The sequence below is a fragment of the Streptomyces sp. NPDC059743 genome (genome assembly GCF_042732975.1).
Lineage (GTDB): Bacteria > Actinomycetota > Actinomycetes > Streptomycetales > Streptomycetaceae > Streptomyces.
On the sequence record NZ_JBHWGS010000010.1, the window covers coordinates 1 to 57,671 of the forward strand.

Genomic DNA, 57,671 nt, shown 5'->3' on the forward strand with positions numbered 1-57,671 from the left:
CCGGACAGAACAATCGGAAGACAGCCCAGCAGGGCGCCAGTCAGTGCCCGAGCCACGACCACCGGAACCTGAGTATCAGCTTCGATGTCAGTGCCGCGTGTAAGGATGTTCCTTCATCTACCGCCGCTGCAGCCGGAGTGCCTTGAGGATGGCGACACCAGACACCCACGAGCGCTCCGTGATCCGCCACCGCACTGAAACCGGCCCTTCGCTGGACATCCGACTCGGCATCGCCCCCATGCTCGACGTCCCGGCCCACAAAGTCCTGCAGGAAGACCTGGAGGAGCATGCCTCTCTCTGGGAACAAGCCCTCGCGGTCGAGAGCCTCGGCAGCGCACTACCTGACGAGGCCGGGCTCTATATGTTCGTCTGGCGCCCATCGATCAGGCTCGCGATGGCTGACGACTCACGGAGCAGCTTCCACCAGGTTCTCTACATAGGCCAGGCAGGTGGATCAGGCCAACGTGGCAACACGCTCCGAAACAGGTACAAGGACTACAAGAAGCACCTTCGAGGCAACCCCGAGAACCTCTGGACCGAGGAGCCTCCAACCACCCGGGTCGGCCGACTCACGCACTACCTGGCCCTTCGCCCGCTGGAGTTCTGGTTCGCCACAGTTAAAGACCGCGCCAAGATCAAGAATTTTGAGGCCCGGCTGATCAACTTGTACAACCCACCTCTCAACAACCAAAACCGGCCGAAGCTGCGTGGCCGGCTCAGCAGCATCCCCCAACCGGCTCTGCGCGATAGCTGACTTCAGCATCCCGACATCGAGGAAGACATGGCATCCAAGACCTTCGTCCCCGCCTTCAAGGCCCAGGTGGGTAACTGGACCTACTACTCCTGTCTGATGAGCTACGCGCAGGTGGCGCGCGAGATCAACTTCGCGCATGAACTCGGGGGGAACCAGGACCTCGGCACCATGATCCAGCGAGGTGTCGGAACTCGCACAGCGCAGATCACCGACTACCTGCTCAGCAACGAGAACCGTTTTCTCGGAGCCATCATCATCGCGGTCTGGGGCGGGGATCCCAACTACCTTGAAGTATCGATGGACACGGACGATGCGAACCAGGCAGTTCTTGCCGGCCTCGACCGCAACTTCGGCGTCCTCACCTTCGATGGAACGCAACAGTTCTTCGCCCTCGATGGTCAGCACCGGCTCAAGGCGATCAAGGATGCGATCAAGCGTGACCCCGCCTTGGGCGGCGAGGACATCAACGTCATCGTCGTACCCCACTTCGACACCCCGGACGGACGTCGACGCACCAGGCGGTTGTTCACCAACATCAACCGCAACGCCAAGAGCACCAACGCGCAGGAGAACATCGCGCTCGACGAGGACGACAGCTTCGCCATTCTCACCCGCCGCCTGCTCGATGATCACCCCTTCCTGAGCCGGGACAAGGTCGTCCTCGTGTTCAGCAAGGTCGGTCAGGATGGCGAACTGGTCCTCGCCCAGCGCTCGATCACCGCGACCAGCCCAGCCTGGAGCACGATCGGTGTGCTCTATGACGTCGTCAAAGAAATCGGCTTCGACCTCCCGTGCACCGCGGAGCAGTCGACACAACGGGCCACGGACGATCTCCTCGACCAGAGCTACGACCTCCTCGCGACACGTGTCCAGGATCTCCTTGACGCCTGCGGGAACCTACGTCAGCGCTACCTCACCGCCCAGGTCCCCAAGGACGTGCGCGCGCCGAAGGGCCGCGATGGTGCAGGGCACCCGTTCATGCGGCCGGCGGTACAAGTACAGGTTGCTCGGGCCGTACGGCACATCCTGGAACAGGAAGCGCTGGAGTGGGGAGAGCTGATGAAGCGCCTCTCAGGCCTCGACTGGAAGATGTCCGCGGCACCGTTCTCCTCAATGTGGATCGAAACCCCCGAAGGCAAGCAGCAAGGCAAAATGGCCAGCGGAAAAGATTACACACAGTTGCTCTACGATCTGCTTCTCATTCATCTCGCCCCACGATCAAAAGCCCAAATCAGCAGGGCGCTCCGTTCGTATTCTGACCTCATGAAGTCCAAATATCCGATCAGTGTCGAGGAGTTCAACAGTCTCATGCCGACTGATTCAGAACCGGTTCCGAACTCAATCACCTTGTGAGCAAACTGGGAAACACCCGATAGCAAGACAACTACAAGAAGGAGCATGTAGAAGTATGACACCAAATCAAGGCGACACAGGAGTGGCAGGCACCGGATATGCAGAAGTAGCCTTCCATCCCGGTCGTGTGCTCCGAGCGATCGCGCGCATCGGGTACACGCCGGAGAGCGCCATCTGCGACATCGTCGACAACTCCGTGGCAGCTAATGCCCGGCGCATCGCCATCGAGCTCGAACGTGAACCCAACATGTCCGAAGCACGTAAGAACAGTGCAGCTCGGTACATTATCGCCGACGACGGCGACGGGATGGACAGGGACAGTCTGATCGGGGCTCTCGCTCTCGGGGCGGACGGGCAGCACACCGGCGGAAGCCTCGGAAAGTACGGACTTGGCCTTAAAAGCGCTGGCCTATCACAAGGTGACCGACTGGAGGTGATCAGCGCCCGCAAGGACGGTCCCTGGAACAAGGTAGCTCTTGATCTGCCCCATATCGAGACAGTTGGGCGACTTGAGTGCCAGACGCTGGATCTTGATGACGTCGACCGCGAGCGCATGGAGCGGCTCATCCCAGGTGCCACCCATGGCACGGTAGTCACCATTGAAAAGGTACATAAGGGTAATCACCCGAGCATTCGTAGAACTCGTGAGGCCCTTGAGCGATCCCTCGGTGTCACCTACTTCTACTTCCTCCAGCCGGACGACGGCGAGCTTCAACTTCGACTCAACAGCGAACTGGTCAAACCATTCGATCCGCTGTTCACTGGCGAAGCAGACGAGAACGGAAATCTCAACGACTCCACCTGGGACGGTCGAGATGTGCGATGGGTCGAGAAAATCCGACCTGTTCCCATCGATGTCGAAAGCGGCGTGCAGGCGCAAATTGAGATTACCCAACTAGTACACCCACCCGCCTTCGCCAATCCGGCGGAGATTCGCAAGAAGTACATGATTGCCACAGGGCATTATGGTTTCTACATCTACCGCAATAAGCGGTTGATCCGTTGGGCCGAGCGTTTCGATCTGATCCCCACCGAACAAGAACTTTTCTCATTCCGCGGGCGCATCCTCATCGATGACACGGCAGATGACGCCTTCAATGTTGACGTGAAAAAATCAGAGATACTACTGAGCGACGAAGCACATGAGGCCATCAGCGAAGCCATCTATGAGGCTCGACGTCTAAGCCAGAGCGCATGGAAGAATGCCCGTAGGCTTTTGAACGAGACGGCCAATCTGGACCCAATCAGCAAAGCTGCAGAGGCTTTGGGAGAAATCGATTTCCCGGATATTTTGCCCACTGACCCCGACGATGCACTCACAGAGACCGAGCGAATTAAGCGCGCCCAGAATGAGTCCACTCGGCATCCGCTCAAGGGCTTTGAGCGCGAGCAAGCTCGCAAGCAAGGCGCGAAGGTCACGCTAGTTGATCAGCTGGACGACAACGCCCTGTGGGAGCGCGCTCATGACGCCACGCTAGGCACTGTGGTCCGCGTCAATCAGTCCCACCGCTTCATGCGCATGTTTAGCGAGCGCTTTGGAAACGACGCAGACGTGGTTCTTCTGCTTCACGCTATCTTCCTAAGCCTCGCCTCTGCAGAAAGCGGTACCGTGCGAAACAAACAAGATCTCTCTGATGAGATCATTGAACAAGTCCTCACGAGGTACCGAAATCAAGCGTCAGCCAACATCCATAAAGCCACGACAGACGCCCTAGAGAGGCGCTTCGCATAGGCGAGCCTTCATTGCACTCGATCAATGACCAAGAAATATGGGGATCAGCAGCTGTTGGGGACCCCAGCCTGTGTCGTACCCGCGCTTACATTTACTGCGGGTACTCCAAGAAAGTGGGGGCAGCCTATATTGGAATGACTGTCGGTCGAAATGGAATATTCGGCCGTTGGGGGGATCACCTGGGGCGCGCCCTTGAGAAGTCATCGTTCCAGCGCCGCCTGCACGAGTTTGATGATTCCGCCTGGGGAAGAATGAACGACCTGGTGATTTTCTGGGCAGAAATAGGCGAGGAGGAACAGTTTCTAACTGTCGAAACCAGCCACAGAGAGGCTGTAGAATATCTCGTGCAGCGACAATTACGCATCGCCTTAGCCCAAGGAAGGCCACCACTGACAGTGATAAGCAAGGTGCGCTCAAACCGCACAGTGCAGCTACCCCTCGTACAGAAGGCTGCCGAAAGGGTGATCGGGCACTTCACGGATCATTTTGGCGACACGCACTCGTAGCGTTCATCGGCGAGCACCTCTGTCGGGGATCTTTGGATGCCGTCCGGCTGGGCTGGGCATCACTAGGTGTGCAGTTCAGGAGGTTTGGGGCAGTTACTGCCGCACTTGGCGGGTGGTGCCGACGGGCCCTGGCCCGGCCGACACCACGCGCAGGTCCAGCCCCCTACGCCGCTCCCTACAAGCGGAATTCGACGAGCGGATCAGTGGCGGCCTCGCGCCACCGATCCCGGTGGCCGCCCGCATGGAGCCGGTAGTACACCGTCTCGCGCCGCCCCGGGTCGGCCGTACCGTCGTGGTCACCGATGTTGTGGGCAAGCAGGTAGTGCACGAACAGCACGCTGCCCGCCTTGCCGACGGCCTGTGTCGGCTCGCCGAGCTCGATCTTCGGATAGGGGCCCGGATTCATCTCCTCGACCCGAGCCAGAGCTTCCGCACCGCGTTCGGCGAGGTATTGCCCGAAACGCAGATGGGTGCCCGGCCAGACCCACAGGTTGCCCCGGTGCCGCCGGTCATGGTCGGTGAGCCATACGCCGGGCCAGCAGCGAGAACGTCCCCGGACGTCCGTCCGCCTCACCCGGCGTCAGGCCGTCGACGTGCGGCCCACCCGGCCGATGCGGCCAGGGCGGGATCGTTGTGGCCACCTGCGCGAAATCGGGATCCTGCACGGCCAGATCCGCACGCAGTAGCTGGCCGGCGAGCTCCCCGATGCCCGTCTCCCGATAGAAGTCGAGCAGCGGATGGCCGGGGGAAAGGAAAGGCGGCCACAGGAAATACGGTCCAACGTGGTCATCGGCGTAGGGCTGCCGCTCCAGCATGGCAGTGACCACCCTGCGCCCTGTGGCGATCTGTTCGCCACTGAGCACGTCCGGATGGACAACCTTGAGTTGTGCGGCGGTGGGTTCCTTCGATCAGGTGTCACCCCTCTGAGGACGACGTCATCGGTTCCTTGCCGGGCGGTGCTCGGCGCTCTCATCGGCGAAGACACAGAGCTGGCTGATGTTCTCGCGATAGCTGTCTGGCGTGCCGTGGTGCTCCTTGCGGGGCGGTCCGTCGATCCACTGATGCCAGAGGCCGTCCGCGGTCAGGAATCGGGCTGCTTGGTCGGCGCCGAGCTTGGCATCGAGGTGGAGGAGCGCGCCCATGGCGGCCGACTGGTCGTAGTAGAGGTCGGGGCGTCGCAGGTAGCGATCGAGGTAGGCGGCCAGCAGGTCCGCGTCGGCGGGAGTCGCGAACGTGGCGAAGGTGACGCAGTAGGCCGAGCCTGCGAAGCAGACCTCGCTGGCAAGCAACATTTCGCCGAGGCGTTCGCGGAACTCAGTTCTGCGGGCGACGGCGATGAGCCAGGCTGCGGTTTTGCGTTCGCGCCACTCGCCTTCGAGCAGGATGGTCAGCTCGCGGGGCGTGATATCGCCGGCGGCCTCGCCGAACTCCCGTGTGAACTTGGTGCGTTCAGGCTCGGTCATGCGCATGAGAGGGCCGCCGAGTTTGAGGTAGCGCCTGTCGGGCGTGACGTAGCCGTGGACAAGAGCGAGCAGCTCGGGGTCCTCGTTGGCGTAACGCATAGCCGCATCCTTTCCTGGGCAAAGCCGTTCGACCAGTGCTTTTCTCAGTCGCACTGGTCAGTCGGCCGGCTCGTCGTGTGGTTCGCCGAGGTCGTCGAGGAGGCTGGTGATGCGGTCGGTGACGCGCTGGTGGCGATCGATCTCCCGCTCCCATCCGCGGTCCGTTGCGTCGGTGATCAGTTGCCGCTCGACGCAGAGGCGTTCACGCAGGCGTGTCGCGTACTCGGGTGTGGTGACGAACTTCGCGCAGCTGAGGTAGAGGTCGCACTCGCAAGGGCCCTCCTGGGGCAGGCGAAGGCAGCGTCCAAGCTCGAGCTCGTTCTTGTAGAAGTTGGTCTTGGGCCAGTCCAGCGCGTCCTGGTCGAGTTGCCCGGATCGCAGGGTGTCGGCAAGGGGGCCGGCGATGGTGGCGCCGGGCTGAAGCACGGCCTGGTAGTCGGCCAGGACGGTGGGGTCGGAGATGTGCGTGTAGGTCGTCGACATGCCGGGGCTCCTGTGGCCGAGGACCTTCATGATGGTCTGGACCCGGGCACCCTTCTCGGCAAGTTGGGTGCCCAGGGTGTGCCGGAACCGGTGGGGGTGGATCGCGGGTTTGCCGACGCCGTTGAGGATGGCCAGCTCTTCGCAGATCACGCGGAGCGGGTGAGCGAAGAGGTGGTCGGGGCCTGCGATCACGCCGTTGCGCAGGAAGAGGTAGCGCGTCGGGCGTCCGAGATCGGGGTAGTGGATCCCGCGGTCGGACTGGGCCTGCCGCAGTGCGGCGAGAGTACGGATGGCCTCGACGGCTTCCTCGTGGAGCGGGACGGTGCGCTCCTTGAGGGCCTTGCCCGCTGCGAGCCGAAGCCGGGGCGTGCCGTCGGGGTAGGCGTCGAGGCGGTCGAGTGGAGCTTGCGGATTTCGGTGCGGCGGGCGCCGCTCCACCGGGCGACCAGCAGCGCGCACCGCTGGAGGGGGCATTCGAGGGCCCGGACGCGGTCCATGACCGGGCCGAGCTGGTCAGCTGGGATGAACCGGGGGACGCGTTCGATGACGCGGGGCATGTCGGCGTGCGTGATCAGGGGGCGCGCGGGGACGTCGTCCCATTCGGCGACGGCGGCGTAGCGGAAGAGCACGGCGACGGTGGAGATGATGCCGGCGCGGTACGCCCGGCTCAGTGGCTGGAAGGCGCGTTCGGCCAGGAAACGCTCAAAGACGGCGTCGAGTGGGGTTTGCCGCTGAGCCGCGTGGGCGGAACCCTCTCCTCCCGGGTCGGCGGTCGGGCAGTGATGTCGGCGTGGAACAACGCGAGACCGGTGGGGTAGGCGTCGGTGCCCCACGACGCCTTCAGGGGCGCACAGCGTTCCTCTCCGACGACCTGGAGCAGGCCAACCGCGGAGTGCGACTGCACGAGCAGATCGCCCTGGCCGGAGGATCGATCGAACACGGCAAGCTGACCGTGGAGAAGAGCCCGGAGACCCTGGAACACTGGCTCACCGCCGCATCGCAGGACGTGCCGCCGCCCGAATTCCTCGACCGGCTCACCGCGCTGTGGGACGTACTGGAGACCCCACTCGGTAAGGCGCTGCAGACCGAGTCCAACAAGATCGCGCGCAAGCAGCGCAGAGTCCTGGACAAGCGCTGTGAGGATGACGTCAAGGCGATGCAGTCGGTACTGACCGAACTGGAACGCAACATCCGGGATTCCCGCGACGCCGAGGAAGGCCATCGCGTCCTCCAAGGTGCCCTCGGTGAATCCGGTGTCCTCCTCGCGCTGCTGGTGCGTTGCTCAAGGCGGTTGGGGTTCCATGGGATTTCCCAGTGCAGAACCCGGTGGCAGTGGTTCTGCAGGTTGATGCCCTCGCTCGCGAAGTCCGTGGCGAGCAGATCCGCACCGGATCGACGTCGGGGTCGTCCTGGAAGACGTTCTTGACGCGCTCGCGTTCATCGCGGTCCTGGCCGCCGTAGAGCTGGGCGATCGCCTCGTTCGGCACGCCGGCGCTGATGAGTCGTTCATGCAACCAGCGCTGGGTATCGCGGTATTCGGTGAACACGATGACCCGCTCGCCGTCCCAGCTACCGTTCAGCCCATCAGTTTCAGATGGGTGTCCACCGTATTGGCAAAGGCCTTCGGGCTGGGACAGGAATCGGCGCTTGAGTAGCGTAACGACGAAGTCCGCAGCCCGGCTCGGCGCGGTGCCCTTCAACGTCAGCTGCCCGGAGATCGTCTCGCGGCGAGACTGCGCGTACTGGTCGAGTTTCGCGTAGGCGTCGCGGGTGGCGGTGTCGTAGACGACCTCCAGGGGATGGTCGAGGTCACGTTCCGGGAAGCGCGGGCTGCCGTCCCAGTTCGGCGGCAGGTCCCGCTTCAGTCGCCGCACCATTACCTGCGCCTTGGCCTCTTCCGAGGGCTCCAGGGTGCGGGCGAAGCGGTGGCCGTCCAACAGGGCCAGGAGGGCGGTGAACGATGCCAGGTAGCCGTTGTGCGGCGTCGCCGACAGGAACAGCCTGTGCTCGGTGTGCGGGGCCAACGTCTTGATCGCGTCGGTGCGCTGTGAGTCGACCGCGTACTTCCCGGACCCCGAAGGCGCACGCGTATGCACCTCGTCGACGACGAGGAGATCGAATGCGCGTGGATACTGGGGCGTCGGCGGCAGGATCGAGCGCAACAGCGCCATGGGCCGCTCCCGCTTGAGCCAGTCAATCGAGACGATCAACCGCGGGTAGTGCGTCCACGGGTTCTCGTACAGTCCGCGAGACCTGCGAAGCTCCTTCAGGAGCTCCGCATCCACGATCTTGAAACCCAGGCCGAACTTGTCGCGCATCTCATCGCGCCACTGCAGGGTGAGCGAAGCCGGGCACACGATCAGCATCGTCCGCGCCCGGTGCCGCAACATCAGCTCCTGCATCACCAGGCCCGCCTCAATGGTCTTTCCAAGACCGACGCCGTCCGCGATCAGCAGGTTCGTCCGCGGCATCTGCAGCGCCCGCACCACCGGGTCGAGCTGATAGTCCTCCGGCTTCACTCCGGAGCGGAACGGCGCCTGCAGCAACGTCTTGTCCGCCGTGGCCACCGAGCCCCAGCGCACCGCGTCAAGGAAGGCATCCAACTTCGCCGGGTCGTCGAACCCGCTCGCAGGAGAGGGCAGGGCATGCTGCTCACGGGCGGTAGCGCCGGGCTCCAGCTCCCACAGGACGCGCAACTCTTCGTCACCGGAATCACCGTCCACCGAAACCAGAGAGACCAGGTGCTGCGCCTCGGCAAGCAGTGGACTGCCCGGCTCCTCGACCGTGATCGAGGAGCGCTCCACCGCAGTGGCCACCCAATTGCAGTTACGTACCGTGACCAATTGGCCGATGGTCGGCACCGTCTTGTCCTGTACTAATTGGTCTGCCTCGTCGACCTCTTCGATACCCGCCCGCGTCAACTTCCGCTCCCGGATCGCCTGTCGTTCCGTGCATCCTGGCACGAGCCCGAGTCCTACCCGAGATCCATGTCACCAGTTGCATCCCAGCCTGGCAGACGCAACTGATAGAACACCCTGGTCTCCATATATCGGTGATCTGGAGGAGGGGTTCCAGAACCGTGCGGAGAACGCCCTTCTCCGCGCGCAGCTCAGCAATCTTCCTACGGAGCCTCTTCAAGTCCTCGCGCTCGGCCGAGGTCAGCTCACCGGGCTTGCCCCCGCTACGGTCGGTTCACAGTTGCTGTTTCCAGCGGCGTCAATGTGAGCCGGGGGAGCGTAGAGGGCAGAACGGACAGGAAGGAGAGATACACGATGTCGCCCTGGATGATGGGCCCGTGAGCCCGACCGCCGCTGAAGATGTTGGTGACGGTCCACCTGCTAGTTCACTGGGGTCCTGTCGGAACTCGATCACATCTCAGTCCACGCGACGTGAGCCCTGGCAGCACCGCTGCACGCTAGCTGCACGATTGGCCACCGGATGGCCACCGGACCTAGCTCTCAGAGCGGAGGCCCGAAGGTGGAAGGCAACAAAGCCACAGGTCAGGGCATTGCACCAAGAAGTGACTACTGACGGCCAACCGCAGAGCTACGCACTACGATGCACAGACAGACAGTGCCCGATTAACCCGAATTCCAAGGTCATCCAAAACAAGAAACCCCAGGTCAGAGACTTGACCTGGGGTTCACCATAGAGCCGCCTTCGGGATTCGAACCCGAGACCTACGCATTACGAGTGCGTTGCTCTGGCCAACTGAGCTAAGGCGGCTTGCCCTGTGGACCATGGTGTGGTCTGTGGCGCGGCCAAGTCTACACAGTTTCCGGGGGTGCTCCGTACAGGGCTGGGGTGGGGGTCTTGTTGCAGGTCAGGGGCATTTCTTGGCGTTGGGTGGAGGTGTGCCGTCCAGGAGGTAGGTGTTGATCGCCGTGTCGATGCAGTCGCTGCCCCGGCCGTATGCCGTGTGGCCGTCGCCGTCGTAGGTGAGCAGGGTGCCGGAGGAGAGCTGGGCGGCCAGGGACTGGGCCCATTTGTACGGGGTGGCCGGGTCGCGGGTGGTGCCGACGACGACGATCGGGGCCGCGCCCTTCGCCTCGATGCGGTGCGGGGTGCCGGTGGCCTTGGTGGGCCAGTAGGCGCAGTTCAGGGAGGCCCAGGCGAGGCCTCTGCCGAAGACCGGCGAGGCCTGTTCGAAGGAGGGGAGCGCCTGGGTGACCTCTTCGGGGCCGGTGAAGGCAGGCGGGAGGTCCAGGCAGTTCACGGCCGAGTTGGCGTACATCAGGTTGGCGTACGAACCGTCGCCGTCGCGCTCGTAGTACGAGTCGGCCAGCGCGAGAAGAGGAGCGCCGTCGCCGTCCAGCGCGGCGGCCAGGGCTTCGCGGAGCTGGGGCCAGGCGGATTCGTCGTACATCGCGGCGATCACACCGGTCGTGGCGAGGGACTCGCCCAGCGGGCGGCTCTCGCCCGTGGGGACGGGCCTGGCGTCCAGAGTCTGGAAGAAGGCCTTCATCCGGGTCGTGACCTCGGCCGCGGAGGTACTGCCCAGAGGGCAGTCCGGCTGTTTGACACAGTCCTGGGCGAAGGACTGGAAGGCCGTCTCGAAGCCGGCCGTCTGATCGCGGTTCAGATCGCGGGCCGGCAGGGACGGATCCATCGCGCCGTCCAGGACGAGACGGCCCGTGCGCTCCGGGAACAGCTCGGCGTACGTCGCCCCGAGGAAGGTGCCGTACGAGGCGCCCACGTACGACAGCTTCTTGTCGCCCAGTGCGGCGCGGAAGATGTCCATGTCACGGGCCGCCTCGACCGTGGAGACATGCGGGAGGATATCGCCGGAACGCTTGTCGCAGCCCTGGGCGAACCTCTTGAAGGACGCGGTCAGCAGCCCGGCCTCGGCCTGGTCGTCGGGAGTCTGGTCGACCTGGGTGTACGCGTCCATCTCCGCGCCGGTGAGGCATTCGACCGGCTCGCTCCGGGCGACTCCGCGCGGGTCGATGGCCGCCATGTCGTACTGAGCGCGGACCGGAGCCGGATAGCCGATGCCGGCGTATCCCTGGAGATAACCGATCGCCGAGCCGCCTGGGCCGCCCGGATTGACCAGGAGCGAGCCGAGCCGTGTGCCCGGTCCCGTGGCCTTCTTACGGGCGACGGCCAGCTTGATCTCGGTACCGTCCGGCTTGGCGTAGTCGAGGGGGGCCTTCAGCGTGGCGCACTGGAAACCGGGGGCTCCGCACGCGCGCCATGTGAGCTTCTGGTCGTAGAACTTCTTCAGGGCTGCCGGGTCCGAGGCCGTCGTGCCGGAGCTCGTCGTGCCGGAGGTCCCAGAGGTCGACGTACCCGAGGTCGGCGTACAACCGAAGATCAGCAGACCGGCCGCCGCCAACGCGGTGGCGGTGACACGGAACAGGCGCCTGTTGTCCATCCAGGGAGCCTAGCCGCCGGATGGCGTATGCCGCCCGTCAGCACTCATACGGGTGAATCTGCCGATTTGCTGATTATCTGCATCAATCCGCCCACACGTCGTCAGCCCGCCCGCAGCGACACCGCCATCGCCTCCACCGCCAGCAGCGGCGCCACATTGCGGTCCAGCGCCTGGCGGCAGGCGCTGATCGCCTCTATCCGGCGCAGGGTCCGCTCAGGCGTGGAGGCGCGGGCGACGCGGTCCAGCGCGTCCCTTACGTCTCCATTGGCGAGCGCGACCCGTGAGCCGAGCTGGAGCGCCAGCACATCGCGGTAGAAGCCGGTCAGATCCGTGAGGGCGAGATCGAGGCTGTCCCGCTGCGTACGGGTGGAACGCCGCTTCTGCCGGTCGGCCAGCTCCTTCATCACCCCCGCCGTGCCCCGAGGCATCCGGCCGCCCGCCGAGGCGCCGAGCGCGGCCTTCATGTCCTCGGTCTCCTTGACGTCCACATCCTCGGCGACCTGCTTGGCGTCCTCCGTCGCGGCATCGATCAGCTCCTGGGCCGCCTTGAGACAGCCGCCGATGTCGTCCACGCGCAGCGGCATCTTGAGCACGGTGGCACGGCGCGCGCGGGCCCGTTCGTCGGTGGCGAGGCGACGGGCGCGGCCGATATGTCCCTGGGTGGCACGGGCGGCGGCATGGGCGGCCTCCGGCTCGATGCCGTCGCGCCGGATCAGCACATCGGCAACGGCCTCCACCGGTGGCGTACGCAGGACAAGATGGCGGCAGCGCGAGCGGATGGTGGGCAGGACGTCCTCCAGAGAGGGCGCGCAGAGCAGCCAGACCGTACGGGGCGCCGGCTCCTCCACCGCCTTCAGCAGAACATTGCCCGCGCCCTCGGTGAGGCGGTCGGCGTCCTCCAGCACGATGACCTGCCAGCGGCCTACGGCCGGCGAGAGCTGGGCACGGCGCACCAGCTCACGCGTCTCCTTGACGCCGATGGAGAGCAGGTCTGTACGGATCACCTCGACGTCGGCGTGCGTACCAATCAGGCTCGTATGACAGCCGTCGCAGAACCCGCAGCCCGGCTCTCCGCCGAGCGCACGGTCCGGACTGACGCACTGGAGCGCGGCGGCGAAGGCACGGGCCGCGGTGGAACGGCCCGAGCCCGGCGGCCCGGTGAACAGCCACGCGTGCGTCATCTTCGAGGCCTCGGGCGGCGGCGTGCCCGAGGCCTCGGCCGTCACCCGCGAGTCGGCGTCACGGGCGGCAGCGGAGAGCGCCACATGAAGGCGGTCCTGCCCGACCAGGTCGTCCCATACGGTCATACGCCGTCACCGCTCCTTGCCGTCCGCTGCCCTGCCGTGTGCGTGGTCACGCGTGTGCTTGGTCGCGGCCGACGACATGCCCAAGTGCCTGCCGCGCCGCTCGGAGCGCTCTGTACCGCTCCGATCCCATTGTGGGGCCGGGGTCTGACAGTCCGTCCCCCGCTTCACGGCTCAGCCACTTCACAGCTCAGCGGCGGCGGCGCCTGCTGTCGGTCTCGTCGTCGTCCTCGTGCGGGCCGAGCAGTTCGTCCGCCAGGCTTGGAAGATCGTCCAGCGGGGTCTCCTCCGCCCAGTCCGAGCGGCGGCGCGGGCGCTCCGGTTCCGGCTCCGCGCTGCCCTGCGGCGGGAACTGCGGCAGCTCGCGCGTGCGCTCGTTGCCGCCCTCGGCGGGCGGAGCCGGTTCGTCCTCGCGGAAGAAGCCCTGCGGCACCCGGTCGACGGGATCGCCGTTCCGTACGGGCGGGAGTACGGCGGTCTCATCGACCGCACGCGCATCCCGCGCGTCCCTGACCTCGCGCCCACTCGCGCCCTGATCATCCGCAGACCCGGAACCGGAACCAGTGCCAGAGCCAGAATCGGCACCAGAACCAGTACCCGTCCCCCGCTCCCCGTCCCGTACCGGCGCCGACGGCACCTGCGGCAGCACAGCCGTCTCGTCCACCGCAGGCCGCTCGGACCGCTCCGACACCCGCGGAATGACCCTCGTCTCCTCGGCGTCCCGCGCCGCCGCCACCCGCGGATCGTCCGGCCGTAGAGCCGGAACCTCCTGCGTCACCGCGTCCGCAGCGTCCGCCGGCTTCGGACCGGCCGCCGGCTTCTGTACGGCCGACACGACCGGCGTCGGCACCGTGATCTCATTCGGCGAAACCGCCGAGTCCGCAGCCGAGCCGACAGCCGAACCCGCGCCGGAACCCCCGGCGGAAGCTCCCGCAGCTCCCGCGACTCCCCCAGCTCCTGCCGACTCCTCTGCGAGCCGCCGCGCCTCCTCGGCCCGGAGCAGGGACTCCTCCGCCTTGCGCTGCTTCTCCCGGCGCCGCTCCTCGGCCTCGGCACGCAGCCTGGCCTCTTCCTGGGCCTGCCTCCTGAGCCGCGCCTGCTCCGCCTCGTACGCGCGCTCCTCGGCCTCCCGCCGCTTACGCTCCTCCTCGGCCAGCCGCCGTGCCTCCTCGGCACGCTGCCTGGCCTCCTCCGCCTGCCGCTCGGCCTCGCGCTGCCGCTCCTCCTCCAGCTCGCGGCGCTTGCGCTCCTCCTCCTCGGCCCGGAGCTTGGCGAGCTGGGCCTGGCGCTCGCGCTCCAGCCGCTCCTCCTCCGCCTTGCGCGCGGCCTCTTCCTCCGCCTTGCGGCGGGCCTCCTCGATGGCGGCCCTCCGCGCCTCCTCCCGGGCCTTCACCTCGGCCTCGGAGAGCGGCAGCATCTGGTCGAGCCGGTGCCGTACGACCGTGGTGACCGCCTCCGGCTCCTGGCCGCCGTCCACGACGAGATAACGGGCGGGATCGGCGGCGGCGAGGGTGAGGAAGCCCGACCGTACCCGCTGGTGGAACTCGGCCGGCTCGGACTCCAGCCGGTCCGGAGCCTCCGTGAACCGCTCGCGTGCCGTCTCCGGCGAGACATCGAGCAGCACGGTGAGATGCGGTACGAGACCGTCCGTCGCCCAGCGCGAGATACGGGCGATCTCGGTCGGCGAGAGGTCCCGTCCGGCGCCCTGGTAGGCCACGGACGAGTCGATATAGCGGTCGGAGATGACGATCGCGCCACGCTCCAGGGCAGGGCGTACGACCGAGTCCACATGCTCGGCGCGGTCGGCGGCGTACAGCAGTGCCTCCGCGCGGTTCGACAGACCGGCGCTCGACACATCCAGCAGGATCGAGCGCAGGCGCTTGCCGACCGGCGTGGCGCCCGGCTCTCGGGTGACCACCACTTCGTGGCCCTTGGCACGGATCCATTCGGCCAGCGCCTCGACCTGGGTCGACTTGCCGGCGCCGTCGCCACCTTCGATCGCCAGGAAGAACCCGCTACCGGCCGGAGCCAGAGCCGGATCCGCGCCTCCGCGCAGCGCGTCACGCAGGTCACGACGCAGCGGGACACCGGAACGGTCGTCCGTCTTGGCGAGGACGACCGCCGCGACCGGGAGCAACAGCGCGCCTACCAGCATCAGCGTGAAGGCCGCGCCGTCGTGCGCGAAGACGAAAGTTCCATTGGCGAGGCGGTGCGGGCCGATGGCCGCGGCGACGAGGGGGGCGACGACCACGCCGAGTGCGACAAAGACCCTTACGACGGCTTGAAGGTGTTCGGTGACTCGACTACGACGGTACTCCTCCGTCTCCAGGTCGATAAGCGCGTGGCCGGTACTCGCCACGACCCCGGCCGCGAAGCCTGCGAACAGCGCGAGGAGCAGGACGGTCGCCGTGTCCGGCACCAGTCCCATCGCCAGCAGCGCGATACCGGTGAGCGCGATCGCCAGCGCGAACAGACGCCGGCGCGACAGAGTGGGCAGCACCGTCGCGGCGCGGCGGACACCGAGTCCCGTACCGCCGGTCAGCGCGAGGACCAGCAGGGCGAAGGCGACAGGGCCGCCGCCGAGATCCCTGGCGTGGAGTACGGAGACGGCCACGGCGGACGCGACGGCTCCCGCGATCGTGCCGCACGCGAGGACCAGCAGCGGAAGCGCGCCAGTACGCCCCTTCTCCCGGCCCCCGGCGCCGCTCGCGCCTCCCGCGCCCCCACCGGCGGCGGACGGACGGCGCAGCCCTTCGAGCGGAGAGCGCGGACGCGGCGTATGACCGTCGGGCAGTTCCAGGAAGTACAGCGTGGACACGGACGCGGCGAACAGTCCCGCCGCGACATACGAGCCCAGGGCCGCCTGATGCAGCGAGAACCATTCGATGCCCGTACCGAGCAGATTCCCGACCAGCGTGGCGACGAGCAGAACGGCCGCCGCGACGGGCACCGCGGCGAAGGCCGTACGGAGGGAGAGACGGCGCAACGCGTCGAAGTGGTCGGGGAGCGGGCGTACGGCGGCGCCCTCCAGCGGCGGAGCCGGCAGCAGGGCAGGAGCGGCGCTCTCCTTGGCGACCGTCCAGAACCTCTCGGCGGCACCGAGGACGAAGACGGTGGTGAGGAGGATCGGGAGCGCGCGATCCGGTGACCATTCGAGCCACAGCGGCGCGATGATGAGCAGCACGAGACGGAGCACATCCGCGACGATCATCGTCCAGCGGCGGTCCAGCGGACCACCGTCCCTCGCCGGTTTGGCGGACTTCGGTTTGGCGGACTTCTTGGTCGCCTTGGTCTTGGCCGCCTTGGTCGCCCCATCGGTCCCGACGGCGTCAGCGCCTACACCTGCGCCTACGTCTGCCGCACCCGCGTCAGCGGCACCAGTCGGCGCGGCACCGGCCGACGCGGGCCGCGCCCCGCTGCCCGGCGCGAGCAGCCCGGACAGCGGCCCGAGAAGGACCGCTCCGAACAGCAGCGTGGCAAGGACCCGTGCGCCGAACACGGCCGCGACGGCGAACGCCGCGCCCCGGTATCCCGCACCGAATGAGCCCTCGGCGATCGCCGCCTGCAACGACAGCAGCAGAAGCACGAGTACGGCGAGTGCATCGCCGATGCCGCCGGCGAACTGCGCGCCCCACAACCGCCTGAGCGGAGGAAGGCGCAGCAGAGACCGCACAGCTCGCTCGCGTGAGTCTGCGGCAAGTGCGTCGGAGTCGGAGGTGGGGCTCACGACCGTTGGCTGCTCGGCTGGCTGCTCGGCTCGCGTCATCCGCCCAGCCTATCCGGAGCTGTTGACTCCCCGGAGCCCCGTCCGAACACGCGGGCGCACACCCGTCCGAGACAGCCGTACGACTGACGCCACAACGCCCCGGCGCAACACCCCTCGCACACGCCCTCCGGCGCACGCCCGGACGCCGACAGATCCGCCCTATTCGTCCATCTCCGCAGACCTACTCGTCCGTCTCCGCAGACGAAGCCGCCCCGGCCGAAGCAGTTTTCGCCGAAGCCGTCTTCTTGGCCACCGCAGTCGCCGCAGTCTTCGCCGTCGTCGTCTTCTTCGCCGCGGCCTTCTTCGCCGTCGTCGCCTTCTTGGCCGGTGCCTTCTTCGCCGGAGCCTTGGCCGCCTTCTTCGCGGTCTTCTTGGCCGGGCTCTTCGCACGCTTCTCCGCGAGCAGCTCGTACCCGCGCTCCGGAGTGATCTCCTCGACGCTGTCCCCGGTCCGCAAGGTCGCGTTCGTCTCGCCGTCCGTGACATACGGCCCGAAACGTCCGTCCTTCACCACAACCGGACGCTCGCTCACCGGATCCGTACCCAGCTCCTTCAGCGGCGGCTTGGCCGCGGCCCGCCCTCGCTGCTTGGGCTGCGCGTAGATCGCCAGCGCCTCGTCCAGCGTGATGCTGAAGAGCTGGTCCTCGCTCTCCAGCGACCGCGAGTCCGTGCCCTTCTTCAGATACGGGCCGTACCGGCCGTTCTGCGCGGTGATCTCGACGCCCTCGGCGTCCTTGCCGACCACGCGCGGCAGCGACATCAGCTTCAGCGCGTCGTCCAGCGTGACCGTGTCCAGGGACATGGACTTGAAGAGCGAGGCGGTACGGGGCTTGACCGCGTTCTTGCCGGTCTTCGGAGTGCCGTCCGGCAGGATCTCCGTGACATACGGACCGTACCGGCCGTCCTTCGCCACGATCTGATGACCGGTCACCGGATCGGCGCCCAGCTCGAAGTCACCGCTCGGCTTGGCCAGCAGCTCCTCCGCGTACTCGACCGTCAGCTCGTCGGGCGCCAGGTCCTCCGGCACATCGGCGCGCTGGTGGCCCTCATCGTCCTTCTCCCCGCGCTCCACGTACGGGCCGTACCGGCCGACGCGCAGCATGATTCCGTCGCCGACGGGGAAGGACGAGATCTCGCGCGCGTCGATCGCTCCGAGGTCGGTGACCAGTTCCTTCAGTCCGCCGAGATGATCGCCGTCGCCATTGCCCGCGCCCGACGCGGGCCCCGCGTTGTCGTCGCCCTCGCCGAAGTAGAAACGCCTCAGCCACGGCACGGCCTGGGCCTCGCCCCGCGCGATGCGGTCGAGGTCGTCCTCCATCCTGGCCGTGAAGTCGTAGTCGACCAGCCGGCCGAAGTGCTTCTCCAGCAGATTGACCACGGCGAAGGAGAGGAAGGACGGGACGAGCGCCGTGCCCTTCTTGAAGACATAGCCGCGGTCGAGGATGGTGCCGATGATCGAGGCATAGGTCGACGGACGGCCGATCTCGCGCTCTTCCAGCTCCTTGACCAGCGAGGCCTCGGTGTAACGGGCCGGCGGCTTGGTCGCGTGGCCGTCGACCGACAGCTCCTCGGCGGTGAGCGGATCGCCCTCGGCGACCTGCGGCAGTCGGCGCTCGCGGTCGTCCAGCTCCGCGTTCGGATCGTCCGCGCCCTCGACATACGCCTTCATGAAGCCGTGGAAGGTGATCGTCTTGCCGGAGGCGGAGAATTCCGCGTCCCGGCCGTCGCTCGCCCTGCCGCCGATCTTGACGGTGACGCTGTTGCCGACCGCGTCCTTCATCTGGGAGGCGACGGTCCGCTTCCAGATCAGCTCGTACAGCTTGAACTGGTCGCCGGTCAGTCCCGTCTCCGCGGGAGTGCGGAAACGGTCGCCCGAGGGACGGATCGCCTCGTGCGCCTCCTGCGCGTTCTTGACCTTGCCCGCGTACGTACGCGGCTTGTCCGGCAGATAACTCGCTCCGTACAACTGCGTGACCTGCGCACGGGCCGCCGAGACCGCTGTGTCCGAGAGAGTCGTGGAGTCCGTACGCATATAGGTGATGAAGCCGTTCTCGTACAGCTTCTGCGCGACCTGCATCGTGGACTTCGCCCCGAAGCCCAGCTTGCGCGAGGCCTCCTGCTGGAGCGTCGTCGTACGGAACGGTGCGTACGGGGAGCGGCGGTACGGCTTGGACTCGACCGAGCGGACCGAGAAGGAGGTGCTCTCCAGGGCGGCGGCGAGCGCCCGTGCGTTGGCCTCGTCCAGATGCAGCACCTGGTCGGACTTGAGCCGTCCGTCCGGACCGAAGTCACGGCCCTGGGCGACACGCCGGCCGTCGACCGCGTTCAGCCGGGCGACGAGCGAGGACGGATCGGAGGCGTCTCCGGCCCGGCCGGTGGAGAACGTACCGGTCAGATCCCAGTACTCGGCGGAACGGAACGCGATGCGCTCACGCTCCCGCTCGACGACGAGCCGGGTGGCGACGGACTGCACACGGCCCGCGGAGAGGCCTCGCATGACCTTCTTCCACAGGACCGGCGAGACCTCGTAGCCGTAGAGACGGTCGAGGATACGGCGGGTCTCCTGCGCGTCGACCATGCGCGTGTTCAGCTCGCGCGGATTGGCGACGGCGGCCCTGATCGCTTCCTTGGTGATCTCGTGGAAGACCATCCGCTTGACCGGGACCTTGGGCTTGAGGACTTCCTGGAGGTGCCACGCGATGGCCTCGCCCTCGCGGTCCTCATCGGTGGCGAGGTAGAGCTCGTCGGATTCGGCCAGCAGCTCCTTGAGCTTTCTGACCTGGGCCTTCTTGTCGGCGTTGACGACATAGATCGGCTGGAAGTCATGCTCGACATCCACACCGAGGCGACGCACCTCGCCGGTGTACTTCTCGGGCACCTCCGCGGCGCCGTTCGGGAGGTCGCGGATGTGCCCGACGCTCGCCTCGACGACGTAGCCGGGGCCGAGGTACCCCTTGATCGTCTTCGCCTTGGCAGGCGACTCGACGATGACGAGTCGGCGGCCGCCGTGTGCGGTCTCGCTGGTCGGGGACAACTTCGCTCTTCTCTCCGGTCGACGCTCGGTGGGCCCGTACGGCAGTACGGCGCGTACGGCACGGCCGGGCGCGGACGGCCCAGCGGTGACGCTGCTTCGCTGCGGAGTGTGACGGTACAACCCGCCCCCGTGTCAAACGGCAAAAGCCCGCAACGGCCACTCGAACGGTAACCCGACTCCAGCCATTCTTGCCGCCCGGACCCCCATGCCCGTCGCGTCGGGCCACGCCGCCCGTGCTTGCGCCGAGGCGCTTCCGGACGGTCGTGTCCGAGGGCGCCGAAACCCGTACGGTGCAGGTCCGACGGCCCGGCGGCGGTCCGCGCGGGTCTGTTCGATCATGATGCGGCGGAGCCGGTCCGGCTCCGGGAAAGCGGATCAGATACGACTGAAACACCACACGCCGAGGGCGAGAAAGACCACGCCCGAGAGTGTCGCGAGCGTGATGGACGCCGCAGGCCGCACTCCGTGGGCCACCGGCGCGCGATGGAGCACGCGCGCCACCGTCCACAGCAGCAGTCCGGCACCGAACAGCGCGAAAATCGCTCCCGCGAAAATCGCCGGCCCGCTCTCCATGCCCGTACCTCGCTCCACGCGTGGCGCCCGTCACATGGCGCCGAGGATTTCAGAGGGCCGAGGCTGGCACCTCAGGGCGTCAGGGCCACGAACTCCGGGTGAACGCCACGAACGCGTTCACCGGCCCTCGGGGACCCGGATGGGACGGCTGCGGCGCGCGGGACCGGTCGGCGCCGAGGGCAGACCGCGCTGGCAGGGCGCCCAGCGCCGGTGGCGGGCGCTGGGGCGGGCGCTGGAAGGGCCAGGACCCGCCCGACCCCGGTCATGTCGGAGCGTCAGAACGAAGTAGGTGCCGGTTCCAGGAAGCCCTCCTCCACCAGTAGTCGGATCGCCTGCGGTGTCCGGTCACGGAGCAGTACCGGATCCTCCTGCATGAGCTGGGCGATCGCGTCGAGGATCCGCCCGGCGCTCAGCCTCCCGTCGCAGACACCCGCGAACCCGGCCGCCACCGCGTCGACCTTCGTCGCCCGCCGCATCCCCCGGTGCTGCCGCAGCACCACATGCTCGGGATCCTCGGCGCCCGGCAGTCCCACCTGCTCCTGGACGACCTCGGGCGCCAGAAGGAAATGGCCGGCCAGAAGGCCCGCGTCATCGTGCGCGCGCAGAAAATCCTGCCGCTCGAAATGGGCCCGTACGGTCTCGCCGAGCGGCTGCTCGACCGGATGCGGCCACTCCTCCACCACGATCGACTGCCGCTCGGCGCCCGACTTCCTGAGCGTGATCCAGCCGAAGCCGACCGCCTTGGTCTTACGGGCCTCGAACTCGTCCAGCCACGCTTCGTACCGCGCGGCGTACTCCTCCGGATCCTCGCGGTGATCGCCGCTGTCGCGCAGCCACAGCTCCGCGTACTGCGTCACGTCCTGGACCTCGCGCTGCACGATCCAGGCATCGCAGCCCGCCGGCACCCAGGAACGCAGCCGCTGCTCCCACTCCTCCCCTTCCACGTGCTGCCAGTTGGCGAGGAAATGCGCGAATCCGCCGGTGCGCAGCCGCTCGCCCGCCTGCTGGACGAGCGTGCGGCACAGATCGTCCCCGCCCATCCCGCCGTCCCGGTAGGTCAGCCGGGCGCCGGGCGAGATGACGAACGGCGGGTTGGAGACGATCAGGTCGTACGTCTCGTCCCCCACCGGCTCGAAGAGCGAACCCTCGCGCAGCTCGGCGGCCGGCGCGTCGGAGAGAGCCAGCGTCAGCCGGGTGAAGCCGAGCGCCCGCGGATTGAGATCGGTGGCGGTGACCCGTACGGCATGCTGGGCCGCGTGCAGGGCCTGGATACCGGAGCCGGTGCCGAGATCGAGCGCCTTCTCGACCGGTGTCCGTACGGTGATCCCCGCGAGGGTCGTGGAGGCCCCGCCCACACCGAGCACCACTCCCTCGTCATGGCCGCTCGCGCCCGAGGCGCCTCCGACGGCGAGCCCCAGGTCGGAGACGATGAACCAGTCCTGTCCCTCCGGCCCTCCGTACGGCCGGACGTCCACCGTCGCGCGGACCTCCTGCCCGTCCCGTACGAGCCAGCCGTCGGCCAGCGCTTCCTCCAACGGCAGCGCTGCCGCCGCACGCTCCTCCGGGACCGACTTCTGGAGCAGAAAGAGCCGTACGAGCGTTTCGAGCGAGGTGTCGCCACGGGTGGCGCGCAGCGCGGGCACGGTCTCGCTGCGGGCCAGCGCAGCGTACGCGGGCGCGCCGAGCAGATCGAGCAGGCCGTCAACGGTGAAATCGGCGGCGAGCAGGGCCGCACGGAGTCGGGGCGAGTGGTCGGGCGTGGGAAGGCTGGTCGTACTCACCCGCCCATTGTGTCGGCTCCCACTGACAACGGCCCGCGGCCCGGTCCCTCCGTTCGGGGGACCGGGCCGCGGTGTCATGTTCGAGAGCGTCCAACGGAGCCCGACGGATTCTGATGCTTCCCGAGGCTTCCTAGCCGCCGTTCACCGACGAGCCGGTCGCCCCGGCGCTCGTCGGTGGCGTCTTCTGGCACCCGGTCTGCTTCGCCATCGCCTTGCCGACAGAGCCGGACTGAAGCTTCTGGAGCGCCTTGTCGCCGCTCCTGCTGAGCTTGTCCAGTTCGTCCGCGACGCCCTTGAGGCCGTCGGCGAAGTCCGCCTGGTCCTTCGTGTCGAGCTCGTCGACCTTCTTCTGGAGGCCCGCGTACGCCGTGGAGGTGGCGTTGAGTTCCTTGACGGCCTCCTGCTGAGTCTTCTCGCCGTCGGTGACGGGCGGGGCGCCCGCGCTGTTCACGGCGGAGCCCAGCGCCTTGTAGGCGCCGGAGATGGACTGGAAGGCCGCAGAGTCGGTCCTCTGGACGTCGATGGGCTTGGTGCTGTCCGAGGTCGCCTGCTGGATGGAGGTGTTGGCGGCCCCGATCTTCTTCAGCTCGGGCTGAACCTGGTCGCAGACCTTCTTGGCCCAGTCGTTCACCTTGCTCTCGCTGTCGTCACTGCAACCGGACAGCGTCATGAGCAGTACCGCACCGCCGGACAGCGCGGCCACAAGCTTCTTGTTCACCGGATGGTCCCTTCCAAGGCTCTCGGCCCCGGAACATACACGCCAAGTGGGCGACAACCGTGTCCAGATCGCACAGTCTGTGTGCTATTGCAGCCATTTGCACCAAGGGAGAGACACCTCACGCGCACCGTGCGTTCCCGAGAACGCCGGCGAGCGGACGGCGCGTCCCTCCACGCCGCCCGCCCGCCGCTCAGCTCCGTACCCGTACGGTCACGGGCCCCGGCGCGCCGTCCGACCGGCCGTCATGACGCCACAGCCGGGTCCGGCGACTTCTCCGTCCCGCCGCCCGAACCGTCACCGCTGCTGCCGTCACTGCCGTCCACCGTCACCGAGCGCCGCTTGGAGACGTACACGGCCCCGATGATGACGGCCAGCGCAAGCACGGCCACCAAGGCGCGGATGCCCGCGCTGGCGTCGCTCCCGTAGCTGAACTGCACCACCGCGGGCGCGATGAGCAGCGCCACCAGGTTCATCACCTTCAGCAGCGGGTTGATGGCCGGTCCCGCCGTGTCCTTGAACGGGTCTCCGACCGTGTCCCCGATCACCGTCGCGGCATGGGCGTCGCTGCCCTTGCCGCCGTGGTGCCCGTCCTCGACCAGCTTCTTGGCGTTGTCCCAGGCACCGCCGGAGTTGGCCAGGAAGACGGCCATCAGGGTGCCGGTGCCGATCGCACCGGCCAGGAACGAGCCGAGCGCCCCGACGCCGAGCGAGAAGCCCACCGCGATCGGCGTGAGGACGGCGAGCAGTCCCGGCGTGGCCAGCTCGCGCAGCGCGTCCTTGGTGCAGATGTCGACCACGCGCCCGTACTCCGGCTTCTCGGTGTAGTCCATGATCCCGGGATGCTCGCGGAACTGCCGTCGCACCTCGTAGACCACCGAACCGGCCGACCGCGACACCGCGTTGATCGCCAGCCCGGAGAAGAGGAAGACGACCGCGGCACCGAGGATCAGTCCCACCAGATTGTTGGGCTGGGAGATGTCCAGACTGAGCGTCAGCCCGTCGGTCACGGTCCCGACATCGGCGACGGCCGTGGCGATGGCGTCGCGGTACGAGCCGAAGAGCGCCGACGCCGCGAGTACGGCCGTGGCGATGGCGATGCCCTTCGTGATGGCTTTCGTGGTGTTGCCGACGGCGTCGAGGTCGGTGAGCACCTGGGCGCCCGCGCCCTGGACATCACCGGACATCTCGGCGATGCCCTGGGCGTTGTCGGAGACCGGACCGAAGGTGTCCATGGCGACGATGACGCCGACGGTGGTGAGCAGTCCGGTGCCGGCCAGCGCCACCGCGAAGAGGGCGAGCATGATCGACGTACCGCCGAGCAGGAACGCCCCGTACACCGCGAGCCCGATCAGCAGCGCGGTGTAGACGGCGGACTCCAGACCGATGGCGATGCCTGCGAGCACCACGGTGGCGGGACCGGTCAGGGCGGACTTGGCGATATCCCTGACCGGGCGCCTGGTGGTCTCGGTGAAGTAGCCCGTGAGCTGCTGGATCAGGGCGGCGAGCACGATACCGATGGCGACCGCGACCAGGGCCAGCACACGCGGATCACCGCTGTGCGTGAGGATCTCCTGATCGTCCACTCCTTCCAGTCCCGCATAGGAGGACGGCAGATAGACGAAGACCGCCACGGCCACCAGGGCGAGCGAGATCGCCGCGGAGATGAAGAAGCCGCGGTTGATCGCGCTCATACCGCTGCGGTCGGCGCGGCGCGGAGCCACGGCGAAGATGCCGATCATCGCCGTGACCACTCCGATCGCGGGAACGATCAGCGGAAAGGCGAGCCCGAAGTCCCCGAACGCCGCCTTGCCGAGGATGAGCGCGGCGACCAGCGTCACGGCGTACGACTCGAACAGGTCCGCGGCCATGCCCGCGCAGTCGCCGACGTTGTCGCCCACGTTGTCCGCGATGGTCGCGGCATTGCGCGGATCGTCCTCGGGAATGCCCTGCTCCACCTTGCCGACCAGGTCGGCGCCGACGTCGGCGGCCTTGGTGAAGATCCCGCCGCCGACACGCATGAACATGGCGATCAGCGCGGCACCGAGTCCGAAGCCCTCCAGCACCTTGGGCGCGTCGGCGGCATAGACGAGGACCACACAGGAGGCACCGAGCAGGCCGAGGCCCACCGTGAACATCCCGACCACACCGCCCGTACGGAATGCGATCTTCATGGCCTTGTGGGAAACGGCCGTGAGATCTTTTTCCGGCTCGCCCTCCGCCGGTGTCGCCTCGCGCGCCGCCGCGGCGACCCGCACATTGCTGCGTACGGCAAGTCGCATGCCGATGTAACCGGTGGTCGCCGAGAAAAGCGCGCCCACCAGGAAGAACAGCGAACGTCCCGCGCGCTGCGACCAGTTGTCGGCCGGCAGCAGCATCAGCAGGAAGAACACCACGACGGCGAAGACGCCGAGGGTACGCAACTGCCGGGCCAGATAGGCATTCGCGCCTTCCTGGACGGCCGCCGCGATCTCTTTCATCGAATCCGTGCCCTCGCCCGCCGACAGGACCTGGCGCACCAGGAGCTGGGCGACGAACAGAGCCGCCAGCGCGACCACCGCGATGACGATCACGATGAGCCGATTGTCGTCCGTGAGTATCGCGGCTGCGAGAGAAGTGGGGTGTTCGGACAGTTGTGGATGGAAGTGCCCCGCCATTCGTCCTCCTTGACGCTCAGCGTTCAAGATGGACGGATTGTAGGGAGCAGGACCTGATCAAAACAGAGCACGCCACATGTAATCGACCTTGACTTATCCGCACACAAATGATCGCACCGAAAATAGGTAATGGGATAAACGCATTGATAAAATGATCGACGATCTTCGGTGAAATAAGAAAGGCCCTGCTCAGCAGGGCCTTTCAAGGCGGGGCAATGGGGAGATCTGATCAGGGCATCCCGGCAGTCCGATCAGCACACCGCCACGATTCGATCAAGGCATCGCGACCAGTTCGATCAGGGCATCCTGGCTCGATCAGGGCATCGCGACGGCCGGCGCCGTCGGCCAGCTCATCCGGATGACACCGCCGTCGTCTCCCGTGGTGACTTCCACATCGTCGACGAGCCCGCTGATGACCGCGAGCCCCATCTCGTCCTCGCCCTCGGCGTCGCCGTCGTACAGATCACCCGAGGAAGCGCCCTCTGGCGAGTCGGAGGCCGCACCGCCACCGGTACCGGCACCGCCGCCCGTGCCGGTGACGCCGTCGCCGACCTCGATGGAGAAGTTCTTCTCCTCCTCGGTCAGCACGACTCTCACCGGGGCGGTGATGCCATGGCTGCGGTGCAGCCCGACCGCCCGGCTGCATGCTTCACCGACCGCGAGTCTGACCTCGTCCAACACTGCTTCGTCGACTCCGGCCCGGCGCGCCACGGCGGCCGCCACCAGACGGGCCGTCCTGACGTGTTCGGGCTGGGCGCTGAAGCGCAGTTCAACGGTGGCCATGCGATCCCCCTCGAACGTACGAGCGTGCGAACTCACGAGCGAGGGCATCCGGGCGGAACGCCCGGTGCCTCTGCCCTCTTCCGGAAGGCTGTGGCCGACCTCAGTCGGTGGCCGCCACGGCCTCGTCGACCGTGGTGTGGATCGGGAACACCTTGGTGAGGCCGGTGATCCGGAAGATCTTGAGAATGCGCTCCTGGTTGCAGACCAGACGCAGCGAGCCCTCATGGGCGCGCACTCGCTTCAGGCCACCCACGAGCACGCCGAGACCGGTCGAGTCCAGGAAGTCCACGCCCTCCATGTCGACAACCAGGTGGTAGCTGCCGTCGTTCACCAACTCGACCAACTGCTCGCGCAGCTTGGGCGCGGTATACACATCAATCTCGCCACCGACCTCGACGACCGTACGGTCGCCACCAGGGCCGGACACATTGCGAGTCGACAGGGACAGGTCCACGGATCCTCCAGCACCTTGCTATCGAGCGGTCGCCCCTCGGGTCTCCCCGACGGAGCCAGGGGACGTATCGCCAGCCGCGATGGCATTCAATCACTTACCAGCAGTCGCGCACGACGCCTTGAGCCCATTGTCCGTCACACCAGTGACACACTCGATGCCGATGGCCAGGAATCCCAGCCCCAGCGGGCCCCCCGAGACCGGGGCCGAGCGCCCTTCTCCCGGTACGGTCCTCGACCGGCTCACCGCGGGAGCGGGCCGGGCTGCGCGCATCACCCATACGGAGCACCTGCCCCCGCGGGAGGGCCGTCATGCCGTCTGGCCGGATCGCATCAGACCAGAAGTGATCAACGCCATTCAGCAGGCCGGGATCGACCATCCGTGGGCCCACCAGGCAGCCGCCGCCGAGCACGCCCTGGACGGCGAATCGGTCGTCATCGCCACCGGTACCGCCTCCGGCAAGTCCCTCGCCTATCTCGCTCCCGTGCTGTCCACGCTCCTCGACGGCTCGGAGGCCGCCAACGGCCGGGGCACGACCGCGCTCTATCTCGCCCCGACCAAAGCGCTCGCCGCCGACCAACGGCGCGCCGTCAGAGCGCTCGCGGAACCGCTCGGCAACCGCGTACGCCCAGCCGTCTACGACGGCGACACGCCGGTCGAAGAGCGTGAATGGGTCCGGCAGTACGCCAACTACGTACTGACCAACCCGGACATGCTGCACCGGGGCATACTCCCGTCCCACCCGCGCTGGTCCTCCTTTCTGCGCTCCCTGCGCTATGTCGTCATCGACGAGTGCCACACCTACCGCGGCGTATTCGGCTCGCATGTGGCCCAGGTACTGCGCCGGCTTCGCCGTGTATGCGCCCGCTACGGAGCGAATCCGGTCTTTCTGCTCGCCTCGGCCACCGCCGCCGAACCCGCCGTGGCCGCCGGCCGGCTCACCGGGCTGACCGTCCGGGAGGTCGCCGACGACGCCTCACCGCGCGGCGAACTCGTCTTCGCCCTCTGGGAGCCGCCGCTCACCGAACTCCACGGCGAGAAGGGCGCTCCCGTCCGCCGTACGGCCACGGCGGAGACCGCCGACCTCCTCACCGACCTGACCGTCCAGGGCGTCCGTACGGTCGCCTTCGTACGCTCCCGTCGCGGCGCCGAGCTCATCGCCGTGATCGCCCAGGAACGTCTGGCCGAGGTGGACCGCTCCCTGGCCCACCGGGTCGCCGCCTACCGCGGCGGCTATCTCCCCGAGGAGCGCCGCGCCCTGGAGAACGCGCTGCACTCCGGCGAGCTTCTCGGCCTCGCCGCCACCACCGCCCTGGAGCTGGGCATCGATGTCTCGGGCCTGGACGCCGTCCTCATCGCCGGCTACCCGGGCACCCGCGCCTCGCTCTGGCAGCAGGCGGGCCGCGCCGGCCGCTCCGGGCAGGGAGCGCTGGCCGTCCTCGTCGCCCGGGACGATCCGCTGGACACATTCCTCGTCCACCACCCCGAGGCGCTCTTCCAGCAGCCCGTCGAATCCACCGTCCTCGATCCGGACAACCCGTACGTCCTCGCCCCCCATCTCTGCGCCGCCGCCGCCGAACTCCCGCTCACCGAGGACGATCTGACGCTCTTCGGCCCGGCCGTCCCCGAACTGCTGCCGCAGCTCGAAACCGCCGGCCTCCTTCGCCGCCGTGCCTCCGGCTGGTACTGGACCCGCCGGGAGCGTGCCGCCGACCTCGCCGACATCCGGGGCGAGGGCGGCCGTCCCGTCCAGATCGTCGAGGCCGCCACCGGCAGACTGCTGGGCACGGTCGACGAGGCCGCCTCCCACACCTCGGTCCACGGCGGAGCCGTCCATCTCCACCAGGGCCGGACCTATCTGGTGAAGCGGCTCGATCTGGCCGACTCGGTCGCCCTGGTCGAGGAGGCCGCCCCGCCGTACTCCACCACCGCCCGCGATACCACCGCCATCTCCGTACTCGAAACCGACACCGAAATCCCTTGGGGCGACGGACGCCTGTGCTACGGCTCCGTCGAGGTCACCAACCAGGTCGTCTCCTTTCTGCGCCGCAGGCTCATCACCGGCGAGGTGCTCGGCGAGAGCAAGCTCGATCTGCCGCCACGGACGCTCCGCACCCGGGCCGTGTGGTGGACGGTCACCGAGGACCAGCTCGACCGGGCGCGAGTCAATCCGGAGCAGCTCGGCGGCGCGCTCCACGCGGCCGAGCACGCCTCGATCGGGATGCTCCCGCTCTTCGCCACCTGCGACCGCTGGGACATCGGCGGAGTGTCCGTACCGCTCCACCCGGACACCCTGCTGCCGACGGTCTTCGTGTACGACGGCCATCCCGGCGGCGCGGGCTTCGCGGAACGGGCTTTCCGGACGGCCCGGGAATGGCTCTCGGCCACCCGCGAGGCCATCGCCTCCTGCGAGTGCGACGCCGGCTGTCCGTCCTGCATCCAGTCCCCCAAGTGCGGCAACGGCAACGATCCCCTGCACAAGCGCGGCGCCGTACGACTCCTGACCGAACTGCTCAGCTCCGCCCCGCAGGCCCCGGCGACCCCAGCGGCCCCGGCGAACCCAGGGACTCCCGCTGCTCAGGTGGCTCCGGCGGTCTCAGGGACCGCAGCGGCCGAGCCGGTCGCGCCCGCCATGGACTAGCCGTCGAGCAGCCGTCATCTCAGGGCCCGGCCTTCCCGGTTCCGGACGGAGGCGTCGCGAGCGGCGGGCCCGCGCGGGCCCTGACCGTCGGGGCGTACGGTCCGAAGGGCGCCCGGGCCGTCACATCCGCGATGCCGCCGCTCAGCCCGCACCTCACCACCTCCGCACCTTGTGCCGACGCCACATCGGCCGCCCGGCGGCAGGCGTCCGCCTGTCCCAGCAGCGCATGGTCCGCCGCGGCGAGGGCCGCCAAATCCGCCGCCGCAGCCGCCCGGTGACGGGCGACGACCGCCTGTCCCATGGCGAGCACCACCGCGAACACCACGCACATCGTGGTGGCCGCCATGGCCGCCCACACCGTCGCCGCGCCCCGGTCCCTGGTCATGGCGCCACCACCGCCGGCACCGGGCCTCCCATACCGTCTCCGGAGGCGTCCAGGGCGTCCTCGGCCGACGCGACCGCCTCCGCCGTGAGCGTCACGCCCAGCCCGCCCGTCCCGGGCATCGGCGCCTCCACCCGCACCCGCCACAGATCACCCGTACGCTCCAGCGTGACCCTCGCGCTGCTGGGGGCCGCCGAGCGCGCGGCGTCCAGCGCCGCGGCCCGTGGCTCGGACCTGGCGACGGCCCGTGCCCCCACCCGTGCCGCGTCGACGCACTGGATCTGCGCGGAGGCCGCCGTCAGAGCCCAGACCAGGGCCATCGTGAACACCACCAGTGCCGGTACGGCCACGGCCGCCTCCGCCGTCACGGACCCCCGCTCGGAGCGCACGGCCTCAGATCTGCGCATGGAGCGCCTTCCCGATCACCGACTCCAGCGCGGCCGAGACGGATCCGCTCGTGACCACCTTGTAGAGCACGGCCGCGAGCGCGCAGGCCGCGATGGTCGCCACGGCGTACTCGGACGTGGCCATCCCCGTGTCGGCGCGGAGCCGCCCCGGCCATCCGCGCCTCATCCCTTCCCACCAGTTCACACAGCCCGTCCATCCCGTCCGCACCATCAGTGCCGTCCGTCGCATGGTCATCCGCATGTCTGTCTCCCCGTAGAAATCGTTCAAAGAGCCGAAAGAAGATCCGCTCGCAATGCCCGGCCAAGAGGGCTCAGTTGCCCTTCAGCAGCCCGCTCGCGAGACCGATGAGCACCGGCACCACCCCCACCGTCAGAAAGGCGGGCAGGAAGCAGAGCCCCACCGGCGCGGTGATCAAGACCTGGGCCCGCTGGGCCCTGGCCAGGGCAGCGCGTGACCGCTCCGCCCTGAAGCCCTCGGCCAGCCTGGACACCGGCTCCGCGGCCGGCGCACCCGTGGCCGCTGCCCGCTCCAGACAACGGGCCAGTCCCGTCGCGCCCGGTATCGCCCCGAGCCGTCCCCACGCCTCGGCCGGTTCGCCACCGAGCCGCAGCTCCGCGGCCGTCCGTGCCAGCCGGTCGCCCACGGGCCCGCCCAGCGACTCGCCGACCGCCTCCGCCGCCTCTCGCGGCCCGGCTCCGGCGGCGAGACAGGCGGCCAGCAGATCGGCGGCGAGCGGAAGTTGACGGGCCGTCTCACCGGCCAGAGCGCCGTCGTCCGCCTTCCTGGTACGCAGCCATCTCCGTATCCCGTACGCCCCAGCGAGCCCTACCAGCAAGCCGCCCGCCCCACCGACCAGCACACAGCCGATGACGGCCGCGCAGAGCGGCGGACCCCAGCGCCTCGCCCAGGCCGCGATCTCCGGCCGCGGTCGCCGCCGTCCGGCCTCGACCGCCAGCAGGGCCGCGAGCCGCCCGCGCACGCGCCGTTCGCGCCGTATTGCCATCATCGCGAGCACCGCGCACCCGAGGGCGGGGAGCATCGCCCACAGCCTGTGGACGGCGTCGTGGCTCATGACGCCTCCCCGGCCCGTACGATCCGGACGGCCCACCACAGGCCCGCGCCCTCCAGCGCTCCGCCCACCGCCAGCAGTCCCCAGCCGGCCGGGGTGTGGAGCAGCACCCGCAGCGGGTCCGCGCCCAGAGCCGAGCCCAGCAGCAGACCCACCACCGGAAGCACCGCGAGCAGCGTGACCGTCGACCAGGCGCCGGTCAGTTGGGCACGTAACGCTTCCCGTCGCTCCCGCTCGGCCCGCAGCGCGGCCTCCAGCCGGTCCAGCCCTGCGGCGAGTCCCGCACCGCCGTCCACGGCCACCCGCCAGCAGGCGGCGAGCCCCACGAGCCCGTCAGCGCCCGGCTCACGGGCCGCCAGACGCAGGGCGCCCGGTACGTCGCCGCCGAACCGCGCGGCGGCCAGCACGGCGGCCTCAGCGCCTCCCAGCCCGCCCGTGGAGCCCGAGGCGGCCAACAGGGCCTGCGTGGGCTGGAGACCGGCCCTCAGCTCGCCCGCCGCCGTGCCGCACAGCGCGACAACTCCGTCGGCCCGCCGCTCCCGCGCCCTCTTCCGCTCCCGCGACCGCAGGCTCCGTCTCATCAGCGGTACCGCCAGCGCGCCCCCGATCAGCGGCAGCACCGACTCCCCCAGCACGGCGAGCACCAGAGCCGGTAGCAGACAGAGCCACTCCCGCCCGAGCCTTCGAATCCGTCCATGAGCCTTCGCCGTCCAGCGCCGCCGCCAAGGGACCCACAGCGCGGTGTCGTCCGGCCCGCCGCCGTTCCCGAACAGCAGCACGGCCCGGCGCAGCCCGCGCGCGTGCCCGACCGTCAGCCAGGCCGCGGCTCCCGCGCAGAGGGCCGCCGCGCCCACCCAGACCACCATCCACAAGGCCGTCACCGCGCACCTCCGATCCGCGCCCGCAGCCGCGGCCAGCCGCGCTCGTACGTGAAGGCATCGGCGCCCCAGCGCAGCGCGGGCACCGGCACCACCAGCCCTGCGGCGTCCCGCTCCAGCACATGCACCTCGGCGATCCTCCGGCGCCCGTCGCGGTCCCTCACCAGATGGATCACGGCCGAGAGCGCGGCGGCCAACTGGCTGTGCAGCGCCGCCCGGTCGAGACCCGCTGCCGTCCCCAGGGCCTCCAGCCGTGCGGGAACGTCCGCCGCCGTATTGGCATGCACGGTGCCGCAGCCGCCCTCGTGCCCCGTGTTCAGAGCGGCCAGCAATTCGGTGACCTCATGGCCTCTGACCTCGCCGACGACCAGCCGGTCCGGCCGCATCCGCAGCGCCTGCCGGACCAGATCCCGGAGCTCCACCAGTCCCGCGCCCTCCTGGTTCGCCGGCCGGCCCTCCAGCCGCACCACATGCGGATGGTCGGGCCTCAACTCCGCGGAGTCCTCGGCCAGTACGATCCGTTCGCGTGCCCCGACCAGGCCGAGCAAAGTGGACAGTAGAGTCGTTTTCCCTGTTCCCGTGCCTCCGCTGATCAGGAACGACAGCCGGGCCTCGATCAGCGCCCGCAACACACGCTCACCGCCTGGCGGCACCGTCCCCGCCTCGGTCAGCTCCGCCAGCGAGAACGCCGTGGGCCGCACCACCCGCAGCGAGAGATACGTCGAGCCGACCGCCACCGGCGGCAGTACCGCGTGCATACGTGTCCCGTCGGGCAATCGGGCGTCCGCCCAGGGCCGCGCGTCGTCCAGTCGCCGCCCGGCCACCGCGGCGAGCCGCTGCGCCAGCCTCCGTACGGAGGCGGCGTCGGCGAACGACACGGCGGTCAGCTCCAGCCCGCCGCCCCGGTCCACCCACACCCGGTCGGGTGCGGAGACCAGCACATCGGTCACCGACGGATCGGCGAGGAGCGGCTCCAGTGGCCCCGTCCCCACCAGCTCGGACCGCAATTCCTCGGCGGCGCCCAGCACTTCCGTGTCCCCCAGCAGCCGTCCCTGGGCCCGTAACGCGGCGGCCACCCTCGCCGGCGTCGGATCCGCGCCGCTCTCCGCGAGCCGCTGCCGTACGGCGTCCAGCAGGCCGCCCGCGGCCGTCACCGCCGTCATGACGTCACGCTCCCGTCCGCGGCCAGGGCCCGCTCCCAGAAGGCCGTGCAGAACGCCGCCAGCGGTCCGCGCGCTCGGGAGCCCGGCGGCGCTCCGCCGTCCTGGTCCTGCGACAGCCCGGCTTCCAGCGGCAGTTCGCCCACGAGCGGAAGCCTGAGCGCGTCGGCGATCCACCGCTCGTCCAGCCCGGCCGCGTACGGGCCCCGGACCACCGCCCGCAGATCCTGGAGCACCATGCTCACCGTCGAGGCCACCCGGCGGGCCGCCGCGACCGCCCGCAGCTCCGCGGGCACCACCAGCAGCCCCAGATCGAGCTGGGCCAGCGCCTCCGCCACGGCCTCGTCGACCCGGCGCGGCAGATCCACCACCACGACACCGCCGCCTCTGCGGGCGGCGGCCAGCACCGACCGCATGGCCTCCGGCTGGATCACCACCGAGTCGCCGCGATCCCAGCTGAGCACCCGCAGCTCATGGAGGCGGGGCAGCGACTCCTCCAGCGCGCCGCCCGCGACCCGCCCTTTGGATGCCGCGAAATCCGGCCAACGTCTGCCCTCCGTCTGCTCCCCGCCGAGCAGCACATCGAGCCCGCCACCGAGCGGATCGCCGTCGATGAGCATCGTGCGCCGGCCGGTCCGCGCTGCGGTCACGGCCAGGGCACAGGCCAGCGTCGAGGCCCCGGCGCCGCCCCGCCCGCCGATCACGCCGACCGTGAGCGCCTGACGGCCCACGCCCTCGGCGGCGTCCGCGATCCGGTCGACGAGCCAGCTCTCCGCGTCGGGCAGCCGCAGCACGCAGTCGGCGCCGATCTCCACCGCCCGCCGCCATACATCGGGATCGTCCTGATCCCGTCCGACGAGCATCACGCCCCGTCTGCGGGTGGCGCCGCGGCAGCGGGCCGCCGCGTCGTCCCCGACGAGCACCATCGGCGCGTCGTCCCAGCATTCCGCTCGCTCGGGCACCGAGTGATGCACTTGAGGCTCGGCGCCGGCCGCGGCACACAACCGCAGCAGATCGTCGAGCAGCTCCACATCCTCGGTGACGATCAGCGGTCCCGTCCCGCGTCCTCCGGTCACATCCGACCGCTCGGATGTCATGGATCCAGCCACGATCTCCGCCCCTATCCATCTACGCCCCGATCCGGAACTGCGAACGCTCTCTCGCGATCTCGCACTCATCCGGTATCGGTGATTCCGGCTTCTGTGAACTTCACGACGGGAATCACCGTGCAACGGAACGGAAAATCGTGTGGATCTTGCTCGAAAACTGTGGACAACTCACCAGTTGTGAATATCCCGCTCGCTCATACCGGTGACTTCCGGAGAGCAGCACATCGACTACGCACGGTGACGCGTATACATGGAGTGAGGCCATCGCACAGAGCCATCGGGGAGAGGAGGACGGCGTGCTGGAGAGCCCAAAACGCGTCCGGACATGCGACGACCCCCGCCGGGGGGGAGAGCGGGGGTCGTCCCCACGGCCGACTCGGGGGGGGAGGAGCCGGACCGGGTTAGCACGGTCGCGAACGATCCGTGACTTCCATGGTGTACCCGAGAGCCTTCTCAGGCAAACCCACGCGCCCGAGCTTACGCCGAATGGTGGGCGCATATGCTCTGCCTCGTGGAAAACCACTCCTTGCCGCGCACAGCAGCCTTCTTTGACCTGGACAAGACGGTCATTGCGAAGTCATCGACGCTGACCTTCAGCAAGTCCTTCTACCAAGGCGGTCTGATCAACCGCCGCGCCGTACTGCGCACCGCATACGCGCAGTTCGTCTTCCTCGCGGGAGGCGCCGATCACGACCAGATGGAACGGATGCGGGAGTACCTCTCCGCGCTCTGCAAAGGCTGGAACGTCCAGCAGGTCAAAGAGATCGTCGCCGAGACACTCCACGACCTGATCGACCCGATCATCTACGACGAGGCTGCCTCCCTCATCGAGGACCATCACACCGCGGGCCGCGATGTGGTGATCGTCTCCACCTCCGGCGCCGAGGTCGTCGAGCCCATCGGCGAGCTGCTCGGAGCCGATCGCGTGGTGGCCACCCGCATGGTCGTCGGCGACGACGGCTGTTTCACGGGCGAGGTGGAGTACTACGCGTACGGGCCGACCAAGGCCGAGGCGATCAGGGCACTCGCCGAGTCCGAGGGATACGACCTGTCCCGCTGCTACGCGTACAGCGACTCCATCACCGATGTACCGATGCTCCAGTCGGTCGGCCACCCGTACGCCGTCAACCCGGACCGTGCGCTGCGGCGCGAGGCATTGGCCCGGGATTGGCCGATTCTCGTCTTCAGCCGGCCCGTCCGACTCAAGCAGCGACTGCCCGCCTTCTCCATGCCGCCCCGCCCGGCACTGGTCGCGGCGGCGGCCGTGGGTGCGGCGGCAGCGACGGCCGGGCTGGTCTGGTACGCCAGCCGACGCCGTCAGTCCACGCTCGCGTGACCGGCGGCCACCGCGTCCGGGCGGAAATCGAACCGATCAGGCACCCCACCGGAAAGCACAAAACGCATGACCGTTTCGCCCTTGTTTGAACCTAAAAGTAAAGAAGTGCAGCCAGGGGTTTCGCATTCCTGTGGGCAGGAGTACAAAGGATTCAACGGCCCGCGAGACCAAGGACATCCGAGAGGATCACCAGTTAACGCATAAGGCCCCACGGACCGAAGCATGGAAACGGAGCACCCACGCGACGTCGACCCGTCGATTACGGGCCAGCCGCACCAGGTGACGGGCAAAGTACCCGGCCTGATGGGCAACACAACGAGGACGCTTGGTAACTCGGTGGACATGCCAGCGGCGGCGCCAGGACGGTGCCGCCGCAACCCTGTCGGGACAGATCAGGCCGCGCCTCGCTGAAGCGCCTCGCAAACGGCCGTCGATTCCCGGACACCCAGCTCGACCGCGCGTCCGCAGTGGGTGATCCACGCCGCCATACCGTCCGGAGTACCCGAGAGATAGCCGTCGAAGGCAGCCGCGTACGCCGCGCGCCCCAGCTCCGCGTGGCCGACCTCCGCCGGACAGACCGACTTGGGATCCAGACCGCTGCCGATCAGCACCACCCGCTCGGCGGCCCGCGCCACCAGGCCGTTGTACGAGCCGAAGGGCCGCAACGCGAGCAGTTCGCCGTGCACCACGGCGGCCGTCACCAGCGCCGGCGCGGTGCTCGCCGCGATGATCAGCGCCGACAGCCCGTCCAGCCGTCCTGCCACCTCGTCCGCGCCGGGCAGCGGAGCCTCGATCAGCGGGCCTGCCATGTCGCCGCCAGGCATCTCCACCACCGGTTCGCCCGCCAGCCGGGGCCGGCCCACCATCCTGTCCGGGACGCCGGAGCCGCCCGCGGCCACCAGATGGAGCCTGGCCAGTACACGCAGCGGTGACTGCACCCAGATGGAGAGGAGTTGGCCGGCCTCGGCGTTCAGCCGCAGGGCCGCGCCGACCGTACGGGCCTCGGCCCCCGAGCTGAAGTCGCTGCGGCGGCGCACCTCTTCGAGCGCCCAGTCGGCGCCGGACAGTGCCGCGGAACCGCGTGCCGCGCGCAGGGCCGCTTCCGAGGTGACCTCGTCGCTGCGGCGGCGCATGACGCGGTGGCTGTAGACGCGGTCCACCGCTCGGCGTACGGAATCCACCGCCTCGGGGACTGCCGGCAGGGCGGCCAGCGCGGCAAGGGGATCCTCCGGCCGCGGCGCGAAGAAGCCGTCAGAAGCTGTCGTACTCATAAGTAGGGAGGCTACGCCCATGGTGTGCGCCCCACCTTGGAGTGGTCTTCCCCGCACGAAACCATCACCTTGAGCAAGAGTACGGCTACCCTACGTGAACATGAAGATCGCTTTCGTGGGCAAGGGCGGCAGCGGCAAGACCACGCTGTCCTCGCTCTTCATCCGCCATCTGACCGCCAACGAGGCCCCCGTCATCGCGGTGGACGCCGATATCAACCAGCATCTCGGGGTCGCGCTCGGCCTCGACGAGGCGGAGGCCGCCGCGCTGCCCGCGATGGGGGCGCACCTTCCGCTGATCAAGGACTATCTGCGCGGCAGCAATCCACGGATCGCCTCCACCGACGCGATGATCAAGACCACTCCGCCCGGCGAGGGATCGCGGCTCCTCCGGGTCGGCGAGAACAACGCGGTGTACGAGGCCTGCGCCCGGCCGCTCGCGCTCGACGGCGGCGAGATCCGGCTGATGGCCACCGGCCCGTTCGCCGAGTCCGATCTCGGCGTGGCCTGCTACCACTCCAAGGTCGGCGCGGTGGAGCTGTGCCTCAACCATCTCATCGACGGACCCGAGGAGTATGTGGTCGTCGACATGACGGCCGGCTCGGACTCCTTCGCCTCCGGGATGTTCACCCGGTTCGACTTGACGTTCCTGGTGGCCGAGCCGACACGTAAGGGTGTGTCCGTCTACCGCCAGTACAAGGAGTACGCACGGGACTTCGGCGTCTCGCTGGCGGTCGTCGGCAACAAGATCCAGGGCGAGGACGATCTGGACTTCCTCCGGACGGAGGTGGGCGACGACCTGCTCATCACGGTGGGCCACTCGGACTGGGTCCGGGCGATGGAGAAGGGCCGGCCGCGCCCGTTCGATCTGCTGGAGGCGGACAACCGCTGTGCGCTCCAGACGCTCCAGGACGCGGCGGAGGATTCGTACGAGCGTCGCGACTGGGAGCGGTACACACAGCAGATGGTCCACTTCCATCTCAAGAACGCGAAGAGCTGGGGCAACGCGAAGACGGGCGTCGACCTGGCGGCTCAGGTCGACCCCGCCTTCGTCCTCAGCGAGAGCCTGGCCGTACGTCAGCCGTCGTAGGACGCAACACCCGTCGCAGGGCCACGGCACCGCACCCGTCATCCCCTCGTCGTAAGACCTCCAGGCCCCGGTCCCGGCCCATGCGGTCGGCCGGGGCCGGGGCCCGAAGAGTCGAAGGCTCGTCTACCCGGTCAGTGCTTGCCGGAGTGGGCGGACGGCTCTGACGAGGGCTGGGAGGACGGGCTCGCGGAGCCCTTCGGGCCCGCCGCCAGCGTGGGCAGGAACTTCTCCCAGCCGCCCTTGGGCGCCTGGCCGACACGGAGACCGCGCAGCTTGGCCAGGTGCGCCGGATCCTGCACGTCCAGCCAGTCGGCGAGCTGACGGAAGGACACACACCGTACGTCCTTCTGCACACAGACCTTCTTGATCGTCTCCTCGATGGCACGCATGTAGGTGCCGCCGTTCCAGGACTCGAAGTGGTTGCCGATGATCAGCGGGGCGCGGTTGCCCTTGTAGGCGCGGTCGAAGGCCTGGAGCAGGCCGTCACGCATCTGGTTGCCCCAGAACGTGTGCTGCGAAGGATCGCCGTTGACCGTTCCCGACTGGTTGTACATGAAGTTGTAGTCCATCGAGAGGGTCTCGAAGTCACGCCCAGGCACAGGGACGAGCTGAAGAGGGACGTCCCACATGCCCTCGGTCTTCTTGGGCCAGACCTGGTTACTGATCCCGCTGGAGTCGTAGCGGAAGCCCATCGTCCGGGCCGCCTTCATCATGTTCTTCTGCCCTTCCAGGCAGGGCGTGCGCCCGCCGACCATCTCCTTGTCGTAGTCGAACGGCAAGGGCGCCTCGCTCTTCAGCCCCGCGTTGGTCTTCCAGTTCTTCACAAAGGACTTGGCCTGGTCGATCTCGCTCTTCCACTCGTCGACGGACCAGGTGCCGACGCCGCCGTCGTCGCCGCAGAAGTGGCCGTTGAAGTGGGTGCCGATCTCATTGCCCTCCTGCCAGGCGGCGCGCAGCTCCCGCAGGGTGGCCTTGATTCCCTTGGTGTCGTTGAAACCGATGTCCGAGCTGCCCGGCGAGTGCTGGGGCGGCCGGTACTTCTCCGCCTTCTCCTCGGGCAGCAGATAAACGCCGCTCAGGAAGTACGTCATGGTCATCTTGTACTTCTTGCTCAGCTCGCGGAAGTGGGAGAAGAGCTGCTGGCTGTCCTCGCCTGCGCCGTCCCACGAGAACACCACGAACTGCGGGGGCTTCTCCCCCGGCTTGAGCCGCTCGGGCTTGGCCAGATTCGGCTGGGCGCCGGTGAACGCGGTCGAGCCGTCACCGATGAGCTTGACAACGGCCTTCGGGGCGGCGGCGGGCCCCTTCTTGGCTGCGGGCGCACCCGTACGGGCCTCGTCCCCGCCCGATCCGGAGCATCCGGCAGCGCCGACGACAAGCGCCGTGACGGCGGCACCGAAGGCGGTTCTCCTTGTGGCGGCCAGCATTCGCCCACCCTCTTCCTTCAGGTTCAGTACCGAAGTGCCGAGCGGCGACTGCCGGCACGGCGCCGAGCGCGGACACCGTCGCATCAAGGCCGAAGAGGTGAAGAAACGACAAGCCGTAAAAGATCACTAATCACCGGGACAGGTGAACGTTTGCTCCTTTTGCCCGGAAAGTCCTGCCACAATCTTTACTCTCCATTACGATTCGTTTACCGAGAGTTGAGCTGAGCATTCCGCTGCCGCACGCCGTGTCTCTCGGCCGAGCCCCATGGCCGCGTCCGCGCCGCCCCGGAGGAGACGGGAAATATGTCCACCTGTGTCATCCCTCGTACCGCCCAGAGCTCTCAGACGAGCCGCGCCCAGCCCACGGTCCGCTTCCCTCGCATCGCACGTTTCCGGAGGCCGCACGACCCACCTCCGGACCGGCGCGGCTTCCGGATCGCCGGAGCGGACTTCTCCGCCTCGATCTCCGTCTTTCTGATCGCACTGCCGCTCTCCCTGGGCATCGCGCTCGCCACGGGCGCGCCGCTCCAGGCCGGGCTGGTGGCCGCGGCGGTCGGCGGTCTGGTCGTCGGGCGGCTGGGCGGGGCACCGCTCCAGGTCAGCGGTCCCGCGGCCGGGCTCACCGTCGTCACGGCCGATCTGATCCAGCAGTACGGCTGGCGCACCACCTGCGCCATCACCATCTGCGCCGGGCTCGCCCAACTCGTCCTCGCGGCGCTGCGGGTGGCCCGGTCGGCGCTCGCCGTCAGCCCGGCGATCGTGCACGGCATGCTCGCGGGCATCGGTGTCACGATCGCCCTGGCCCAGCTCCATATCGTGCTCGGCGGTTCGCCGCAGAGTTCCGCCGTCGACAATGTGCTGGGGCTGCCCGCCCAGTTGGCCAATCTCCATCCGGGCGCGCTCTCCGTAAGCGTTCTGACCATCGCGGTCCTGCTCGTATGGCCGCGGATTCCGGGACGCGTGGGCCGGGCCGTACGGAAGCTCCCGGCCGCGCTCGCGGCGGTGGCCGTCGCGACCACCCTGGCCGCCCTCGCCGGAATCAGCCTGGCGCGTGTCGATCTGCCCTCCTGGAGAAGCCATGCCCTGCCCGAGCTCCCTCACGGGCCGGCGCTCGGGCTGCTCGCCGCCGTCCTCACGGTCACCCTGGTCGCAAGCGTCGAATCACTGCTCTCCGCGGTCGCCGTGGACAAGCTGGTGGCCGCCCGCAAGGAGCCGGCCGTCCAGATTCCCCGGGCGCGGCTCGACCGGGAGCTGGCCGGACAGGGCGCCGGGAATGTCGTCTCCGGCGCGCTCGGCGGACTGCCCATCACGGGCGTCGCCGTACGCAGTGCCGCCAATGTGGCCGCAGGCGGTGTCAGCAGGAACTCGGCCATGCTGCACGGTCTGTGGATCGCGGTCGCGGCCCTGCTGCTGGTGCCCGTGCTGGATCTGATCCCGCTGGCGGCGCTGGCCGCGCTGGTGATGTTCGTCGGGATCCAGATGGTCAATCTCACGCATATGCGCAGCGTGAGTCGGAATCGCGAGCTGCTGGGATATGTGGCCACGCTGACCGCCGTCGTGTTCACCGGCGTGCTGGAAGGCGTTGTCATCGGAATCGCCGTGGCGGTAGCGGTGTCGCTGCACCGGCTGACCAGGACGCGGATCACCACGGAGGAGCGGAGCGGTGTCCACCGTGTGCACGCGCGCGGCCAGTTGACGTTCCTCGCCGTGCCGAGACTCAGCCGGATGCTGCATCAGGTACCGCAGGGTGCCGACTGTGTCGTCGAGCTGGACGGGTCCTTCATGGACCACGCGGCTCATGAGGCCCTGTACGACTGGCGGGCCGCGCATATCGCCCGGGGCGGCACGGCCGAGTTCACCGGCCGGGCGGGCGCCCGGATCGCGGAGTCCCCGAGTGAGTTCCATGCCTGCTGCCGCCCTTGGACGCCCTGGCGCAATCATCACTGCGGCCGGCATCCCGACGGAGGTCGGGCCGCCGCGGAATGCGCCGCCGCAGGGCACGCCGTCGCGGGGCGGGCAGCCATGGAGCAGACCGTCCCGGTACATACGGGCGGCGGTCTCTCCGGAGCGGAGGCGTCCGGAGCGGGAGCCACGGGTATGGAGCACTCGGCCGTCTGCGGATCCGCCGGTGCGGCGCCCGGCATGGTGCTTTTGAGCGGGCTGCCGTCCGGTGGTACGGGCTCCAGCGGCGCTCGGCAGGCGGGCGAGGCGCCTGAGGCGTGTACGGACTCCGGACGGGGAGATCCCGGAGGAAGCGGGCGTACGTCCAGCATCCTTCAACTGGCCAGCGGGCTCAGCTCGTTCCAGCGGAACACGGCTCCGCTGGTACGCGAAGAGCTGGCGCGGCTGGCGCGCGAGGGCCAGCAGCCCTCCCAGCTCTTCCTCACCTGCGCCGACTCCCGGCTGGTCACCAGCATGATCACATCAAGTGGTCCCGGCGACCTCTTCACCGTACGGAACGTGGGCAATCTCGTGCCGCTGCCCGGGACGGACGGCGGGGACGAGTCGGTGGCCGCCGCGATCGAGTACGCGGTCGATGTGCTGCGGGTGGAGTCCATCACCATCTGCGGGCATTCGGGCTGTGGGGCGATGCAGGCCCTGCTGGACGACGCGCCCAAGGACACCGACGACGAGCCCGCGACACCGCTGCGGCGCTGGCTGCGCCATGGTCTGCCCAGCCTGGAGCGGATGAAGAGCCGCCGCCACTCCTGGGCCAGGATCTCCGGGCGGCTGCCGGCGGATGCGGTCGAGCAGCTCTGTCTCACCAATGTCGTCCAGCAGTTGGAGCATCTGCGGGCCCATGAATCGGTGGCCCGCAGACTGGCCGACGGCACACTGGAGCTGCACGGGATGTACTTCCATGTCGGCGAGGCCCAGGCCTATCTGCTGGCGAACGGCGCCGGGAGCGGCGGAGTCGGCGAAAAGGTCTTCAACCCGGTGGCACCGACCGCGCTGGAGGAGTCGCGCGCCTGAACCCTTCCCCCGCCGCATCCGTGAGAGTGTGTGGCCCCTCTTCCCCACCACCCGCCCCGGGGAGGAGGGCCACCCACCGTCGTACGGGAGACCGTGCAAGGGCCGGCGCCGCACGGGCCTGAACACATAGGTCTAAACCAATTTCCGGAACACCCTTGTCACCCGGGCATCCGCCTGATGAGCTAGGCCCGGGACACATAGGACGCCCTGGGAAAGGGAGATGTCGTGAGCAACGAAAGCCTGGCCAATCTGCTCAGGGAGGAGACGGGAGTATGAGCGAGAACTCTTCCCTCTCCAATCTGCTCAAGGAGGAGCGGCGGTTCGCGCCGCCGGTCGAGCTGGCCGCGCACGCCAATGTGACGGCGGAGGCGTACGAGCGGGCCGAGGCGGACAGGCTTGGCTTCTGGGCCGAGCAGGCGAGGCGGCTGACCTGGGTCACCGAGCCGACCGAGACGCTCGACTGGTCGAATCCGCCGTTCGCGAAGTGGTTCGCGGACGGCGAGCTGAATGTCGCCTACAACTGCGTCGACCGCCATGTGGAGGCCGGCCACGGTGACCGCGTCGCAATCCACTTCGAGGGCGAGCCGGGCGACAGCCGCGCGATCACCTACGCGGAGCTGAAGGACGAGGTGTCCCGCGCCGCCAACGCGCTCACCGAGCTGGGTGTGCGCAAGGGCGACCGCGTCGCGGTCTATCTGCCAATGATCCCCGAGGCCGCGGTCGCGATGCTGGCCTGCGCGCGGATCGGCGCGGCGCACTCGGTGGTCTTCGGCGGCTTCTCCGCCGAGGCCGTCGCCTCCCGTATCCAGGACGCCGACGCCAAGCTGGTCATCACCGCCGACGGCGGTTACCGCCGGGGCAAGCCGAGCGCGCTCAAGCCCGCCATCGACGAGGCCGTCACCAAGTGTCCGCAGGTCGAGCATGTGCTGGTGGTACGGCGCACGGGCCAGGACACGGCCTTCGACGACAGCCGTGATGTGTGGTGGCACGACATTGTCGGCCGCCAGTCCACGGAGCATGCCCCGGAGGCGTTCGGCGCGGAGCACCCGCTGTTCATCCTCTACACCTCGGGCACGACAGGGAAGCCGAAGGGCATCCTGCACACCTCGGGCGGCTATCTGACCCAGGCTGCCTACACTCACCACGCGGTCTTCGACCTCAAGCCCGAGTCGGACGTGTACTGGTGCACCGCCGACATCGGCTGGGTGACGGGCCACTCGTACATCGTCTACGGTCCGCTCGCCAACGGCGCCACCCAGGTCATGTACGAAGGCACTCCCGACACCCCGCACCAGGGCCGCTTCTGGGAGATCATCCAGAAGTACGGAGTGACGATCCTCTACACGGCGCCGACGGCGATCCGTACGTTCATGAAGTGGGGCGACGACATCCCCGCCAAGTTCGATCTGACCTCCCTGCGCGTACTGGGCTCGGTCGGCGAACCGATCAATCCCGAGGCCTGGATCTGGTACCGGGAGAACATCGGCGCGGGCAAGACCCCGATCGTGGACACCTGGTGGCAGACCGAGACCGGCGCCATGATGATCTCCCCGCTCCCAGGTGTCACCGAGACCAAGCCCGGCTCCGCCCAGCGCGCCCTGCCCGGCATCTCCGCCACGGTCGTGGACGACGAGGCCAACGAGGTGCCCGACGGAGGCGGCGGCTATCTCGTCCTGACCGCGCCGTGGCCCTCCATGCTCCGTACGATCTGGGGCGACGACCAGCGGTTCATCGACACCTACTGGTCGCGCTTCGAAGGCAAGTACTTCGCCGGTGACGGTGCCAAGAAGGACGACGACGGCGACATCTGGCTGCTCGGCCGTGTCGATGACGTCATGCTGGTCTCGGGGCACAACATCTCCACCACCGAGGTCGAGTCCGCGCTCGTCTCGCATCCCAAGGTCGCCGAGGCCGCTGTCGTCGGCGCCGCCGACGAGACCACCGGCCAGGCGATCGTCGCCTTTGTCATTCTGCGTGGCAGCGCCACCGTCGATGACGGGCTCGTCGCCGAGCTGCGCAATCACGTCTCCACCACGCTCGGCCCGATCGCCAAGCCCAAGCGGATCCTGCCTGTCGCGGAGCTTCCCAAGACCCGCTCCGGCAAGATCATGCGACGGCTGCTGCGCGACATCGCCGAGAACCGCGCTCTCGGTGATGTCACCACCCTCACCGACTCCTCCGTCATGGATCTCATTCAGAGCCAGTTGCCCAGCGCGGCCAGCGAGGACTGAGCACCACCGGGGCAGGTCACCATCGGGCGGAAACCCACGAAGACACCCCGGGCGGGGCGCCCAGCACATCGCGTGCAGGGCGCCCCACCCGGTGCTTGTGCCGGTCCGCGCCTAAAGTGAAGATCACCTGATACGTCCCCCGTGCGCCCGGGTAAGGTAAGTCTCGCGTCAACAACAAAACAAGATTCTGGGTGCGCCGGGAAGTCTGGTCGGCACGTGATTCGTCATGTCCGCCGAACCGACCCGGAGGTCTTCACCCGTGCCAGCGCCCACGGCCACCACCCGTAAGTTCCTCGGACGTCTGTCACTGCCCGAGCGGAACTATCTCGCGGACGCGCTGCGCACCGAGACCGTCGGTGGCGTCCTGCTGCTCGTCGCCGCGGTCGTCGCCCTGATCTGGGCGAACACCCCACTGAGCGACAGCTACGAATCCGTGAGCGACTTCCGATTCGGCCCCGGCGCGCTCGGCCTCGACCTCTCCGTACAGCACTGGGCCGCCGACGGCCTGCTCGCCGTCTTCTTCTTTGTCGCCGGCATCGAACTCAAGCGTGAGCTGGTCGCGGGAGAACTGCGCGATCCCAAGGCCGCCGCGCTCCCCGTGATCGCGGCACTGTCCGGCATGGCCGTACCGGCGCTGGTCTATGTGCTGGTCAATGTGGTCGGCGGCGGATCACTGGACGGCTGGGCGGTACCGGTGGCCACCGATATCGCGTTCGCGCTCGCCGTTCTCGCGGTCATCGGCACCTCGCTGCCCTCCGCGCTGCGCGCCTTCCTTCTCACTCTCGCCGTCGTCGACGATCTGTTCGCGATCCTGATCATCGCCGTCTTCTTCACCAGCGATCTGAACTTCGTGGCGTTCGGCGGCGCCGTCGCCGCCCTCGTCGTCTTCTGGCTGCTGCTGAGGAAGGAGGTGCGCGGCTGGTACGTCTATGTCCCGCTGGCCCTGGTCATCTGGGGGCTGATGTACAACAGCGGCGTGCACGCCACCATCGCCGGTGTCGCGATGGGACTGATGCTGCGCTGCCGGAGAAAGGAAGGCGAGGAGCACTCCCCCGGCGAGCACATCGAGCACCGGGTGCGCCCGCTCTCGGCCGGTCTGGCCGTGCCGCTGTTCGCTCTCTTCTCCGCGGGCATCCCGGTCTCCGGCGGCGCGCTCGGTCAGGTCTTCGCCCGGCCGGAGACCCTCGGTGTCGTCCTCGGGCTGGTGGTCGGCAAGGCGGTCGGTATCTTCGGCGGTACATGGCTGGCCGTACGCTTCACCAGAGCCGAACTCAACGACGATCTGGCCTGGCCCGATGTCCTCGCCCTCGCCTCGCTCGCCGGGATCGGCTTCACGGTCTCGCTGCTCATCGGCGAGCTGGCCTTCTCGTCCGACCCGGCGCTCACCGACGAGGTGAAGGCGGCCGTACTGATGGGCTCGCTGATCGCCGCCGTCATATCCGGCATTCTGCTCAAGCTACGGGTACGGACCTACCGTGCGCTGTACGAGGACGAGGAGCGCGACGAGGATCTGGACGGCATCCCCGACATCTACGAACAGGATGATCCGGCATACCACCTGCGGATGGCCGCGCTGTACGAGGCGAAGGCCGCGGAGCACCGTCGGCTGGCTGAACACGCGGGGGCGGCGCGCGATAACGGCGACAGTCCGGCATGATCGGACATCGGATCCGTAGCGGAGAGCCCGCAGCACAGAAGTCCGTTGCAGAGAAGCGAGAAGAGGGAGTCACCGATGAGCGACCCCGGCACGCAAGTCGCCGACGCTGTCCGGACCGGCACAGTGGTCCAGCCCGTCAGTACCGACCGCAGTATCGGTCAACTCGTCGCCTCGGCGACCGCCGAGATGTCCGCGCTGGTACATGACGAGATCGCCCTGGCCAAGGCCGAGCTCCGACAGGATGTGAGGCGTGGTGCGATGGGCGGTGCGGCCATCACCGTCGCGGGCGTCTTCGCCCTGTTCTCGCTGCCGGTGCTGAGCTTCGCCGCCGCGTACGGGATCCACAATCTGGGGCTCGGTCTCGCCTGGTCGTTCCTGATCGTCGGCGGAGCGTATCTGGTGCTCGCCGCACTGGCCGCCGTGCTCGCGCTGCTGAAGTTCAAGAAGGTCAAGCCGCCGGAGAAGACCATCGCCTCGGCCAAGGAGACGGCCGCAGTGCTCCAGAATGTCAAGCCTCACCCGCGCAAGGTGGGGAAGCGTGTCAAGTCTGTGGCACGCTCATCTGCATGACCGCCGCTGATTCCGACCCGGGCAAGGCCGACGGCTCGCCCGCGACTTCTGGTGCTTCGCGTGCTTCAGGCGCATTTGGCGCCTCCGGTTCGATGTCGGCCTCTGGTTCGACGCCAGCTTCCGGTTCGACGCCGACCTCTGCCGTCCGTCTTACTGGTCCCTGGACCCACAGGGATGTAGCGGCCAATGGTGCCCGCTTCCATATCGCCGAGCTGGGCGAGGGCCCGCTGGTGTTGCTGCTGCATGGCTTTCCGCAGTTCTGGTGGACCTGGCGGCATCAGCTCACGGCGCTCGCGGACGCCGGCTACCGCGCGGTGGCCATGGATCTGCGGGGCGTGGGCGGCAGCGACCGTACACCCCGGGGCTACGACCCGGCCAATCTGGCCCTCGACATCACCGGTGTGGTGCGCTCCCTCGGTGAGCCCGACGCCGCGCTCGTCGGGCACGACTTGGGCGGCTATCTCGCCTGGACCGCGGCCGTGATGCGGCCCAAGCTGGTCCGCAGACTCGCGGTCTCCTCGATGCCACATCCGCGCCGCTGGCGCTCGGCGATGCTCGCCGACTTCGCACAGAGCCGGGCCGGCTCCTACATCTGGGGCTTCCAGCGACCGTGGCTGCCGGAGCGTCAGCTCGTCGCGGACGACGCGGCGCTGGTGGGACAGTTGATCCGGGACTGGTCCGGGCCCGCGCTCCCCGACGAGAAGGCCATCGACGTCTACCGGCGTGCGATGACCATTCCCTCGACGGCGCACTGCTCGATCGAGCCGTACCGCTGGATGGTGCGGTCGATGGCACGGCCCGACGGCATCCAGTTCAACCGGCGGATGAAGCGCCCGGTGCGGGTGCCCACGCTCCAGTTGCACGGGTCGCTCGATCCGGCGATGAGGACGCGAAGTACGGCGGGATCGGCCGAGTATGTGGAAGCGCCCTACAGATGGCGGCTGTTCGATGGGCTCGGGCACTTCCCTCAGGAAGAGGATCCGGCGGCGTTCTCCGCGGAGCTCATCAACTGGCTCAAGGACCCCGAGCCGGATCGCTGACCGGACCGCCAGCCGGACCGTTGGCCCCACCACTGGCCTGATCGCCGACCGCAATCCCGAAGCGGCGGAGCCGAGAATGTAACCCGGACGACTGATTCGCTGCGCCGATATGGTCACCCTCTGAACGCTTGTCCTACGAACAGCCAATTGCCTCGCGCATAGGCCAATTGGCCCTCTCCCGTACGGTTACCGACCATGGGGCACGGGCAGACGTCGGGGTATGGGCTGGACGCACGACTACGGTGACACAGCACGCAACCGCCGCTCGGCCGCTGGGCCGATCACCCGCAAAGGGGGCGGCCAGGAAGGTCAGGGGCATGATGCGCGCCTCGGAATTTCCCTGATTCTCCGCCGCAGAGCGCGCTGGGTCTCGGCCCGGCTCCGCCATCAACGCAGCTAGGCCATGGGCCTGGGCCCTGGGCTCTGAACGGGCCCAGGGCGGCCGAGCGGCGACCGTAGCCGAGGCCGTGCCGCCTACAGCGCGCACTGATCGGTGTCGACCTGCTGGTTGGCGGTCCTGCCGAGCGTGATGTCGTCGCGGATCTCATCGGCCGTCAGGGCGTAGCCGGTCTGCGGGTCGTCGAGCGACCTGGCGAAGATGACTCCGTACACCTTGCCCTCCGGCGTGAGGAGCGGGCCTCCGGAGTTGCCCTGCCGTACGGTCGCGAACAGCGAGTAGACATCACGCTGCACCTCGCCGCGGCGGTAGATGTCCGGCCCGTTGGCGTTGATACGACCGCGAACCCGCGCCGAGCGCACGTCGTACGCGCCGTTCTCCGGGAAGCCCGCGACGATCGCGCCGTCGCCGGTCACCGCGTCCGCGTCGGTGAACTGAAGCGGCGTCGCCGGAAGGTTCGGCACGTCCAGTACGGCGATGTCGCGCTGCCAGTCGTAGAGGACGACCTTGGCGTCGTACAGCCGTCCCTGACCGCCTATCTGGACCGTGGGCTCCTCGACGCCGCCCACGACATGCGCGTTGGTCATGACCCGGCGGTCGGCGAAGACAAAGCCGGAGCCTTCGAGGACCTTGCCGCAGCTCGGCGCCGTACCGACGACCTTGACTATCGAGTTCTGGGCACGGGCCGCGACCGGGCTGCCGGCGAGCGCCGGATCCGGCGGCCGGACCTCGGTGATGGGCTCGTTGTCGAACGGGCTGAAGACCTGCGGGAAGCCGTTCTGCGCCAGTACGGAGGAGAAGTCCGTGAACCATGCCGACGCCTGTGTGGGCACCACCCTGGAGACGCCGAGCAGCACCTTGGAGCTGCGGACCTCCTTGCCGAGCGTCGGCAGCGACGTCCCGGCGAGGGCCGAACCGATCAGCCAGGCGACCAGCAGCATGGCCACGACATTGACCAGCGCGCCGCCGGTGGCGTCCAGGGCGCGAGCGGGCGACCACGTGATGTGACGGCGCAGCTTGTTGCCGAGGTGCGTGGTGAAGGCCTGGCCGACGGAGGCACAGACGATCACTATGACGACCGCGACGACGGCGGCCGTGGTGGAGACCTCGGAGTCCGCCGTGAGCCTGGCCCAGACCACGGGGAGCAGATAGACCGCGACGAGACCACCGCCGAGAAAGCCGATCACCGACAGGATGCCGACGACGAACCCTTGGCGGTATCCGACGATCGCGAACCATACGGCGGCGAGCAGCAGCAGGATGTCCAGCACGTTCACCGTCAATAGCCTCGCTAGCCTCGCAGATACGTCTCGGTCGCCCCGCCCGGCCGGTGGCCCGGCAGCACAAGGGCCCGGCGGCCGGTGGCGGACATCGCCACGGCCACAGAGCCCCGGAAGGGTTACCGCCCCCGGAAGGGCACAGCATGAGGGTCAGCCTGTCATGCGCGCCAGTCGAGCGGGACCTCCTTCGACCGGTCCCACGGACGCTCCCAGCCCGCGAAATGCAGAATCCGGTCGATCACTCCGGCCGTGAAACCCCAGACCAGGGCAGATCCCACCAGAAAGGCCGGGCTGTGATGGCCTCTGGGATGACGGGTGATCGCGCGGTTGGCCGGATCCGTGAGTTCCGCCACGGGCACGGTGAAGACACGGGCCGTCTCGGCGGGATCGACCACGCCGACCGGCGTGGGGCTGCGCCACCAGCCGAGCACCGGCGTCACCACGAAGCCGCTCACCGGGATGTAGAGCCTCGGCAGCACGCCGAAGAGCTGGACGCCCGAAGGATCGAGACCGGTCTCCTCCTCGGCCTCGCGCAGTGCCGCCCTGAGCGGTCCCGTGGTCGCAGGATCGCCGTCCTCGGGATCGAGAGAGCCGCCCGGGAACGAGGGCTGGCCCGGATGCGAGCGCAGGCCGCCGGCCCGCTCCATCAGCAGCAGCTCGGGGCCCCGAGGGCCGTCGCCGAAGAGGACGAGCACGGCGGACTGCCGTCCGTCGCCGCTCGCCGGCGGCAGAAAGCGGCTGAGCTGCTCCGGCGCCACGGTCTGCGCGGCGCGCTCGACGGGCGCGAGCCAGTCGGGCAGCCCGTCGGTGGTGACGGCGACCTCCGTCGTCGTCGGATCGCCGTACGTCCTGTCGGTTCGTGTCATACGCACCCCTGTCGCTCCCCTGTCCCTCAACGCCTGCCGCCCGTCGGATCGTTCCGCCCGTACGAGCGGTCCGGACCGCCCGGCCCGGACCGTCCCGCCCCGGCCTTGTCGTACGACCGGACCGGACCGTGTCGTACGACCGACCGGACCGTCCCGCACCAGCGCCCGCGTCCTCAGCGACGTATCCCGTAAGGCGTCGCTCATACGGCGCCCATCGGCGCCGCCGCCTTGCCCGGGTAGTCGGGCGGCGGGTTCAGCCGCTGGCCCGGATAGCCGCCCATCTCGTACTTGAGCAGCTTCCGCGCCTTCTCCGGATCCGTCTCGCCCTCTCCGTACGAAGGGCAGAGATGCGCGATCGGACAGGCGCCGCAGGCCGGCTTGCGGGAGTGGCAGATACGGCGGCCGTGGAAGATCACCCGGTGCGAGAGCATCGTCCACTCGCTCTTCGGGAAGATCGCCGCGATCTCGGCCTCGACCTTCTCCGGATCCTCCTGCTCGGTCCACTTCCAGCGCCGGACGAGCCGGCCGAAGTGCGTGTCGACGGTGAGGCCGGGAACCCCGAAGGCGTTGCCCAGCACCACGTTCGCCGTCTTGCGTCCCACACCGGGCAGGGAGACGAGATCGTCGAGCCGGCCGGGCACCTCGCCGTCGAAACGGTCGCGCAGGGCCGTGGAGAGCCCTATGAGCGACTTCGTCTTCGCCCGGAAGAAGCCGGTCGGCCGGATGATCTCCTCCAGCTCCTCCGGCACGGCCGCGGCCATGTCCTCGGGCGTCGGATACTTCGCGAAGACCGCGGGCGTGGTCTGGTTGACCCGGAGATCGGTGGTCTGCGCGGACAGGACCGTCGCGACCAGCAGCTCGAACGGGTTCCGGAAGTCCAGCTCGGGATGGGCGTACGGATAGACCTCGGCCAGCTCACGGTTGATCCGCCGGGCCCGGCGGATCATCGCCAGTCTCGACTCCGGCTTGGCTTTTGTCGCTTTTGTGGCTTTCATCGGTTTAGCCGAGGGCTGTTCGCCCACAGCGGAATTGGGCTCCGCGGACACTCTTTCAGCCCCCTTGGCCTGCGCTGTCATCGGCGGATTCGACACCCGGCCAGCGTAAAGCCCCACACCGACATCCGCCCCGGCCATGGCCGATCGCCACTCGAATCGGCCTCACGGGCACATGTCCGGACGTTCGTGCGTCAAACTTGTGACCGATCGCATGGTTTCGGACAAGCGGAATCCGGTGGAGGGCCGAACGGTCCAGGGATGCCAAGCCACCCGAGAAGAAGCGGCACGTACGGCATCATGGGGACGACGGTCCCCGCGCAGGTGGGGACCACGGTTCCCTGAGCAGGTCGACAAGGAGAGAACACGTGGACGACGTTCTGCGGCGTGCCCCGCTCTTCGCGGCGCTCGACGACGAGCAGGCGGCAGAGCTGCGCGCCTCGATGAGTGAAGCGACGCTCGCGCGCGGTGACGCGCTCTTCCACGAGGGCGACCCCGGCGACCGGCTGTACGTGGTCACCGAAGGCAAGGTCAAGCTCCACCGCACCTCCCCCGACGGCCGCGAGAACATGCTGGCCGTGCTCGGCCCCGGTGAGCTGATCGGCGAGCTGTCCCTCTTCGATCCGGGCCCGCGCACCGCCACCGCGACCGCGCTCACCGAGGTCAAGCTCCTCGGTCTGGGCCACGGCGATCTCCAGCCCTGGCTGAACGCCCGCCCGGAGGTGGCCACGGCCCTGCTGCGCGCCGTCGCCCGCAGGCTGCGCAAGACCAATGACCAGATGTCCGACCTGGTCTTCTCCGACGTTCCCGGCCGGGTGGCCCGTGCACTCCTCGATCTGTCGCGCCGCTTCGGTGTGCAGTCCGAGGAAGGCATCCATGTCGTGCACGACCTGACGCAGGAGGAGCTGGCACAGCTCGTCGGCGCATCCCGTGAGACCGTCAACAAGGCGCTGGCCGACTTCGCGCAGCGCGGCTGGCTGCGGCTGGAGGCGCGCGCGGTGATCCTGCTGGACGTGGAGCGCCTCGCGAAGCGCTCGCGCTGACCGGCGCTACGGGCTGACCGGCTGACCGGCTCGAAAGAAGGGCTCTTCCGTCCTGGAGGGGCCCTTCGGCATGTCAAGAGCCCCTCGGCATGTCGGGGCGGGGCTGGAGACCGTCGGGCAGGACCTAGATGAGCCCGTGCTCGCGCAAATACTCCAGTTGTGCCCTTACGGAGAGTTCGGCCGCCGGCCAGAGGGACCGGTCGACAGCCGCGTAGACATGGGCGACCACTTCGGACGGCGTGCGGTAGCCGTTCTCGACGGCCGTCTCGATCTGGGCGAGCCGGCTGGCCCGGTGGGCGAGATAGAACTCGACCGCGCCCTGGGCGTCGTCCAGTACGGGACCGTGGCCCGGCAGCACCGTATGGACGCCGTCGTCGACCGTGAGCGAGCGCAGCCGGCGCAGGGAGTCGAGATAGTCGCCGAGCCTGCCGTCCGGATGGGCGACCAGCGTCGTACCGCGGCCGAGGACCGTGTCTCCGGTCAGCACCGCGCGGTCGGCGGGCAGATGGAAGGAGAGCGAGTCGGCGGTGTGGCCGGGCGTGGGCACGACCCGTAGCTCAAGACCGCCGGTGGTGATGACGTCACCGGCCCCCAGTCCCTCGTCGCCCAGCCGCAGCGCCGGATCCAGGGCCCGTACATGGGTACGTGTCAGCGCGGCGAAGCGCGCCGCGCCGTCCGCGTGGTCCGGATGGCCATGGGTGAGCAGGGTCAGCGCGATCCGCTTGCCGGCCTTCTCGGCGACGGCGACGACCGCTCGGAGATGTGCCTCGTCCAGCGGGCCCGGATCGATGACGACCGCCGACTCGGAGTCCGGTTCGGAGACGATCCAGGTGTTGGTGCCGTCCAGAGTCATGGCGGACGGGTTCGGGGCGAGGACATTGATGGCGCGCGCGGTGGCCGGGCCGGAGAACACTCCGCCACGCGGCTGTCCAGGAAGAGCGGCGGCGTCGGTCATCGGGGACCTCCGGTCGGGTCGACTCGCTTGGTGAACTCGTCGTGTCCCGGCCAGCTCAGCACCAGCTCTCCGTCCTCCAGCCGGGCCGTGGCCAGTACGGGCGTCATATCGCGGCCTTCGGCACCGGCGAGCGCCTCGGCGGCCGTACGGTACGACTGGAGCTGACGCAGCGTCGAGACGGTCGGCGGCATCATCAGCAGCTCGCCCTTGTCGTACGCGGCCGTCGCCTCGGCCGGGCGGATCCACACCGTACGGTCGGCCTCCGTGGAGGCGTTCCTCGTACGCTGACCGGTCGGCAGCGCGGCCACGAAGAACCAGGTGTCGTAGCGGCGCGGTTCGAACTCCGGCGTGATCCAGCGGGTCCACGCGCCGAGCAGATCGCTGCGCAGCACCAGTCCGCGGCGGTCCAGGAAGTCCGCGAAGGACAGCCCGCGCTCGACCAGGGCGGCGCGGTCGGCCTCCCAGTCGTCGCCCGTGGTGTCGCTCACGACGCTCTCCGCGGACTCGCCCGCGAGCAGGACTCCGGCCTCCTCGTAGGTCTCCCGTACCGCCGCGCACACGATGGCCTGTGCGGAGGCGGCGTCGACGCCGAGCCGGCGTGCCCATACATCGCGGCCGGGACCGGCCCAGCCGATGAGCCGGTCGTTGTCGCGTGGATCGACTCCGCCGCCCGGATACACGTACGCACCGGCGGCGAAGGCCATGGAGGCGCGGCGCCGCAGCATGTGTACGAAGGGACCCGGGCCGCCGGAACCGGTCGTACGGTCGGAACCCGCCGTACGGTCAGAGCTGCCCGAAGCGGCCGGACCACCTGGACCGCCCGGAGTGGCCGCCGAACCGCCCGGACCGTCGCGCAGGAGCATCACCGTCGCGGCCCGCCGGGGAGTCGCCGCGGTGATCTCACCGGCGGCGAGGGCACGGATCCGCACGGGCCATTCGGGCGGGTACCACTGACCATTGGGCATGGCCGGATGCTATGCGCTGAAGCGGTGATGTTCGAGAGGCCCTCGTGAGGAGCATGTGGTCCGGCCACACAGGCCAGGCGACAGGCTGTCCCACCCTGCCCCGCCCTGCCACGCCCGGCCCCGCCGCCCTGCCCTGCCCTCGTACGTCTATGCCTACGCCTCAGTCCTCGGTCAGCTCGACCTGGATCTCGACCTCGACCGGTGAATCCAACGGCAGCACCGCCACGCCGACGGCGCTGCGCGCGTGCACGCCCCGGTCGCCGAGGACCTGCCCGAGCAGCTCGCTCGCACCGTTCAGGACGGCCGGCTGTCCGGTGAAGTCCGCGGCCGAGGCGACAAAGCCCACGACCTTGACCACACGGGCGATACGGTCCAGATCGCCGGTGACCGACTTCACGGCGGCCAGCGCGTTGAGCGCGCAGATACGGGCGAGCTCCTTGGCCTCTTCCGCGGTGACCTCGGCGCCCACCTTGCCGGTGACCGGAAGCTCGCCCTCCACCATCGGGAGCTGGCCCGAGGTGTAGACGTACGCACCCGTCCTGACCGCCGGCTGATAGGCGGCCAGCGGCGGTACGACCTCGGGCAGCTTCAGCCCCAGCTCGGCGAGGGCGGCCTCGACGGCTCCGCTCATGCGGTCTTCTCCCGCTTCAGATAAGCCACGAGCTGCTCGGGGTTGTTCGGCCCGGGAACGACCTGGACGAGCTCCCAGCCGTCCTCGCCCCAGGTGTCCAGAATCTGCTTGGTCGCGTGCACGAGAAGAGGCACGGTCGCGTACTCCCACTTGGTCATGGGCCCGACTGTAGCCGCACCGCGCGGCGGCCTCGTGCGTAGCCCGGGACCCTACTGGTTAGGCTCGAATATGTGAGCAGGCTCCAGGTCGTCAGCGGCAAGGGCGGTACCGGTAAGACGACGGTCGCCGCCGCACTCGCGCTCGCCCTCGCGACGGAGGGCAAGCGCACGCTCCTCGTCGAGGTCGAGGGCAGGCAGGGGATCGCGCAGCTCTTCGAGACGGAGGCCCTTCCGTACGAGGAGCGGAAGATCGCCGTCGCCTCGGGCGGCGGCGAGGTGTACGCGCTGGCCATCGACGCCGAGCGCGCCCTTCTCGACTATCTCCAGATGTTCTACAAGCTCGGCAGTGCGGGCCGGGCGCTGAAGAAGATCGGCGCGATCGACTTCGCCACGACGATCGCGCCCGGCGTCAGGGACGTACTGCTGACCGGCAAGGCGTGCGAGGCGGTACGGCGCCGGGACAAGCAGGGACGTTTCACTTATGACTACGTGGTGATGGACGCGCCGCCCACCGGTCGTATCACCCGCTTTCTGAATGTGAACGACGAAGTGGCGGGACTGGCGAAGATCGGCCCGATACACAATCAGGCGCAGGCCGTGATGCGGGTCCTGAAGTCACCCGACACGGCGGTGCATCTGGTGACGCTGCTGGAGGAGATGCCGGTCCAGGAGACCGCGGACGGTGTCGCCGAGCTACAGGCCGCCGAGCTGCCGGTCGGCAAGGTCATCGTGAATATGGTGCGGCCACATGTTCTCGACGAGGCCGCTGTGCGCGCCGCGGCGGGCGACCGTCGTAAGGAGGTCGCCAAGGCGCTCGCGGCGGCCGGAGTGAGCGCGCCGACGAAGCTCGTCGGTCCGCTGCTCGAACAGGCCGCGGAACACGCCCAGCGAGTGGAGCTGGAGCGGGAGCAGAGGGCGGTCCTGAGCAAGCTCGGGCTGCCGACGTACGAACTCCCGCTGATCGGGGAAGGAATGGACCTCGCCGGTCTCTACCGGCTGGCGAGGGAGCTACGGCAACTCGGGAAGGCCTTCTCATGACGCTGGATCCGGCAGCCGCGCCGCTCGAAATCGATCCGCTGCTCGACGATCCGGCCACCCGCATCATCGTGTGCTGCGGCTCCGGAGGCGTCGGCAAGACGACGACCGCGGCGGCTCTGGGCGTACGGGCTGCGGAGCGCGGCCGGAAGGTGGTCGTCCTCACCATCGATCCGGCCCGCCGACTCGCCCAGTCCATGGGCATCGACGCGCTCGGCAACACTCCGCGGCAGGTCAAGGGCATCGAGGGACCGGGCGAACTGCACGCCATGATGCTCGACATGAAGCGGACCTTCGACGAGATCGTCGAGGCGCACGCGGACGCGGAACGGGCCCGCGCGATTCTGGAGAATCCCTTCTACCAGTCCCTGTCGGCCGGTTTCGCGGGCACGCAGGAGTACATGGCGATGGAGAAGCTCGGCCAGCTACGGGCCCGCGACGAGTGGGATCTGATCGTCGTCGACACTCCGCCCTCGCGCTCGGCGCTGGACTTCCTGGACGCGCCGAAGCGCCTCGGCTCCTTCCTGGACGGGAAGTTCATCAGGCTGCTGATGGCTCCGGCGAAAATGGGCGGCCGGGCCGGGATGAAATTCTTGAATGTCGGTATGTCGATGATGACGGGCACGCTCGGAAAGCTGCTCGGAGGTCAGTTCCTGCGTGACGTACAGACGTTCGTGACGGCGATGGACACGATGTTCGGCGGGTTCCGTACGCGCGCCGACGCCACGTACCGGCTGCTCCAGGCGCCGGGCACGGCGTTTCTGGTGGTCGCGGCGCCGGAACGGGACGCGCTGCGGGAGGCCGCGTACTTCGTGGAGCGGCTGGCCGCCGAGGAGATGCCGCTGGCCGGACTGGTCCTCAACCGTGTCCATGGCAGCGGCGCCGCCCGGCTGTCGGCCGAGCGGGCGCGGGCCGCGGCAGAAAATCTTGAAGAGAGCCGCATTGTGGATCAGATGGCTGGGAAAGCTCATGTTCGTGGCAGTGCTGCCCCGGACGGCTTTTCTCCCGAAGCCGCCGAGGCGCACGAAGCCGCAGAAGCCGCCGTACATCACTCGCCCGACCCCACCGCGCCCGCATCCCCCCTGTCCGAGCCGCCGCCCGCACCAACACCATCCGATCCGTCTGATCCGTCCGACCCATCCGCTCCGCCCGAGCGAGCTGTATCTGCCGCGCCCGCACTCGCATCGGATCCCGCGCCCGCATCGGATTCCGCGTCCGCGCAGGACGCTGACGTACGCACTTCCGCACGTACGTCTGTCACAAGTGTGGAACAACTGACCGC

The 57,671-nt window shown here is 68.7% G+C and carries 48 protein-coding genes and 1 tRNA gene (1 of these 49 running past the window's edge); 17 read left to right on the plus strand and 32 right to left on the minus strand.

Annotated features, from left to right (window positions below; genetic code table 11):
• Window positions 1-148: 148 nt before the first annotated feature.
• The 4 genes from ACFV6H_RS18655 to ACFV6H_RS18670 all read left to right on the plus strand — a co-directional run bounded on the left by ACFV6H_RS18655 (window position 149) and on the right by ACFV6H_RS18670 (window position 4,345).
• The gene (locus ACFV6H_RS18655) at window positions 149-754 is read left to right on the plus strand and encodes a hypothetical protein (protein ID WP_385543120.1); all 606 of its coding nucleotides are present in this window, start codon (window positions 149-151) and stop codon (window positions 752-754) included.
• A 27-nt stretch (window positions 755-781) separates the two neighbouring features.
• A complete protein-coding gene (locus ACFV6H_RS18660; protein ID WP_385543123.1) occupies window positions 782-2,107 on the plus strand; it encodes a DNA sulfur modification protein DndB in 1,326 nt (441 codons plus the stop codon).
• A gap of 55 nt (window positions 2,108-2,162) precedes the next feature.
• Entirely contained in the window at window positions 2,163-3,839 is a 1,677-nt protein-coding gene (locus ACFV6H_RS18665) for an ATP-binding protein (protein ID WP_385543126.1), read from the plus strand.
• A 113-nt stretch (window positions 3,840-3,952) separates the two neighbouring features.
• On the plus strand, window positions 3,953-4,345 hold the full coding sequence (locus ACFV6H_RS18670; RefSeq protein WP_385543129.1) for a hypothetical protein: 393 nt from the start codon (window positions 3,953-3,955) through the stop codon (window positions 4,343-4,345).
• Window positions 4,346-4,520: 175 nt separating this feature from the next.
• Here ACFV6H_RS18670 and ACFV6H_RS18675 read toward each other — a convergent pair whose 3' ends face one another.
• The 4 genes from ACFV6H_RS18675 to ACFV6H_RS18690 form a co-directional block, all read right to left on the minus strand.
• Window positions 4,521-4,919 carry a phytanoyl-CoA dioxygenase family protein gene (locus tag ACFV6H_RS18675; RefSeq protein WP_385543132.1) on the minus strand — a complete coding sequence of 133 codons (399 nt, stop codon included), beginning with the start codon at window positions 4,917-4,919 and terminating at the stop codon, window positions 4,521-4,523.
• Window positions 4,855-5,160 carry a hypothetical protein gene (locus tag ACFV6H_RS18680; RefSeq protein ID WP_385543135.1) on the minus strand — a complete coding sequence of 102 codons (306 nt, stop codon included), beginning with the start codon at window positions 5,158-5,160 and terminating at the stop codon, window positions 4,855-4,857. The genes ACFV6H_RS18675 and ACFV6H_RS18680 overlap by 65 nt, the downstream gene beginning before the upstream one ends.
• A gap of 120 nt (window positions 5,161-5,280) precedes the next feature.
• Window positions 5,281-5,907, minus strand: coding sequence for a DUF6000 family protein (locus ACFV6H_RS18685; protein ID WP_385543138.1), 627 nt, complete (start codon window positions 5,905-5,907; stop codon window positions 5,281-5,283).
• A gap of 57 nt (window positions 5,908-5,964) precedes the next feature.
• Window positions 5,965-6,828 (minus strand): tyrosine-type recombinase/integrase, encoded by an 864-nt coding sequence (locus tag ACFV6H_RS18690; protein WP_385543141.1) that lies wholly within the window; start codon window positions 6,826-6,828, stop codon window positions 5,965-5,967.
• Here ACFV6H_RS18690 and ACFV6H_RS18695 point away from each other — a divergent pair.
• Window positions 6,789-7,208 (plus strand): hypothetical protein, encoded by a 420-nt coding sequence (locus tag ACFV6H_RS18695; protein ID WP_385543143.1) that lies wholly within the window; start codon window positions 6,789-6,791, stop codon window positions 7,206-7,208. The genes ACFV6H_RS18690 and ACFV6H_RS18695 overlap by 40 nt on opposite strands.
• A gap of 330 nt (window positions 7,209-7,538) precedes the next feature.
• On the opposite strand, the gene ACFV6H_RS18700 is transcribed toward ACFV6H_RS18695, so the two are convergent.
• From ACFV6H_RS18700 to ACFV6H_RS18755, 12 genes are all read right to left on the minus strand, one after another.
• The gene (locus ACFV6H_RS18700) at window positions 7,539-9,311 is read right to left on the minus strand and encodes an SNF2-related protein (protein WP_385543146.1); all 1,773 of its coding nucleotides are present in this window, start codon (window positions 9,309-9,311) and stop codon (window positions 7,539-7,541) included.
• A gap of 731 nt (window positions 9,312-10,042) precedes the next feature.
• A tRNA-Thr gene (locus ACFV6H_RS18705) sits at window positions 10,043-10,116 on the minus strand.
• Between the two features lie 97 nt (window positions 10,117-10,213).
• The gene (locus tag ACFV6H_RS18710; RefSeq protein ID WP_385543149.1) at window positions 10,214-11,764 is read right to left on the minus strand and encodes an alpha/beta hydrolase; all 1,551 of its coding nucleotides are present in this window, start codon (window positions 11,762-11,764) and stop codon (window positions 10,214-10,216) included.
• A 101-nt stretch (window positions 11,765-11,865) separates the two neighbouring features.
• Window positions 11,866-13,071 carry a DNA polymerase III subunit delta' gene (locus ACFV6H_RS18715; RefSeq protein ID WP_385543152.1) on the minus strand — a complete coding sequence of 402 codons (1,206 nt, stop codon included), beginning with the start codon at window positions 13,069-13,071 and terminating at the stop codon, window positions 11,866-11,868.
• Window positions 13,072-13,258: 187 nt separating this feature from the next.
• On the minus strand, window positions 13,259-16,834 hold the full coding sequence (tmk, locus tag ACFV6H_RS18720; RefSeq protein WP_385543155.1) for a dTMP kinase: 3,576 nt from the start codon (window positions 16,832-16,834) through the stop codon (window positions 13,259-13,261).
• Between the two features lie 181 nt (window positions 16,835-17,015).
• The gene (topA, locus tag ACFV6H_RS18725) at window positions 17,016-19,868 is read right to left on the minus strand and encodes a type I DNA topoisomerase (RefSeq protein ID WP_385543158.1); all 2,853 of its coding nucleotides are present in this window, start codon (window positions 19,866-19,868) and stop codon (window positions 17,016-17,018) included.
• A 375-nt stretch (window positions 19,869-20,243) separates the two neighbouring features.
• On the minus strand, window positions 20,244-20,441 hold the full coding sequence (locus tag ACFV6H_RS18730; RefSeq protein WP_384983920.1) for a hypothetical protein: 198 nt from the start codon (window positions 20,439-20,441) through the stop codon (window positions 20,244-20,246).
• Window positions 20,442-20,716: 275 nt separating this feature from the next.
• Complete coding sequence (locus ACFV6H_RS18735; RefSeq protein ID WP_385543161.1) at window positions 20,717-22,222, minus strand: methyltransferase; 1,506 nt, start codon at window positions 22,220-22,222, stop codon at window positions 20,717-20,719.
• Between the two features lie 130 nt (window positions 22,223-22,352).
• Window positions 22,353-22,940, minus strand: coding sequence for a small secreted protein (locus ACFV6H_RS18740; protein ID WP_066950788.1), 588 nt, complete (start codon window positions 22,938-22,940; stop codon window positions 22,353-22,355).
• Between the two features lie 242 nt (window positions 22,941-23,182).
• Complete coding sequence (locus tag ACFV6H_RS18745) at window positions 23,183-25,594, minus strand: sodium-translocating pyrophosphatase (RefSeq protein WP_385543164.1); 2,412 nt, start codon at window positions 25,592-25,594, stop codon at window positions 23,183-23,185.
• A 315-nt stretch (window positions 25,595-25,909) separates the two neighbouring features.
• Window positions 25,910-26,377 (minus strand): ATP-binding protein, encoded by a 468-nt coding sequence (locus tag ACFV6H_RS18750; protein ID WP_385543167.1) that lies wholly within the window; start codon window positions 26,375-26,377, stop codon window positions 25,910-25,912.
• Between the two features lie 100 nt (window positions 26,378-26,477).
• Entirely contained in the window at window positions 26,478-26,831 is a 354-nt protein-coding gene (locus ACFV6H_RS18755; RefSeq protein ID WP_003967428.1) for an STAS domain-containing protein, read from the minus strand.
• 79 nt (window positions 26,832-26,910) lie between these two features.
• Here ACFV6H_RS18755 and ACFV6H_RS18760 point away from each other — a divergent pair, with 79 nt between their 5' ends.
• Window positions 26,911-29,469 carry a DEAD/DEAH box helicase gene (locus ACFV6H_RS18760; protein WP_385543170.1) on the plus strand — a complete coding sequence of 853 codons (2,559 nt, stop codon included), beginning with the start codon at window positions 26,911-26,913 and terminating at the stop codon, window positions 29,467-29,469.
• A gap of 19 nt (window positions 29,470-29,488) precedes the next feature.
• Here ACFV6H_RS18760 and ACFV6H_RS18765 read toward each other — a convergent pair whose 3' ends face one another.
• The 7 genes from ACFV6H_RS18765 to ssd form a co-directional block, all read right to left on the minus strand.
• Entirely contained in the window at window positions 29,489-29,854 is a 366-nt protein-coding gene (locus ACFV6H_RS18765) for an Rv3654c family TadE-like protein (protein ID WP_385543173.1), read from the minus strand.
• Window positions 29,851-30,258, minus strand: coding sequence for a TadE family type IV pilus minor pilin (locus tag ACFV6H_RS18770; protein ID WP_385543176.1), 408 nt, complete (start codon window positions 30,256-30,258; stop codon window positions 29,851-29,853). Before ACFV6H_RS18770 ends, ACFV6H_RS18765 begins: the two co-directional genes overlap by 4 nt.
• Window positions 30,245-30,493, minus strand: a complete 249-nt coding sequence (locus tag ACFV6H_RS18775) for a DUF4244 domain-containing protein (protein ID WP_385543179.1) — start codon at window positions 30,491-30,493, stop codon at window positions 30,245-30,247. The genes ACFV6H_RS18770 and ACFV6H_RS18775 overlap by 14 nt, the downstream gene beginning before the upstream one ends.
• A 76-nt stretch (window positions 30,494-30,569) precedes the next feature.
• Window positions 30,570-31,331, minus strand: coding sequence for a type II secretion system F family protein (locus ACFV6H_RS18780; RefSeq protein ID WP_385543182.1), 762 nt, complete (start codon window positions 31,329-31,331; stop codon window positions 30,570-30,572).
• Window positions 31,328-32,194: a type II secretion system F family protein gene (locus tag ACFV6H_RS18785; protein ID WP_385543780.1), complete on the minus strand. Its 867-nt coding sequence runs from the start codon at window positions 32,192-32,194 to the stop codon at window positions 31,328-31,330. The genes ACFV6H_RS18780 and ACFV6H_RS18785 overlap by 4 nt, the downstream gene beginning before the upstream one ends.
• 11 nt (window positions 32,195-32,205) lie before the next feature.
• Window positions 32,206-33,369 (minus strand): TadA family conjugal transfer-associated ATPase, encoded by a 1,164-nt coding sequence (locus ACFV6H_RS18790; protein ID WP_385543185.1) that lies wholly within the window; start codon window positions 33,367-33,369, stop codon window positions 32,206-32,208.
• Window positions 33,366-34,463: a septum site-determining protein Ssd gene (gene ssd, locus ACFV6H_RS18795; RefSeq protein ID WP_093602590.1), complete on the minus strand. Its 1,098-nt coding sequence runs from the start codon at window positions 34,461-34,463 to the stop codon at window positions 33,366-33,368. Before ssd ends, ACFV6H_RS18790 begins: the two co-directional genes overlap by 4 nt.
• A 511-nt stretch (window positions 34,464-34,974) precedes the next feature.
• Between ssd and ACFV6H_RS18800 the strand changes: the two genes are divergently transcribed.
• Window positions 34,975-35,811 carry an HAD family hydrolase gene (locus ACFV6H_RS18800; protein ID WP_384783548.1) on the plus strand — a complete coding sequence of 279 codons (837 nt, stop codon included), beginning with the start codon at window positions 34,975-34,977 and terminating at the stop codon, window positions 35,809-35,811.
• Between the two features lie 392 nt (window positions 35,812-36,203).
• Here ACFV6H_RS18800 and ACFV6H_RS18805 read toward each other — a convergent pair whose 3' ends face one another.
• On the minus strand, window positions 36,204-37,082 hold the full coding sequence (locus ACFV6H_RS18805; protein ID WP_385543190.1) for an oxidoreductase: 879 nt from the start codon (window positions 37,080-37,082) through the stop codon (window positions 36,204-36,206).
• Between the two features lie 100 nt (window positions 37,083-37,182).
• Here ACFV6H_RS18805 and ACFV6H_RS18810 point away from each other — a divergent pair, with 100 nt between their 5' ends.
• Window positions 37,183-38,169, plus strand: a complete 987-nt coding sequence (locus ACFV6H_RS18810; RefSeq protein ID WP_385543193.1) for an ATP-binding protein — start codon at window positions 37,183-37,185, stop codon at window positions 38,167-38,169.
• A 131-nt stretch (window positions 38,170-38,300) separates the two neighbouring features.
• On the opposite strand, the gene ACFV6H_RS18815 is transcribed toward ACFV6H_RS18810, so the two are convergent.
• A complete protein-coding gene (locus ACFV6H_RS18815) occupies window positions 38,301-39,596 on the minus strand; it encodes a hypothetical protein (protein WP_384983882.1) in 1,296 nt (431 codons plus the stop codon).
• Between the two features lie 303 nt (window positions 39,597-39,899).
• Between ACFV6H_RS18815 and ACFV6H_RS18820 the strand changes: the two genes are divergently transcribed.
• The 6 genes from ACFV6H_RS18820 (at window position 39,900) to ACFV6H_RS18845 (ending at window position 48,467) form a co-directional block, all read left to right on the plus strand.
• A complete protein-coding gene (locus ACFV6H_RS18820) occupies window positions 39,900-42,569 on the plus strand; it encodes a bifunctional SulP family inorganic anion transporter/carbonic anhydrase (protein ID WP_385543197.1) in 2,670 nt (889 codons plus the stop codon).
• Window positions 42,570-42,841: 272 nt separating this feature from the next.
• Window positions 42,842-44,800: an acetate--CoA ligase gene (acs, locus tag ACFV6H_RS18825; protein ID WP_385543200.1), complete on the plus strand. Its 1,959-nt coding sequence runs from the start codon at window positions 42,842-42,844 to the stop codon at window positions 44,798-44,800.
• Window positions 44,801-45,059: 259 nt separating this feature from the next.
• Window positions 45,060-46,457 carry a Na+/H+ antiporter NhaA gene (gene nhaA, locus ACFV6H_RS18830; RefSeq protein WP_385543203.1) on the plus strand — a complete coding sequence of 466 codons (1,398 nt, stop codon included), beginning with the start codon at window positions 45,060-45,062 and terminating at the stop codon, window positions 46,455-46,457.
• A gap of 75 nt (window positions 46,458-46,532) precedes the next feature.
• Window positions 46,533-47,027 (plus strand): phage holin family protein, encoded by a 495-nt coding sequence (locus tag ACFV6H_RS18835; RefSeq protein ID WP_093601217.1) that lies wholly within the window; start codon window positions 46,533-46,535, stop codon window positions 47,025-47,027.
• Window positions 47,028-47,119: 92 nt separating this feature from the next.
• The gene (locus ACFV6H_RS18840) at window positions 47,120-48,067 is read left to right on the plus strand and encodes an alpha/beta fold hydrolase (protein ID WP_385543783.1); all 948 of its coding nucleotides are present in this window, start codon (window positions 47,120-47,122) and stop codon (window positions 48,065-48,067) included.
• Window positions 48,068-48,287: 220 nt separating this feature from the next.
• A complete protein-coding gene (locus ACFV6H_RS18845) occupies window positions 48,288-48,467 on the plus strand; it encodes a hypothetical protein (protein WP_079125521.1) in 180 nt (59 codons plus the stop codon).
• Between the two features lie 74 nt (window positions 48,468-48,541).
• Here the strand turns inward: ACFV6H_RS18845 and ACFV6H_RS18850 are convergent, their stop codons facing one another.
• The 3 genes from ACFV6H_RS18850 to nth form a co-directional block, all read right to left on the minus strand.
• On the minus strand, window positions 48,542-49,741 hold the full coding sequence (locus tag ACFV6H_RS18850; protein WP_093601768.1) for a MarP family serine protease: 1,200 nt from the start codon (window positions 49,739-49,741) through the stop codon (window positions 48,542-48,544).
• A 161-nt stretch (window positions 49,742-49,902) separates the two neighbouring features.
• Window positions 49,903-50,610: an NUDIX hydrolase gene (locus ACFV6H_RS18855; protein WP_384783567.1), complete on the minus strand. Its 708-nt coding sequence runs from the start codon at window positions 50,608-50,610 to the stop codon at window positions 49,903-49,905.
• Window positions 50,611-50,810: 200 nt separating this feature from the next.
• Window positions 50,811-51,605 carry an endonuclease III gene (gene nth / locus ACFV6H_RS18860; protein ID WP_385543207.1) on the minus strand — a complete coding sequence of 265 codons (795 nt, stop codon included), beginning with the start codon at window positions 51,603-51,605 and terminating at the stop codon, window positions 50,811-50,813.
• Window positions 51,606-51,970: 365 nt separating this feature from the next.
• On the opposite strand from nth, the gene ACFV6H_RS18865 reads away from it, so the two are divergent.
• Window positions 51,971-52,645: a Crp/Fnr family transcriptional regulator gene (locus ACFV6H_RS18865; RefSeq protein ID WP_015034542.1), complete on the plus strand. Its 675-nt coding sequence runs from the start codon at window positions 51,971-51,973 to the stop codon at window positions 52,643-52,645.
• A gap of 124 nt (window positions 52,646-52,769) precedes the next feature.
• On the opposite strand, the gene ACFV6H_RS18870 is transcribed toward ACFV6H_RS18865, so the two are convergent.
• The 4 genes from ACFV6H_RS18870 to ACFV6H_RS18885 form a co-directional block, all read right to left on the minus strand.
• A complete protein-coding gene (locus ACFV6H_RS18870; protein WP_385543210.1) occupies window positions 52,770-53,600 on the minus strand; it encodes an MBL fold metallo-hydrolase in 831 nt (276 codons plus the stop codon).
• On the minus strand, window positions 53,597-54,565 hold the full coding sequence (locus ACFV6H_RS18875) for an NUDIX hydrolase (protein WP_385543213.1): 969 nt from the start codon (window positions 54,563-54,565) through the stop codon (window positions 53,597-53,599). Before ACFV6H_RS18875 ends, ACFV6H_RS18870 begins: the two co-directional genes overlap by 4 nt.
• A gap of 160 nt (window positions 54,566-54,725) precedes the next feature.
• Window positions 54,726-55,196, minus strand: coding sequence for a RidA family protein (locus ACFV6H_RS18880; protein ID WP_385543216.1), 471 nt, complete (start codon window positions 55,194-55,196; stop codon window positions 54,726-54,728).
• Window positions 55,193-55,354, minus strand: coding sequence for a DUF4177 domain-containing protein (locus ACFV6H_RS18885; RefSeq protein ID WP_093601778.1), 162 nt, complete (start codon window positions 55,352-55,354; stop codon window positions 55,193-55,195). Before ACFV6H_RS18885 ends, ACFV6H_RS18880 begins: the two co-directional genes overlap by 4 nt.
• Before the next feature lie 72 nt (window positions 55,355-55,426).
• On the opposite strand from ACFV6H_RS18885, the gene ACFV6H_RS18890 reads away from it, so the two are divergent.
• Window positions 55,427-56,392, plus strand: a complete 966-nt coding sequence (locus ACFV6H_RS18890; protein WP_384788752.1) for an ArsA family ATPase — start codon at window positions 55,427-55,429, stop codon at window positions 56,390-56,392.
• Window positions 56,389-57,671 carry the 5' portion of an ArsA family ATPase gene (locus tag ACFV6H_RS18895; protein ID WP_385543221.1) on the plus strand. It continues 190 nt past the right edge of the window, so 1,283 of the gene's 1,473 nt are visible here — the first part of the coding sequence; it begins with the start codon at window positions 56,389-56,391; its stop codon lies off the right edge, out of view. Before ACFV6H_RS18890 ends, ACFV6H_RS18895 begins: the two co-directional genes overlap by 4 nt.

Coding starts and splice junctions, on each gene's coding strand:
- ssd (WP_093602590.1), bottom strand. CDS start 34,463: ATGACATCCGAGCGGTCGGATGTGACCGGAGGACGCGGGACGGGACCG.
- ACFV6H_RS18710 (WP_385543149.1), bottom strand. CDS start 11,764: ATGGACAACAGGCGCCTGTTCCGTGTCACCGCCACCGCGTTGGCGGCG.
- ACFV6H_RS18815 (WP_384983882.1), bottom strand. CDS start 39,596: ATGCTGGCCGCCACAAGGAGAACCGCCTTCGGTGCCGCCGTCACGGCG.
- ACFV6H_RS18655 (WP_385543120.1), top strand. CDS start 149: ATGGCGACACCAGACACCCACGAGCGCTCCGTGATCCGCCACCGCACT.
- ACFV6H_RS18845 (WP_079125521.1), top strand. CDS start 48,288: ATGGGCTGGACGCACGACTACGGTGACACAGCACGCAACCGCCGCTCG.
- acs (WP_385543200.1), top strand. CDS start 42,842: ATGAGCGAGAACTCTTCCCTCTCCAATCTGCTCAAGGAGGAGCGGCGG.
- ACFV6H_RS18870 (WP_385543210.1), bottom strand. CDS start 53,600: ATGACCGACGCCGCCGCTCTTCCTGGACAGCCGCGTGGCGGAGTGTTC.
- ACFV6H_RS18805 (WP_385543190.1), bottom strand. CDS start 37,082: ATGAGTACGACAGCTTCTGACGGCTTCTTCGCGCCGCGGCCGGAGGAT.
- ACFV6H_RS18785 (WP_385543780.1), bottom strand. CDS start 32,194: ATGGTGGTCTGGGTGGGCGCGGCGGCCCTCTGCGCGGGAGCCGCGGCC.
- ACFV6H_RS18680 (WP_385543135.1), bottom strand. CDS start 5,160: ATGCTGGAGCGGCAGCCCTACGCCGATGACCACGTTGGACCGTATTTC.
- ACFV6H_RS18780 (WP_385543182.1), bottom strand. CDS start 31,331: ATGAGCCACGACGCCGTCCACAGGCTGTGGGCGATGCTCCCCGCCCTC.
- ACFV6H_RS18770 (WP_385543176.1), bottom strand. CDS start 30,258: ATGCGCAGATCTGAGGCCGTGCGCTCCGAGCGGGGGTCCGTGACGGCG.
- ACFV6H_RS18745 (WP_385543164.1), bottom strand. CDS start 25,594: ATGGCGGGGCACTTCCATCCACAACTGTCCGAACACCCCACTTCTCTC.
- ACFV6H_RS18875 (WP_385543213.1), bottom strand. CDS start 54,565: ATGCCCAATGGTCAGTGGTACCCGCCCGAATGGCCCGTGCGGATCCGT.
- ACFV6H_RS18685 (WP_385543138.1), bottom strand. CDS start 5,907: ATGCGTTACGCCAACGAGGACCCCGAGCTGCTCGCTCTTGTCCACGGC.
- ACFV6H_RS18660 (WP_385543123.1), top strand. CDS start 782: ATGGCATCCAAGACCTTCGTCCCCGCCTTCAAGGCCCAGGTGGGTAAC.
- ACFV6H_RS18840 (WP_385543783.1), top strand. CDS start 47,120: ATGTCGGCCTCTGGTTCGACGCCAGCTTCCGGTTCGACGCCGACCTCT.
- ACFV6H_RS18760 (WP_385543170.1), top strand. CDS start 26,911: ATGGCATTCAATCACTTACCAGCAGTCGCGCACGACGCCTTGAGCCCA.
- ACFV6H_RS18790 (WP_385543185.1), bottom strand. CDS start 33,369: ATGACGGCGGTGACGGCCGCGGGCGGCCTGCTGGACGCCGTACGGCAG.
- ACFV6H_RS18730 (WP_384983920.1), bottom strand. CDS start 20,441: ATGGAGAGCGGGCCGGCGATTTTCGCGGGAGCGATTTTCGCGCTGTTC.
- ACFV6H_RS18765 (WP_385543173.1), bottom strand. CDS start 29,854: ATGACCAGGGACCGGGGCGCGGCGACGGTGTGGGCGGCCATGGCGGCC.
- ACFV6H_RS18835 (WP_093601217.1), top strand. CDS start 46,533: ATGAGCGACCCCGGCACGCAAGTCGCCGACGCTGTCCGGACCGGCACA.
- ACFV6H_RS18855 (WP_384783567.1), bottom strand. CDS start 50,610: ATGACACGAACCGACAGGACGTACGGCGATCCGACGACGACGGAGGTC.
- ACFV6H_RS18800 (WP_384783548.1), top strand. CDS start 34,975: ATGCTCTGCCTCGTGGAAAACCACTCCTTGCCGCGCACAGCAGCCTTC.
- nth (WP_385543207.1), bottom strand. CDS start 51,605: ATGAAAGCCACAAAAGCGACAAAAGCCAAGCCGGAGTCGAGACTGGCG.
- tmk (WP_385543155.1), bottom strand. CDS start 16,834: ATGACGCGAGCCGAGCAGCCAGCCGAGCAGCCAACGGTCGTGAGCCCC.
- ACFV6H_RS18775 (WP_385543179.1), bottom strand. CDS start 30,493: ATGACCATGCGACGGACGGCACTGATGGTGCGGACGGGATGGACGGGC.
- ACFV6H_RS18665 (WP_385543126.1), top strand. CDS start 2,163: ATGACACCAAATCAAGGCGACACAGGAGTGGCAGGCACCGGATATGCA.
- ACFV6H_RS18715 (WP_385543152.1), bottom strand. CDS start 13,071: ATGACCGTATGGGACGACCTGGTCGGGCAGGACCGCCTTCATGTGGCG.
- ACFV6H_RS18880 (WP_385543216.1), bottom strand. CDS start 55,196: ATGAGCGGAGCCGTCGAGGCCGCCCTCGCCGAGCTGGGGCTGAAGCTG.
- ACFV6H_RS18885 (WP_093601778.1), bottom strand. CDS start 55,354: ATGACCAAGTGGGAGTACGCGACCGTGCCTCTTCTCGTGCACGCGACC.
- ACFV6H_RS18810 (WP_385543193.1), top strand. CDS start 37,183: ATGAAGATCGCTTTCGTGGGCAAGGGCGGCAGCGGCAAGACCACGCTG.
- ACFV6H_RS18750 (WP_385543167.1), bottom strand. CDS start 26,377: ATGGCCACCGTTGAACTGCGCTTCAGCGCCCAGCCCGAACACGTCAGG.
- ACFV6H_RS18820 (WP_385543197.1), top strand. CDS start 39,900: ATGTCCACCTGTGTCATCCCTCGTACCGCCCAGAGCTCTCAGACGAGC.